Origin of the sequence: Streptomyces sp. SolWspMP-5a-2, from assembly GCF_900091845.1 — a bacterium.
GTDB lineage: Bacteria > Actinomycetota > Actinomycetes > Streptomycetales > Streptomycetaceae > Streptomyces > Streptomyces doudnae.
This window is the reverse complement of the sequence record NZ_FMCI01000094.1, coordinates 1-57454: the sequence shown is the minus strand read 5'-3', so window position 1 is coordinate 57454 and position 57454 is coordinate 1. Positions and strand designations below refer to the sequence as shown.

Annotated in this window: 50 protein-coding genes and 1 pseudogene; 39 read left to right on the top strand and 12 right to left on the bottom strand. The window is 73.2% G+C overall.

Going from position 1 to position 57454, the window contains the following annotated elements:
• Positions 1–349: 349 nt before the first annotated feature.
• A complete protein-coding gene (locus tag GA0115242_RS09185; protein ID WP_202555107.1) occupies positions 350–1210 on the top strand; it encodes a tetratricopeptide repeat protein in 861 nt (286 codons plus the stop codon).
• Between the two features lie 76 nt (positions 1211–1286).
• Here the strand turns inward: GA0115242_RS09185 and GA0115242_RS09180 are convergent, their stop codons facing one another.
• On the bottom strand, positions 1287–2579 hold the full coding sequence (locus GA0115242_RS09180; protein ID WP_093826448.1) for a DUF1015 family protein: 1293 nt from the start codon (positions 2577–2579) through the stop codon (positions 1287–1289).
• Positions 2580–2661: 82 nt separating this feature from the next.
• Between GA0115242_RS09180 and GA0115242_RS09175 the strand changes: the two genes are divergently transcribed.
• The 4 genes from GA0115242_RS09175 (at position 2662) to GA0115242_RS09160 (ending at position 6796) form a co-directional block, all read left to right on the top strand.
• On the top strand, positions 2662–3690 hold the full coding sequence (locus GA0115242_RS09175) for an HAD hydrolase-like protein (protein WP_093826446.1): 1029 nt from the start codon (positions 2662–2664) through the stop codon (positions 3688–3690).
• A 90-nt stretch (positions 3691–3780) separates the two neighbouring features.
• Positions 3781–4824, top strand: coding sequence for a FecCD family ABC transporter permease (locus GA0115242_RS09170; RefSeq protein WP_093826444.1), 1044 nt, complete (start codon positions 3781–3783; stop codon positions 4822–4824).
• Complete coding sequence (locus GA0115242_RS09165) at positions 4821–5858, top strand: FecCD family ABC transporter permease (RefSeq protein WP_093826442.1); 1038 nt, start codon at positions 4821–4823, stop codon at positions 5856–5858. The genes GA0115242_RS09170 and GA0115242_RS09165 overlap by 4 nt, the downstream gene beginning before the upstream one ends.
• Positions 5855–6796 carry an ABC transporter ATP-binding protein gene (locus tag GA0115242_RS09160; RefSeq protein ID WP_093826440.1) on the top strand — a complete coding sequence of 314 codons (942 nt, stop codon included), beginning with the start codon at positions 5855–5857 and terminating at the stop codon, positions 6794–6796. Before GA0115242_RS09165 ends, GA0115242_RS09160 begins: the two co-directional genes overlap by 4 nt.
• Here the strand turns inward: GA0115242_RS09160 and GA0115242_RS09155 are convergent.
• Positions 6780–7127, bottom strand: a complete 348-nt coding sequence (locus GA0115242_RS09155) for an SCP2 sterol-binding domain-containing protein (protein ID WP_093826439.1) — start codon at positions 7125–7127, stop codon at positions 6780–6782. The two genes, GA0115242_RS09160 and GA0115242_RS09155, sit on opposite strands and share 17 nt — an antisense overlap.
• Before the next feature lie 42 nt (positions 7128–7169).
• On the opposite strand from GA0115242_RS09155, the gene GA0115242_RS09150 reads away from it, so the two are divergent.
• From GA0115242_RS09150 to GA0115242_RS09130, 5 genes are all read left to right on the top strand, one after another.
• A complete protein-coding gene (locus tag GA0115242_RS09150; RefSeq protein ID WP_093826437.1) occupies positions 7170–7451 on the top strand; it encodes a hypothetical protein in 282 nt (93 codons plus the stop codon).
• Between the two features lie 7 nt (positions 7452–7458).
• Positions 7459–8274, top strand: coding sequence for a TlyA family RNA methyltransferase (locus GA0115242_RS09145; protein WP_093826435.1), 816 nt, complete (start codon positions 7459–7461; stop codon positions 8272–8274).
• Positions 8271–9176 (top strand): NAD kinase, encoded by a 906-nt coding sequence (locus tag GA0115242_RS09140; protein WP_093826433.1) that lies wholly within the window; start codon positions 8271–8273, stop codon positions 9174–9176. Before GA0115242_RS09145 ends, GA0115242_RS09140 begins: the two co-directional genes overlap by 4 nt.
• Before the next feature lie 85 nt (positions 9177–9261).
• Entirely contained in the window at positions 9262–11004 is a 1743-nt protein-coding gene (recN, locus tag GA0115242_RS09135) for a DNA repair protein RecN (protein ID WP_176729777.1), read from the top strand.
• 661 nt (positions 11005–11665) lie between these two features.
• Positions 11666–12811 (top strand): glycosyltransferase family 4 protein, encoded by a 1146-nt coding sequence (locus GA0115242_RS09130; RefSeq protein ID WP_161353062.1) that lies wholly within the window; start codon positions 11666–11668, stop codon positions 12809–12811.
• Between the two features lie 4 nt (positions 12812–12815).
• On the opposite strand, the gene GA0115242_RS09125 is transcribed toward GA0115242_RS09130, so the two are convergent.
• A complete protein-coding gene (locus GA0115242_RS09125; RefSeq protein WP_093826429.1) occupies positions 12816–14444 on the bottom strand; it encodes a PucR family transcriptional regulator in 1629 nt (542 codons plus the stop codon).
• Positions 14445–14682: 238 nt separating this feature from the next.
• Positions 14683–16485 carry a glycoside hydrolase family 15 protein gene (locus GA0115242_RS09120; RefSeq protein ID WP_093826427.1) on the bottom strand — a complete coding sequence of 601 codons (1803 nt, stop codon included), beginning with the start codon at positions 16483–16485 and terminating at the stop codon, positions 14683–14685.
• 504 nt (positions 16486–16989) lie between these two features.
• Here GA0115242_RS09120 and GA0115242_RS09115 point away from each other — a divergent pair.
• The 11 genes from GA0115242_RS09115 (at position 16990) to GA0115242_RS09065 (ending at position 29949) form a co-directional block, all read left to right on the top strand.
• Positions 16990–18639: a CTP synthase gene (locus GA0115242_RS09115; protein ID WP_093826425.1), complete on the top strand. Its 1650-nt coding sequence runs from the start codon at positions 16990–16992 to the stop codon at positions 18637–18639.
• 80 nt (positions 18640–18719) lie between these two features.
• Positions 18720–19346, top strand: coding sequence for an NUDIX domain-containing protein (locus GA0115242_RS09110; RefSeq protein WP_093826423.1), 627 nt, complete (start codon positions 18720–18722; stop codon positions 19344–19346).
• A 162-nt stretch (positions 19347–19508) separates the two neighbouring features.
• Positions 19509–21572 (top strand): tetratricopeptide repeat protein, encoded by a 2064-nt coding sequence (locus GA0115242_RS09105; protein ID WP_093826421.1) that lies wholly within the window; start codon positions 19509–19511, stop codon positions 21570–21572.
• Between the two features lie 132 nt (positions 21573–21704).
• Positions 21705–22829, top strand: a complete 1125-nt coding sequence (ald, locus tag GA0115242_RS09100) for an alanine dehydrogenase (RefSeq protein ID WP_161353060.1) — start codon at positions 21705–21707, stop codon at positions 22827–22829.
• 412 nt (positions 22830–23241) lie between these two features.
• Positions 23242–24378, top strand: coding sequence for a ParA family protein (locus tag GA0115242_RS09095; RefSeq protein WP_093826419.1), 1137 nt, complete (start codon positions 23242–23244; stop codon positions 24376–24378).
• Entirely contained in the window at positions 24363–24947 is a 585-nt protein-coding gene (locus GA0115242_RS09090; protein ID WP_093826416.1) for a hypothetical protein, read from the top strand. The genes GA0115242_RS09095 and GA0115242_RS09090 overlap by 16 nt, the downstream gene beginning before the upstream one ends.
• Positions 24948–24965: 18 nt before the next feature.
• Entirely contained in the window at positions 24966–26282 is a 1317-nt protein-coding gene (locus tag GA0115242_RS09085; RefSeq protein ID WP_093826412.1) for a segregation and condensation protein A, read from the top strand.
• Between the two features lie 65 nt (positions 26283–26347).
• Positions 26348–26917, top strand: coding sequence for an SMC-Scp complex subunit ScpB (gene scpB, locus GA0115242_RS09080; protein ID WP_370672260.1), 570 nt, complete (start codon positions 26348–26350; stop codon positions 26915–26917).
• Positions 26917–28038, top strand: a complete 1122-nt coding sequence (locus GA0115242_RS09075; protein ID WP_093826409.1) for a pseudouridine synthase — start codon at positions 26917–26919, stop codon at positions 28036–28038. Before scpB ends, GA0115242_RS09075 begins: the two co-directional genes overlap by 1 nt.
• A 157-nt stretch (positions 28039–28195) precedes the next feature.
• On the top strand, positions 28196–28927 hold the full coding sequence (locus GA0115242_RS09070; protein WP_093826407.1) for an NUDIX hydrolase: 732 nt from the start codon (positions 28196–28198) through the stop codon (positions 28925–28927).
• A complete protein-coding gene (locus tag GA0115242_RS09065) occupies positions 28924–29949 on the top strand; it encodes an ADP-ribosylglycohydrolase family protein (protein ID WP_093826406.1) in 1026 nt (341 codons plus the stop codon). Before GA0115242_RS09070 ends, GA0115242_RS09065 begins: the two co-directional genes overlap by 4 nt.
• A gap of 42 nt (positions 29950–29991) precedes the next feature.
• Here the strand turns inward: GA0115242_RS09065 and GA0115242_RS09060 are convergent, their stop codons facing one another.
• Positions 29992–30726, bottom strand: a complete 735-nt coding sequence (locus GA0115242_RS09060) for a nucleotidyltransferase domain-containing protein (RefSeq protein ID WP_093826403.1) — start codon at positions 30724–30726, stop codon at positions 29992–29994.
• A gap of 22 nt (positions 30727–30748) precedes the next feature.
• Complete coding sequence (locus GA0115242_RS09055; protein ID WP_093826401.1) at positions 30749–31159, bottom strand: Rieske (2Fe-2S) protein; 411 nt, start codon at positions 31157–31159, stop codon at positions 30749–30751.
• 265 nt (positions 31160–31424) lie between these two features.
• Between GA0115242_RS09055 and aroH the strand changes: the two genes are divergently transcribed.
• From aroH to der, 5 genes are all read left to right on the top strand, one after another.
• Positions 31425–31787, top strand: coding sequence for a chorismate mutase (gene aroH / locus GA0115242_RS09050; protein ID WP_093826399.1), 363 nt, complete (start codon positions 31425–31427; stop codon positions 31785–31787).
• Positions 31784–32869, top strand: a complete 1086-nt coding sequence (locus tag GA0115242_RS09045; protein ID WP_093826397.1) for a prephenate dehydrogenase — start codon at positions 31784–31786, stop codon at positions 32867–32869. The genes aroH and GA0115242_RS09045 overlap by 4 nt, the downstream gene beginning before the upstream one ends.
• Positions 32870–33004: 135 nt before the next feature.
• Positions 33005–33691 carry a (d)CMP kinase gene (gene cmk, locus GA0115242_RS09040; protein ID WP_093826395.1) on the top strand — a complete coding sequence of 229 codons (687 nt, stop codon included), beginning with the start codon at positions 33005–33007 and terminating at the stop codon, positions 33689–33691.
• A 53-nt stretch (positions 33692–33744) separates the two neighbouring features.
• A complete protein-coding gene (locus GA0115242_RS09035; protein WP_202555100.1) occupies positions 33745–34332 on the top strand; it encodes a lysophospholipid acyltransferase family protein in 588 nt (195 codons plus the stop codon).
• Between the two features lie 77 nt (positions 34333–34409).
• Complete coding sequence (gene der, locus GA0115242_RS09030) at positions 34410–35885, top strand: ribosome biogenesis GTPase Der (protein ID WP_093826390.1); 1476 nt, start codon at positions 34410–34412, stop codon at positions 35883–35885.
• A 67-nt stretch (positions 35886–35952) separates the two neighbouring features.
• Here der and GA0115242_RS09025 read toward each other — a convergent pair whose 3' ends face one another.
• Positions 35953–36384, bottom strand: coding sequence for a hypothetical protein (locus GA0115242_RS09025; RefSeq protein ID WP_370672259.1), 432 nt, complete (start codon positions 36382–36384; stop codon positions 35953–35955).
• 80 nt (positions 36385–36464) lie between these two features.
• On the bottom strand, positions 36465–37241 hold the full coding sequence (locus tag GA0115242_RS09020) for a hypothetical protein (protein ID WP_093826388.1): 777 nt from the start codon (positions 37239–37241) through the stop codon (positions 36465–36467).
• A 551-nt stretch (positions 37242–37792) separates the two neighbouring features.
• On the opposite strand from GA0115242_RS09020, the gene GA0115242_RS09015 reads away from it, so the two are divergent.
• From GA0115242_RS09015 to GA0115242_RS09005, 3 genes are all read left to right on the top strand, one after another.
• Positions 37793–38467: a LysM peptidoglycan-binding domain-containing protein gene (locus tag GA0115242_RS09015; protein ID WP_093826385.1), complete on the top strand. Its 675-nt coding sequence runs from the start codon at positions 37793–37795 to the stop codon at positions 38465–38467.
• A gap of 512 nt (positions 38468–38979) precedes the next feature.
• On the top strand, positions 38980–39585 hold the full coding sequence (locus tag GA0115242_RS09010) for a LysM peptidoglycan-binding domain-containing protein (protein WP_093826383.1): 606 nt from the start codon (positions 38980–38982) through the stop codon (positions 39583–39585).
• Between the two features lie 402 nt (positions 39586–39987).
• Positions 39988–40203 (top strand): I78 family peptidase inhibitor, encoded by a 216-nt coding sequence (locus tag GA0115242_RS09005; protein WP_093826381.1) that lies wholly within the window; start codon positions 39988–39990, stop codon positions 40201–40203.
• Positions 40204–40299: 96 nt separating this feature from the next.
• Here the strand turns inward: GA0115242_RS09005 and GA0115242_RS09000 are convergent, their stop codons facing one another.
• Together GA0115242_RS09000 and GA0115242_RS08995 are read right to left on the bottom strand one after the other, a co-directional pair.
• Positions 40300–41334, bottom strand: a complete 1035-nt coding sequence (locus GA0115242_RS09000; protein ID WP_093826379.1) for a phosphatase PAP2 family protein — start codon at positions 41332–41334, stop codon at positions 40300–40302.
• Positions 41335–41572: 238 nt separating this feature from the next.
• Positions 41573–43027, bottom strand: coding sequence for a hypothetical protein (locus GA0115242_RS08995; protein ID WP_256089392.1), 1455 nt, complete (start codon positions 43025–43027; stop codon positions 41573–41575).
• A 259-nt stretch (positions 43028–43286) separates the two neighbouring features.
• Between GA0115242_RS08995 and GA0115242_RS08990 the strand changes: the two genes are divergently transcribed.
• Positions 43287–44894: an MFS transporter gene (locus GA0115242_RS08990; protein ID WP_093826377.1), complete on the top strand. Its 1608-nt coding sequence runs from the start codon at positions 43287–43289 to the stop codon at positions 44892–44894.
• 228 nt (positions 44895–45122) lie between these two features.
• Positions 45123–46313, top strand: coding sequence for an acyl-CoA dehydrogenase family protein (locus GA0115242_RS08985; protein ID WP_093826375.1), 1191 nt, complete (start codon positions 45123–45125; stop codon positions 46311–46313).
• Positions 46314–46349: 36 nt separating this feature from the next.
• Here GA0115242_RS08985 and GA0115242_RS08980 read toward each other — a convergent pair whose 3' ends face one another.
• Complete coding sequence (locus tag GA0115242_RS08980; RefSeq protein WP_093826373.1) at positions 46350–46790, bottom strand: cell division protein SepF; 441 nt, start codon at positions 46788–46790, stop codon at positions 46350–46352.
• Positions 46791–47102: 312 nt separating this feature from the next.
• On the opposite strand from GA0115242_RS08980, the gene GA0115242_RS08975 reads away from it, so the two are divergent.
• Both GA0115242_RS08975 and GA0115242_RS08970 read left to right on the top strand, forming a co-directional pair.
• Positions 47103–48299, top strand: coding sequence for a DUF5685 family protein (locus GA0115242_RS08975; RefSeq protein WP_093826452.1), 1197 nt, complete (start codon positions 47103–47105; stop codon positions 48297–48299).
• Positions 48300–48537: 238 nt separating this feature from the next.
• Positions 48538–49143: a GTP-binding protein gene (locus GA0115242_RS08970; protein WP_093826371.1), complete on the top strand. Its 606-nt coding sequence runs from the start codon at positions 48538–48540 to the stop codon at positions 49141–49143.
• Here the strand turns inward: GA0115242_RS08970 and GA0115242_RS08965 are convergent.
• The gene (locus GA0115242_RS08965; RefSeq protein ID WP_093826369.1) at positions 49140–50081 is read right to left on the bottom strand and encodes an ABC transporter substrate-binding protein; all 942 of its coding nucleotides are present in this window, start codon (positions 50079–50081) and stop codon (positions 49140–49142) included. The genes GA0115242_RS08970 and GA0115242_RS08965 overlap by 4 nt on opposite strands.
• Positions 50082–50556: 475 nt before the next feature.
• On the opposite strand from GA0115242_RS08965, the gene GA0115242_RS08960 reads away from it, so the two are divergent.
• The 6 genes and pseudogenes from GA0115242_RS08960 to GA0115242_RS41235 all read left to right on the top strand — a co-directional run.
• On the top strand, positions 50557–51405 hold the full coding sequence (locus GA0115242_RS08960) for an amino acid ABC transporter permease (RefSeq protein WP_093826367.1): 849 nt from the start codon (positions 50557–50559) through the stop codon (positions 51403–51405).
• Positions 51402–53158: pseudogene (locus GA0115242_RS41240) on the top strand (FAD/NAD(P)-binding protein). The gene GA0115242_RS08960 and the pseudogene GA0115242_RS41240 overlap by 4 nt, the downstream one beginning before the upstream one ends.
• 67 nt (positions 53159–53225) lie before the next feature.
• Complete coding sequence (locus GA0115242_RS08950) at positions 53226–53987, top strand: amino acid ABC transporter ATP-binding protein (protein ID WP_093826364.1); 762 nt, start codon at positions 53226–53228, stop codon at positions 53985–53987.
• A gap of 90 nt (positions 53988–54077) precedes the next feature.
• Positions 54078–55160 carry an LLM class flavin-dependent oxidoreductase gene (locus GA0115242_RS08945; RefSeq protein ID WP_093826363.1) on the top strand — a complete coding sequence of 361 codons (1083 nt, stop codon included), beginning with the start codon at positions 54078–54080 and terminating at the stop codon, positions 55158–55160.
• Between the two features lie 346 nt (positions 55161–55506).
• Positions 55507–56901, top strand: a complete 1395-nt coding sequence (locus tag GA0115242_RS08940; RefSeq protein WP_093826361.1) for an LLM class flavin-dependent oxidoreductase — start codon at positions 55507–55509, stop codon at positions 56899–56901.
• A 247-nt stretch (positions 56902–57148) separates the two neighbouring features.
• The coding region (locus tag GA0115242_RS41235; protein ID WP_218088635.1) for a hypothetical protein at positions 57149–57454 on the top strand (306 nt) is incomplete at its 3' end.

Genomic DNA, 57454 nt, shown 5'->3' with positions numbered 1-57454 from the left:
CCGTGGCGGTGACCGTCCCGCCTTCCGTCGCGATGACCGGCGCGATGACCGAGGCGGCGACCGTCCCCCCTTCCGCCGTGATGACCGGCGTGACGACCGTGGCGGTGGCTTCCGGCGTGATGGTGAGCGGCCTGCGTTCCGGCGTGACGACCGGGGGGATGACCGAGGTGGGTACCGCGGACGCGACGATCGCGGCGGGTACCGGGGCCGGGACGACCGCGGTGACCGCGGTCCGCGGCGCGACGACCGTGGCGGGTACCGCGGGCGGGACGACCGGGGCGGCGACCGCGGTGGGTACCGGGGTCGCGACGACCGGGACCGTGACCGCGACCGCGAGCCCATCAAGCGGCTGCCCATCCCCGAGGACGTCACCGGCGAGGAGATCGACAAGGACGTCAAGCAGGAGCTGCAGAGCCTGCCCAAGACCCTTGCCGAGGACGTCGCGAAGAACCTGGTGATGGTCGCCCGGCTCATCGACGAGGACCCCGAGGGTGCCTACGGCTACTCCAAGGTGGCCCTGCGGCTGGCGTCGCGTGTCGCCGCCGTTCGGGAGGCCGGTGGGTTCGCCGCGTACGCGAACCAGAAGTACTCCGAGGCGCTCGCCGAGTTCCGGGCGGCGCGGCGGATGACCGGCGGTGTCGAGCTGTGGCCCGTCATGGCGGACTGCGAGCGCGGGCTCGGGCGGCCGGAGAAGGCCCTCGACATGGCCGGCGCCGCCGAGGTGCACAAGCTGGACAAGGCCGGTCAGGTCGAGATGCGGCTCGTCGCCGCCGGGGCCCGGCGGGACATGGACCAGATCGACGCGGCCATCGTGACCCTCCAGAGCCCGGAGCTGGCTTCCCACTCCGTCCAGCCGTGGACCGCGCGGCTGCGGTACGCCTACGCGGACGCGCTCCTGGCGGCCGACCGCACCAGCGAGGCCCGCGAGTGGTTCGCCAAGGCCGTCGAGGCCGACCGCGACGGCAGCACCGACGCGTCCGACCGGCTCGCCGAACTGGACGGCGTCGAGTTCGTCGACGCCCTCGTCGAGGACGACGAGGACTCCGCCGACACCGTCAACCACGTCAACACTGTTGACGACGTTGACGACCTGGACGACGTTGACGTTGATGACAGCGATGACGTTGACGACGTGGACGCCGGCAGCGAGGTCGTCGAGGACAAGGACAAGGACAAGGACAAGAGCAAGGACGTCGACTACAAGGACTGACGTCCGAGAAGAAGGGCGGGCCCCGGGAGACATTCCGGGGCCCGCCCTCTTTCATGTCCTCACGCGCGCGTGGGCGTCACCGCTCCAGCGCCCGCAGGACCAGGCCGGACGCGGGCTTCGGGCCGAACGACGTCGACTTGCGGGGCATCGTCACACCCTGGCGGGCCAGGTCGCGGACGACCTCCTCGCGGACCGGGTGCATGAGGACCGCCGTCCCGCCGTCGCGTTCCGCCTTCTCCACGGTCGCCGCCGTGTCGTGGATGTACGCGATGTGGGCGGGGGAGTCCTCGGGGACGTGCCAGACGTGGTCGAGGAGCGTGGCGTGCAGGACCGTCGCGTCCAGGGTGCGCCAGGCCGCGGGGTGCTCCGCCGGGACCGTGCGGGCGAGCAGGTCAGGGTCGGGGCGGTCGACGAGGTGGAAGGCGCCGTCGCCCGCCAGCAGGAACGCGTTGCCCGCGCGGGACGCCTCCGCCAGCGCCGAGCGCGCCTCCGGGAGCGTGACCTCCAGGCGGCGGACCCGGAACAGGCCGTCCAGGGCGGCGACCGCGTCCGCGACCGGCAGGGTGTGCAGCAGGCGGTGGATGGCGCGCACCCGCAGCGGGTAGCGGACCGTGTCGACCAGGAGGACCAGGCCGTGGTCCCACGGGCTGGGCGAGGGGTGCTCCGCGCGCAGCCGCCGGTAGGTCGCCCAGCGGTGGTGGCCGTCGGCGATCAGAGCCTGCTGACCGGACAGGTCGGACCGGATGGCGGCCAGGTCGGCCGGGTCGGTGAGCGACCAGAGGCGGTGGCTGAAGCCGTCGTCGGTGGTGGTGGCCAGCAGCGGCGGCTGTCCTGCCGTCCGTTCGATGAGCTTGGCGGTGGCGGTCGTGCGTTCCTCGCCGCGGTAGGTCAGCAGCAGCGGTTCGAGGTTCGCGGAGGTGGCGCGCATCAGGGCGGCCCGGTCGGCGACCACATGCGGCATGACGTCCTCGTGCGGCAGGACGACGCCGTCCGCCGGGTCCGAGACGCGCAGGGCGCCGATGACGCCGCGTTGCAGCATGCCGTCGCCGTCGTCCTGTTCGTAGACGTAGAGCCCGGGGTCCCGGTCGGTGGTCAGGACGCCCTCGGCGACCCAGCGGCGCAGGGTCTCGGCGGCCTGTTCGTTGCGGGCTGCGGGGCTGGTGGCCTGCGGCAGGATCAGCCGGACGATGTTGTGCGGGTCGGAGTCCTGGAGGTGGTGCAGGCCGTCGGGGCGGACCACGACGTCGTACGGCGGTGACGTGACGGCGGCCAGGTTGCCGACCCGGTCGGGGTCGTAGCGAAGGCCACGGAACGGGGTGAGTTCCAGTCCTCGGGGCGCCGTCGCTTCCGAGTGACCTGCTGAGTTCATCCCGGCATCGTACGTGTGTCAGTGCGGTGGGGGATGATCGGGGGAAAGCCGGAGAAGGCCGTCGAACGAGGAGCGATGCGGAATGAGCCAGGTCGTCAGGACGAGGCCCGAGGGCAGTGGGCAGGCCCTGAGCGAGGCGTACGACACGGCGCTGCTCGACCTGGACGGGGTGGTGTACGCGGGCGGCAACGCGATCGCGCACGCCGTGGAGTCGCTCGCCACGGCCCGGGACGGCGGTCTGCACCTCGCCTATGTCACCAACAACGCGCTGCGGACGCCGGACACGGTGGCCGGGCACCTCACCGAGCTGGGCATACCGACGGAGGCCGATGACGTCATCACCTCCGCGCAGGCGGTCGCCCGGCTGATCAGCGAGCAGGTGCCGGCCGGGTCCCGGGTGCTGGTGATCGGCGGCGAGGGGCTGCGGGTCGCGCTGCGCGAGCGCGGCCTGGAGCCGGTCGAGTCCGCGGAGGACGACCCGGTCGCCGTGGTGCAGGGGTACGGCGGGCCCGATCTGCCGTGGGGGCGGTTCGCGGAGGCGTCGTACGCCATCGCGCGCGGGCTGCCCTGGTACGCCTCCAACACCGACCTGACGATCCCCAGCGCGCGCGGGATCGCGCCGGGCAACGGCGCGGCCGTCGAGGTCGTCCGGATCGCGACCGGCGCCGAGCCGCAGGTGGCGGGCAAGCCGCTGCCGCCGATGCACCGGGAGACGATCCTGCGCACCGGCGCCGAGCGGCCGCTGGTCGTCGGGGACCGCCTGGACACCGACATCGAGGGCGCGTTCAACGGCGAGGTGGACTCCCTGCTGGTCCTCACCGGCGTCACCGACGGCGCCCAGCTGCTGGCCGCGCCCCCGCACCACCGGCCCACCTACGTCGACGCCGACCTGCGCGGGCTGCTGACCGGCCAGCCCGAGGTCGTCGAGGAGGGCGACGGGTTCCGGTGCGGCGGGTGGACGGCGACGGCGGGCCCTGAGCGGCTCGAACTGGACGGCGACGGCGAGGAGTTGGACGGGCTGCGCGCCCTGTGCGCCGCGGCCTGGACGGCCGCCGGGGACGGGACGTGCGCGCTGGAGGCCGGGAAGGCGCTCGACAGGCTGGGGCTGTGAGCCGGGCCACACCGCCGGGTGGCGGTGCGTCAGCAGGACGGACGCGACCAGGGATCGAAGAGAGATGCGAGGGTAGGCTAACCTAACCGGGTGTTGGTCGAGAGTCCCCCCGAACCGCGCGCGGACGCCCCACCCGCGCCCCCGACCCGGCGAGCGATACGCGTCGTCGGGCTTCTCCTGTCCGTCGTGCTCCTGGTGCTGGTCGCGCTGGCCAGCATCGCGATCGGCGCGAAAGAGCTGTCCCTGCCGCAGGTCTGGCACGGGCTGTTCGACGACTCGGGCACCTACGGCGACGTCGTGGTCGCGGAGCGGGTCTCCCGCACCGTGCTCGGGCTGCTCGCCGGGGCCGCGCTCGGTCTCTCCGGCGCGGTCCTCCAGGCGCTGACCCGCAACCCGCTGGCCGACCCCGGCCTGCTCGGCATCAACGCGGGCGCCTCCGCCGCCGTCGTCACCGCGATGACGTTCTTCGGCGTCACCTCGCTCAGCGGGTACGTGTGGTTCGCGTTCGCCGGTGCCGCCGCCGTGGGGGCGCTGGTCTGGGTGCTCGGAGGCAGCCGGGGCGCGACACCGGTACGGCTCGCGCTGGCCGGTACCGCGATCAGCGCCGCGCTCTACGGCTACCTCCAGGCGGTGATGATCACCGACCGCGCGGCGCTGGGCAAGATGCGCTTCTGGACGGTCGGTTCGATCGCCTCCGCGACCAACGAAACGATCCTCCAGGTGCTGCCGTTCCTCGCGGCCGGCACCCTGCTCGCCCTCTCGCTGGCCCGCCCGCTCAACGCGATGGCGATGGGCGACGACACCGCGAAGGCCCTCGGCGCCCACCTCAACCGCACCCGGGCGCTGGCCATGCTCGCCGCCACGGTGCTCTGCGGGGCGGCCACCGCGGCCTGCGGCCCGATCGTCTTCGTCGGCCTGATGGTCCCGCACATCGTGCGCTCCTTCACCGGCCCCGACCTGCGCTGGATCCTGCCCTACGCGACCGTCCTGTCGCCGGTGCTGCTGCTCGGCTCCGACGTCGTGGGACGGATCGTCGCCCGGCCCTCGGAGCTCCAGGTCGGCATCGTCACCGCGATCATCGGCGGGCCGGTCTTCATCTTCCTGGTACGACGGCGAAGGACGGCCCAGCTGTGAGGTCCAACCGAGTTCTGAGGTCGCCCGGCGGGCTCTCGGTGCGGCTCGACGTCCGGTCCGTCGCCGTCGTCGCCCTGCTGCTGCTCGTCGCGCTCGCCGCCGCGGTGGTGCTGATCGGCACCGGGGACTTCGCGATCCCGGCCGCCGACGTCGTCAGGACGCTGTTCGGCGGCGGCAACGCCGGACAGGAGTTCATCGTCAACGAACTGCGGCTGCCCCGGGTCCTGGTGGGACTGCTGGTCGGCGCCTCGCTCGGGCTCGGCGGCGCCCTCTTCCAGGCCGTCACCCGCAACCCGCTGGGCAGCCCGGACGTGCTCGGCCTCGGCCAGGGCGCGACCGCCGGGGCGCTCGTCGTGATCGTCCTGTTCTCCGGCAGCGCCGCCCAGGTCACCGCGGGCGCGCTGGTCGGCGGCCTGGTCACCGGCGTCAGCATCTACCTGCTCGCCTGGAAGCGGGGCGTGCACGGCTACCGGCTGGTGCTGGTCGGCATCGGTGTCTCCGCGATCGTCACGGCCGTCAACGGCTATCTGATGACCGTCTCCGACATCGTCGACGCGGCCCGCGCCGTGGTCTGGATGACCGGTTCCCTCGACGGCCGCGACTGGAAGCAGGTCTGGCCGCTGCTCGCGCTCTGCGCCGTCCTCGTCCCGCTCGCCCTCGGCAACGCGCGCGGGCTGCGGCTGATGGAGATGGGCGACGACGTCTCGAACGCCCTCGGGGTCCGCGTCGAACGGGTGCGGGCGCTGCTGATGATCATCGCTGTGCTGCTCACCGCGAGCGCCACCGCCGCCGCCGGACCCGTCGGCTTCGTCGCCCTCACCGCGCCCCAGCTCGCCCGGAGGCTGACCCGCTCGCCGGGGCCGAACCTGCTGGCCTCGCTCTGCATGGGCGCCGCCCTGCTCGTCGTCGCCGACTGGGCCTCGCAGAAGATCTTCGGCGCGGGACAGATCCCGGTCGGCGTGGTCACCGGGGTCCTCGGCGGGGTCTATCTGCTGTGGCTGCTGGTCACCGAGCGCAGGGCGGGCCGGATATGAGCGGCCACCCCCTCCCCGCCAGCGGGCCGAACACCCCGGACAACCCTAGGAGCACCGTGAACCGCCTGTCCGCCGAGAAGGTCACCCTCGCCTACGACCAGCGGGTCATCGCCGAGCAGCTCTCGGTGGAGATCCCCGACAACTCCTTCACCGTGATCGTCGGACCCAACGCGTGCGGCAAGTCGACGCTGCTGCGGGCGCTGTCGCGGATGCTGAAGCCCAGCGCCGGGCAGGTCCTGCTGGACGGCCAGGTCATCCAGTCGATGCCCGCGAAGAAGGTCGCCCGCACCCTGGGCCTGCTGCCGCAGTCGTCGATCGCGCCGGACGGCATCACCGTCGCCGACCTCGTGGGCCGCGGCCGCTACCCGCACCAGGGCATCCTGCGCCAGTGGTCCACCGAGGACGAGCGGGTCGTGCGGGAGTCCATGGCGCAGACCGGGGTCACCGAACTCGCCGACCGGTACGTCGACGAACTCTCCGGCGGCCAGCGCCAGCGCGTGTGGATCGCCATGGCGCTCGCCCAGCAGACCCCGCTGCTGCTGCTCGACGAGCCGACCACCTACCTCGACATCCAGCACCAGATCGACGTCCTCGACCTGTGCGCCGAACTCCACGAGGAGCAGGGCCGCACGCTGGTCGCCGTGCTGCACGACCTCAACCACGCGGCCCGGTACGCCACCCACCTCATCGCGCTGCGCGAGGGGCGGATCATCGCCGAGGGAGCCCCGAAGGACATCGTCACCGCGGGACTCGTCGAGGAGGTGTTCGGGCTGCGCTGCCAGGTGATCGACGACCCGGAGACCGGGACCCCGCTGGTGGTGCCCGCCGCGCGCAAGGCGCGCGAGGGCGCGCGGCAGGAGCGCGGCGCGGCCGTCGAGGAGGCGGGCGGCGGCGCCGGGGAGCCGCTGGCGAAGGTGGCGGCTACAGAAGCTTCCTGAGCCGCATCAGGTCCCGCAGACCCGCCTCCAGCTTCACCCGGCCCGACGCCCACGCGGAGGCGAAGTTCAGGTCACCGGCGACCATCGCGACCAGGTCGTCGCCGGTCAGGGCAAGCCTGATCTGCGCCTTCTCCGGCGGCGGGCCCGGCACCGTGCGGTCCACCTCGATCCGGCCGCCGGTCAGGCGGCCCACGAAGGTGACGTCCAGGTCGGTGATCCGGCAGCTGACGGAGCGGTCCATGGCGGCCGCCGCGCGGGCGTCCCCCTCGGCGCGCTGCATGCTGTCGGAGAGCTTGTCGAGTGCGTCGCGGCACTCCTCGATCGTGGCCATCGGCACCGACGGTACCCCAGCCCTTCGCGGTAGCGTCGGGGCATGAGCGAGACAGTGCCGCAGGCCGGGCCGCCGCAGGGGCCGGCACCCGGGCCCGATGCCGACCCCTCGGCGCCCGCCCCCCTGGAGGTCGGCCGGGTCCCCACCGGCGACGCCGGGGTGGACGCCGGCCTCGAGCGGCTGGCCGACGCCGACCACCTCGCCACGGACGGGCACGTCGAGGTGTACGAGGATGTACACCGGGGGCTGCGCGAAGCGCTCACCGCGCTCGACGCCCGCCCGGGACCTCCGGCGCCCCCGTCGCCGTCTCACAGCAGGAGCTGAACGCACCGTGGCAGGAGTCGCACGTCGCCGTCTGGACGCGGAACTGGTCCGCCGGAAACTCGCGCGATCCCGGGAGCACGCCAGTCAGCTGATCGCCGCCGGGCGGGTCAGCGTCGGCAAGACCCTCGCGACCAAACCGGCCACCCAGGTGGAGACCGCCGCCCCGATCGTGGTCCGCGACGACGACGGCGACCCCGACTACGTCTCCCGCGGCGGCCACAAGCTCGCCGGGGCGCTGGCCGCGTTCGTGCCGCTCGGGCTGGCCGTCGAGGGCCGCAGGGCGCTGGACGCGGGCGCCTCCACCGGCGGCTTCACCGACGTCCTGCTGCGGTCGGGAGCCGCGCACGTCGTCGCCGTCGACGTCGGATACGGACAACTCGCCTGGACTCTGCGCAGCGATGAACGCGTCACCGTCAAGGACCGTACGAACGTACGCGAGTTGACGCTTGAAGCGATCGATGGGGAACCTGTGGATCTTGTCGTGGGCGATCTGTCCTTCATCCCGCTGGGGCTGGTGCTGCCCGCCCTGAAGCGGTGCGTGAAGCCGGACGCCGACCTGGTGATGATGGTCAAGCCGCAGTTCGAGGTGGGGAAGGAAAGGCTGGGGAGCGGGGGAGTGGTGCGCAGCCCCGAGCTGCGCGCCGAGGCCGTGCGGGGCGTGGCCGGGCGGGCGTGGGACCTCGGGCTCGGGGTCCGCGGGGTCACCGCCAGCCCGCTGCCGGGGCCGAGCGGGAATGTCGAGTACTTTCTGTGGCTGCGGGCGGGGGCACCCGAGCTTGACCCGGCCGACGTTGACCGTGCAGTGGCGGAGGGACCGCGTTGACGCAGAACCGAGTTCGTACTGTTTTCCTGCTCGCCCACACCGGCAGGCCGGCGGCCATCCGCAGCGCCGAGCTGGTCGTCAAGGGGCTGCTGCGTGAGGGCATCATCGTCCGGGTCCTGGAGTACGAGGCCCGCGACCTGCCGCTGCCCGACCAGGTGGAGCTGGTCCAGGAGGCCACCCCGCAGTGCCTGGAGGGCTGCGAGCTGCTCATCGTCCTCGGCGGCGACGGGACGCTGCTGCGCGGCGCCGAGTTCGCGCGGGCGTCCGGGGTGCCGATGCTCGGCGTCAACCTCGGCAGCGTCGGCTTCCTCGCGGAGGCCGAGCGGGACGACCTCGACAAGGTCGTCGACCGGGTGGTGACGCGGGCCTACGAGGTCGAGGAGCGGATGACCGTCGACGTCGTCGTGCACCGCAACGGCGACATCGTCCACACCGACTGGGCGCTGAACGAGGCCGCCGTGCAGAAGGCCGGTGCCGAGAAGCTCCTCGAAGTGGTCCTGGAGATCGACGGGCGGCCGGTGACCGGCTTCGGCTGCGACGGCATCGTCCTGTCCACGCCCACCGGCTCCACCGCCTACGCGTTCTCGGCCGGGGGGCCCGTGGTGTGGCCCGAGGTGGAGGCGCTGCTGATGGTGCCGATCAGCGCGCACGCCCTCTTCGCGAAGCCGCTGGTCACCTCGCCCGACTCGGTGCTCGCCGTCGAACTGCTGCCGCACATCCCGCCCGGGGTGCTGTGGTGCGACGGACGGCGGACCTTCGAGCTGCCGCCCGGGGCGCGGGTCGAGGTGCGCAGGGGGGCCGTGCCGGTCCGTCTCGCCCGCCTGCACCACGCCTCGTTCACCGACCGCCTCGTCGCCAAGTTCGCCCTCCCGGTGGCCGGCTGGCGGGGCGCGCGGCAGTAGCCAACGAGACGCCCGCCGGTAGGTAACGACCCGCGGCCTCCCCGGTCGGGTGGGGCCGCTTCGCACACCGCGGGCAAAACCTCGTATGGTCGGGGGCGTGTTGGAGGAGATGCGGATACGGTCGCTCGGGGTCATCGACGACGCTGTCGTCGAGCTGTCGCCCGGGTTCACCGCAGTCACCGGTGAGACGGGCGCGGGCAAGACCATGGTGGTCACCAGCCTGGGGTTGCTGCTGGGCGGTCGCGCCGACCCGGCGCTGGTCAGGATCGGCGCCGAGAAGGCCGTCGTCGAGGGGCGCATCTCGGTGCCCCCCGGCGCGGGCGCCGTCCTGCGGGCCGAGGAGGCGGGCGCCGAGCTGGACGACGGGGCGCTGCTGATCAGCAGGACGGTCTCCGCCGAGGGGCGGTCCCGGGCCCACGTCGGCGGACGTAGTGTGCCCGTGGGGCTGCTCGCGGAGCTGGCCGACGACCTGGTGGCGGTGCACGGCCAGACCGACCAGCAGGGGCTGCTCAAGCTGTCCCGGCAGCGGCAGGCGCTCGACCGGTACGCCGGGGACGCCGTCGTCGGGCCGCTCGCCAAGTACGGCGGGGCGTACCGGCGGCTGCGTGCCGTCACCGTCGAGCTGGAGGAGATCGTCACCCGGGCGCGTGAACGCGCGCAGGAGGCCGACCGGCTCCGCTACGGGCTCGACGAGATCGCCGGTGTCGAGCCGCGCGCCGGTGAGGACGTGGAACTGGCGGAGGAGGCCGAGCGGCTCGGGCACGCGGAGGCGCTGTCGTCGGCCGCGACGATCGCGCACGCCGCGCTCGCGGGCAACCCCGAGGACCCCGAGGGCATCGACGCGGCCACGCTCGTCGCGGGCGCCCAGCGGGCCCTGGAGGCCGTCAGGTCGCACGACCCGGCGCTCTCCGCGCTCGCCGACCGGATCGGCGAGATCGGCATCCTGCTCGGCGACGTCGCCGGTGAACTCGCCGGATACGCCGACGACCTGGACGCCGACCCGCTGCGGCTCGCGGCCGTCGAGGAACGGCGGGCCGCGCTGGGCGCGTTGACCCGCAAGTACGGCGACGACATCGCCGCGGTCCTCGCCTGGTCCGAGGAGAGCGCGGCCCGGCTGACCGAACTGGACGGCGACGACGAGCGGATCGGCGAGCTGACCGCCGAGCGGGACGCGCTGCGCGCCGAACTGGGCGGCCTCGCACAGGCGTTGACGGACGCCAGGACGGAGACCGCCGAGCGGTTCGCGGCGGCCGTCACCGCGGAACTGGCCTCGCTGGCGATGCCGCACGCGCGGGTGTCGTTCGACATCCGGCAGACGGACGACCCCGAGGGCGTCGAGGTCGGCGGCCGTACCGTCGCGTACGGGCCGTCCGGCGCCGACGAGGTCGAGCTGCTGCTCGCCCCGCACCCCGGTGCCCCGCCGCGGCCCATCGCCAAGGGCGCGTCCGGCGGTGAGCTGTCCCGCGTGATGCTCGCCGTCGAGGTCGTGTTCGCGGGCACGGACCCGGTTCCGACGTACCTCTTCGACGAGGTGGACGCGGGCGTCGGCGGCAAGGCGGCGGTGGAGATCGGCCGTCGGCTCGCCAAGCTCGCCAAGTCCGCGCAGGTCGTGGTGGTCACCCACCTGCCGCAGGTCGCCGCGTTCGCCGACCGGCAGCTGCTGGTGGAGAAGACCAACGACGGGTCGGTGACCAGGTCGGGCGTGAAGGTCCTCGAAGGGGAGGACCGGGTACGGGAGTTGTCGCGGATGCTGGCCGGACAGGAGGACTCGGAGACGGCCAGGGCGCACGCGGAGGAACTCCTCGCGACGGCACGCGGGGACGCGTAGCGCGCGGAACGCGGGACGGCCGGCCTCCGGGCCGGTGCCCGCACCGGTGCCGAGGCCGGGCGGCCTTCAGGGCCGGTGCGGGGCGCCCTTCGAGGCTGGTGCGCGCGGTGGTCTCACGACCGCCGCGCGCCGTCGTGTCCGGGGCGTGGCGGGGCCGGGTCCCGGCCGGGTGCGCCCGGTGCCGGTGGGCGGCGACCCGGGCGAGTGCGGCGGGGCGGATCGGGTCCTGCCGGTCCGGCCGTCCGCGTCGTCGCCGCCGGGCGCCTGACCGGTGGGTTTCCCGTCCCCGGGCGGGGGCATCCGAGGGACTTGTGTCCGGGTGTCGGGAGGGACTCGCGGTGGGTGCGGAGTCGGGAGTTCGGGGTGTGACGCGCCGGAGCGCCCGGGGGATCAGGGGTCGGCTCCTCGGCGGCTCCCCGCGGGTGCCCGGCGTGACCGGAAGTGGTCGTTCCGTCATCGTGGGCGCTTGTTCTGTCACTCGAAAGGGTGAAGTGTCCTACCGGTACGGGCAGGCGGTGCGCCCTTGTCGTTCCCGGAACACCCGTACGTGCTGGCATCCTTGACCGAGTACGCGGAGGAAACCGCGCGGCTCACCCTCGCCGCCCGATCCTTCTGTACTTTCTTCGTGACCGTCCCACGCCGAACCAGGAGCCCCGGCCACGTGAGCCTCGTGAGCAGCCACGCACCGACCGGCCGCTCTCCGCTGCGCACCGTGCAGGTGCTCGGCGGAGGCAACGCCGGCAGCAGCGCGCACGTGCGTTCGCTGGCGCTCGGGCTCGTCGCACGCGGGGTGCGGGTGACGGTGTGCGCACCCGCCGAGGCCGACCGCGCCTACGACTTCACCGGCGCGGGCGCCGACCACGTCCACGTGCCCCGCAGCAGCGACCCGACCTCGGTGGCGATGCTCCGCGAGGCCTGCAAGCACGCCGACCTGGTGCACGCCCACGGCCTGCACGCGTCCTTCCGCGCCGTGCTCGCCCTCGGCGGCCGCCGCACCCCGCTGGTCGTCACCTGGCACGACCGCGCGCACGCCGAGGGTGCCCGCGCCCATCTGGTGCGCCTTCTGGAGCGCCGGGTCGTCCGCGCGGCCACCGTGGTGCTCGGCACCACCTCGGCCCTCGTCGACCGGGCCCGCGGCACCGGCGCCAGGGACGCCAGGCTGGCCGCCGTCGCCCTGCCCGCGCCGCGCCGCAGCCCGGACGGCGGGGACGCCGAGGACCTGGAGGCGCTGCGCTCCAAGGTGCGGGCCGAACTCGGTTCCCTCGACCGCCCGTTGCTGGTGGCCGTCGGCTCCCTCGACCGGCACCGCGGCTACGACACGCTCCTCGACGCCTCCCGCGCCTGGTGCCGCCTCGACCCGGTGCCGCTGGTGGTGATCGCCGGGGAGGGCCCGCTGCGGTCCGCGCTCCAGCGCCGCATCGACGACGAGGACCTGCCCGTCCGGCTGATCGGCGGCCGGGACGACGTCTCCGACCTGATCGCCGCCGCCGACCTCGCGCTGCTGCCCAGCCGCTGGGAGGCACGGTCGGTGCTCGCGCAGGAGGCCCTGCACGCGCGGGTGCCGCTGGTCGCCACCGGCGTCGGCGCGATCCCCGAACTCGTCGGCGACGCCGCCGAACTGGTCCCCTACGGCGACCCCGTCGCCCTCGCGGAGACCGTCGTGCGGCTGCTCGGCGATCCCGAACGCCGGGCGCGGTTGCGGGAGAAGGGCGCCCGGCAGGCGGCGACCTGGCCGACCGAGGACGAGACCGTCGCGCAAGTCCTCAGCGTGTACGACGAGTTGACCCGCCACCGGCCGCTGATCTGAGCGCTCAGGACACGTGCCGTCTGGCACGCAGCGCCAGGCTCAACGCCAGTACCGTCTGCGGGTCGTCGAGGTCGGTGCCGAGCAACTCGCCGATGCGGGCGAGGCGGTTGTAGAGGGTCTGCCGGTTGAGGTGCAGCTCCCGGGCGGTCTCCGCCTTGCGGCCCGCGTGCGCGAGATACGTCTCCAGGGTCGGCAGCAGCGGCGGCCTCGACCGGGCGTCGTGGTCGCGCAGCGGGCCGATCGCCCGCTCCACGAAGGCCGCCAGGTCCGGCTGGTCGCGCAGCCGCCACAGCAGCAGGTCGATGTCCAGCCGCCGGGCGTCGTACCAGGGCCGGTCCGCGAGGCCCTGGGCCGCGGTCGCCGTCTCCGCCGCGTGCCGCAGCCCCGCCGAGGCGGCCGCCCAGCCGCCCGCCACCCCGACGACCACCACCGGAGGCCGCGCCCCCGGCCGCTGCATCCCGGCCCGCTCCACCCCCGCCCGCAGCGCCACCGCGACCCGGTCGGCGACCGCGGACCGCTCCGACTCCGAGCGCAGCCCCAGCAGCAGCGGCACCCGTCCCTCCACGGGCCGCACGCCCAGCAGCACCGGAACGCCCACCGAGGCCAGCTCCTCGGCGACCGCGCGGGCCAGCACCGCCCAGCCGCCGCCCGGCGCCAGCGCGTCGCCCAGCCGCATCACGACCGGCAGCAGCGGGCTGCGCCCCGGCTTGAAGCCGAGCACCCGGGCCTGCGCGGGCGCGTCCTCGGCGGTGATCCGGCCCTCCGCGAGGTCGGTGAGGAAGTCGCCGCGCCCCCTGGCCGCCAGCTCCTCCTCCTGCCGGGCCTGCATCAGCACCACGGCGAGGATCCCGGCGGCGCGCTCGGCCGCCATCCGGTGCACCGGCGTCAGCGGGGCGCGCACCGGCAGCAGCACCAGGCGGGCCCGTACCGAGCCGGTGCCGGGTCCGCCGCCCGGCACGTCCACCAGCGCGGAGCCGGCCGGCGGGTCGTCCTGGTGCTGGGCGCGCAGCCCCTCCCACACCTGGAGCGGGTCGGCGCCCTCGGGTCCTTCCCCCGCCGCGTACAGGAGCTGCCCGCCGGGGGTCTCCAGGAAGACCGGGTTGCCGCTGAATCCGGCGAGGATGCCGAGGACCTGGGGGACCCCGCCGCCGCCGAGCAGCGCCTCGGTGCACCGCCTGTGCACCTCCTCGGCGCGTTGCAGGAGCGTGTAGTGGCCGTTGACGATCTCGGTGTGGATCTCCTCGGTGACCGCCACGAACGGCACCTCGCGGTGCAGCTGGACGAGCGGCAGCCCGGTCGTGCGCGCCGTGTCGACGAGCGCGGCGGGCAGCCGGGTGAAGCGCGGGCCCAGCTCCACCACCAGGGCCGCGATGCCGCGTTCGGCCAGGGTGCGCACGAACGCCCGCTGCTCGGCCGGGCGGGTGCCGAGGCCGTACCCGGTGGTCAGCAGCAGCTCGCCGCCCTTGAGCAGCGAGGCGATGTTGGGCACCTCGCCCGCGTGCACCCAGCGCACGGTGCGGTGCAGCCGTTCCGCGCCCGCCAGCACCTCGGGCAGCCCGCTGCGCAGTCCGGGCAGCTCCAGCGCCCGCTGAACGGTGATCCCGGCGCCCGGGGTGTCGAATCCGCTGTCCATGGGGCGGACGCTACCTGCGCGGATGCCGTCCGGTCAGCCCGGACGCCCGCGGACCGGGCCGCACGCCGCCGCCCGGGACGACGGGGGAGCGGGACCCGGACGACGGGCGGGAGGGTTCCCCGGCCGCCGTCGCCTCGTCGTCCTCCGGCCGCCGGGGCCGCGGGAGCCCCCAGGACGGGAGAACCCGCCCCCCTGCGCGTGCGGGGAGGCGGGTTCGGCGGCCGGGCGGGGACGGTGGTCAGCCCCCGTACGCCCCCGACGCCGTCAGGCGCAGGGCCGTGTCGATCAGGGGGACGTGGCTGAAGGCCTGCGGGAAGTTGCCCACCTGGCGCTGGTTGACCGGGTCCCACTCCTCGGCGAGGAGGCCGAGGTCGTTGCGGAGGGCGAGGAGCTTCTCGAACAGCTTGCGGGCCTCGTCCACCCGGCCGATCATCGCGAGGTCGTCCGCCATCCAGAACGAGCAGGCCAGGAAGGCGCCCTCGTCGCCGGGGAGGCCGTCGACGCCCTCGCTCTGGCCCTCGGTCGGGTAGCGCAGGATGAACCCGTCCGGGGTGGACAGCTCGCGCTGGATCGCCTCGATGGTGCCGATGACGCGCTTGTCGTCCGGCGGCAGGAAGCCCATCTGCGGGATCAGCAGCAGCGACGCGTCCAGCTCCTTCGAGCCGTACGACTGCGTGAAGGTGTTGCGCTCCTTGTCGTACCCCTTCTCGCACACGTCCCGGTGGATGTCGTCGCGCAGCTCGCGCCACCGCTCCAGCGGGCCGTCCGCGTCGCCGGACTCGATCAGCTTGATCGTGCGGTCGACGGCGACCCAGGCCATCACCTTGGAGTGCACGAAGTGGCGGCGGGGGCCGCGCACCTCCCAGATGCCCTCGTCCGGCTCGTCCCAGTGCTGCTCCAGGTAGCGGATCAGCTTGAGCTGGAGCACCGAGGCGTAGTCGTTGCGGGCCAGGCCCGTCATGTGGCCCAGGTGCAGGGCCTCGGTGACCTCGCCGTAGACGTCGAGCTGGAGCTGGTGGGCGGCGCCGTTGCCGACGCGCACCGGCGCGGAGTTCTCGTAGCCGGGCAGCCAGTCCAGCTCGGCCTCGCCCAGCTCGCGCTCGCCCGCGATGCCGTACATGATCTGGAGGTTCTCCGGGTCGCCCGCCACCGCGCGCAGCAGCCACTCGCGCCAGGCGCGGGCCTCCTCGCGGTAGCCGGTGCGCAGCAGCGAGGAGAGCGTGATCGCCGCGTCCCGCAGCCAGGTGTAGCGGTAGTCCCAGTTGCGGACGCCGCCGATGTCCTCGGGCAGCGAGGTGGTGGGGGCGGCGACGATGCCGCCGGTGGGGCCGTACGTCAGGGCCTTGAGGGTGATCAGGGAGCGGATCACGGCCTCCCGGTAGGGCCCGTGGTACGTACAGTGCTCCACCCACTCGCGCCAGAACTCCTCGGTCGCGACGAGCGAGGCCTCCGGCTCCGGGAGGGCCGGCGGCTCCTTGTGCGAGGGTTCCCACGAGATGGTGAACGCGATCCGGTCACCGGGGGCGACCGTGAAGTCGGAGTACGTCGTCAGCGACTTCCCGTACGTCTCGGCGGGCGTGTCGAACCACACCGAGTCGGGGCCCGCGACGGCGACGGTGCGGCCGTCGTGCTTGTGCACCCACGGCACGACCCGCCCGTAGGAGAACCGCATCCGCAGGGCGGAGCGCATCGGGACGCGTCCGGAGACGCCCTCGACGATGCGGATCAGCTGCGGGGCGCCGTCCCGGGGAGGCATGAAATCGGTCACCCGTACGGTGCCGCGCGGGGTGTCCCACTCGGACTCCAGGATGAGCGAGTCGCCCCGGTAGGTGCGGCGGTTCGCGGTGGGCGGCTCGGCGTCCGAGGCGTGCGCCGGGCCGAGTCGCCAGAAGCCGTGTTCCTCGGTGCCCAGCAGCCCGGCGAAGATGGCATGCGAGTCGAAGCGGGGCAGGCACAGCCAGTCGACTGTGCCGTCCCGGCAGACCAGTGCGGCGGTCTGCATGTCTCCGATGAGTGCGTAATCTTCGATGCGCCCGGCCACGTGCAACTCCAGTCGAACGGCCACGTCACGCCCATGGGGGCGGTCGCTGGTGCGGTCAAGGGGGTTTGTCATACGACGTTGAGTGGTGAAGCAAAGCAGTCGTCAAGCTGTGTGGCAAAACGACAATTTTTCCTCAACGAACCCACGGGCTCTTGTTGTTCCGGTGCCAACGGGCGGGGGTGGTGCCGTATGGCCGGACGGGCCCGGCGGAGAACGTCCGAGCAGGATACGACGCACGTAGATGATCTGCGTGCCGCTCCGGGCAACCCGGGTCCACCGATCGGGTGAGCGAGGGGTGAGAAAGGCGTGAGATAGGGCGGGTCTCGTGTCGAAGTGTGTGCGGAGTGTGGCCGGAAGCCATCCCTCGTGGGCGCTGATACCCTGGTAGCCCGTGGACCGGTGGGAGAAAAACCCCCGAACCGCAGCGACGGCACCCCCGGAGAATTCCGGGCCGGCGGCCGTACCGCACCCCCAGACCGCGACCACGGGAGCCCCGTCTTGGCCATGCCGTCCAATTCCTCGACGACCAAGCACATCTTCGTCACCGGGGGTGTCGCGTCCTCCCTCGGGAAGGGCCTGACGGCCTCCAGCCTCGGCATGCTGCTCAAGGCCCGTGGGCTGCGCGTCGTGATGCAGAAGCTCGATCCCTATCTGAACGTGGATCCGGGGACGATGAACCCGTTCCAGCACGGTGAGGTGTTCGTCACGAACGACGGCGCCGAGACCGATCTGGACATCGGGCACTACGAGCGTTTCCTCGACCGTGATCTGGACGGGTCGGCGAACGTGACGACCGGGCAGGTCTACAACACGGTGATCGCCAAGGAGCGGCGGGGTGAGTACCTGGGTGACACCGTGCAGGTCATCCCGCACATCACCAACGAGATCAAGCACCGTATCCGGCGGATGGCGACCGATGCGGTGGACGTGGTGATCACCGAGGTGGGCGGGACGGTGGGTGACATCGAGTCGCTGCCGTTCCTGGAGACCGTGCGCCAGGTCCGCCACGAGGTCGGCCGGGACAACGTCTTCGTGGTGCACATCTCGCTGCTGCCCTACATCGGCCCCTCGGGCGAGCTGAAGACCAAGCCGACCCAGCACTCAGTGGCGGCGCTGCGCAACATCGGCATCCAGCCCGACGCGATCGTGCTGCGCTGCGACCGGGAGGTCCCCACCGCGATCAAGCGGAAGATCTCCCTGATGTGCGACGTGGACGAGGCGGCGGTGGTGGCCTGTCCCGACGCCCGCTCGATCTACGACATCCCCAAGACGGTCCACGGCGAGGGCCTGGACGCCTATGTGGTCCGCAAGCTCGACCTGCCCTTCCGCGACGTCGACTGGACGACGTGGGACGACCTCCTGGACCGGGTCCACAACCCCGACCACGAGATCACCATGGCCCTGGTCGGCAAGTACATCGACCTCCCCGACGCCTACCTCTCCGTCACCGAGGCCCTGCGCGCGGGCGGCTTCGCCAACAAGGCCCGCGTCAAGATCAAGTGGGTCACCTCGGACGACTGCAGGACCCCGGCCGGTGCCGCCGCGCAGCTCGCCGACGTGGACGCGATCTGCATCCCGGGCGGCTTCGGCGACCGGGGCGTGGCGGGCAAGGTCGGCGCGATCCAGTACGCCCGCGAGCAGCGCATCCCGCTCCTCGGCCTCTGCCTGGGCCTGCAGTGCATCGTGATCGACGCGGCCCGCAACCTCGCGGGCATCGAGGACGCCAACTCCACCGAGTTCGACCCGGCCACCGCGCACCCGGTCATCTCCACCATGGCCGAGCAGCTCGACATCGTGGCCGGTGACGGCGACATGGGCGGCACGATGCGGCTGGGCATGTACCCGGCGAAGCTGGCCGAGGGCTCGATCGTCCGCGAGGTGTACGACGGCAAGGAGTACGTCGAGGAGCGCCACCGGCACCGCTACGAGGTGAACAACGCCTACCGCGCGGAGCTGGAGAAGAAGGCCGGGATCGTCTTCTCGGGCACCTCCCCGGACGGCAAGCTCGTGGAGTACGTGGAGTACCCGCGCGACGTCCACCCCTACCTGGTGGCGACCCAGGCCCACCCGGAGCTGCGCTCGCGGCCGACCCGCCCGCACCCCCTCTTCGCGGGTCTGGTGAAGGCCGCCGTCGAGCGGAAGATCTCCCAGTAACGCACCGGTTGTACGGTTACCGGGGTGCACGCCGTCAGCGGCGCGCACCCCGGTTCTCTCTGCACGTCGGAAGGCACGGCATGACGATCAAGGACATCCCCGCGGAGTGGGAGATCCGGGCGACGCACACGCCCTTCACGGGCAACAAGACCTCGGTCCGCACGGACGACGTGGTCATGCCGAACGGCAACGTGGTGCACCGCGACTACCAGGTGCACCCCGGTTCGGTGGCCGTGCTCGCGCTGGACGACGACGACCGGGTCCTGCTCATCCGGCAGTACCGCCACCCGGTGCGCCAGAAGTTGTGGGAGATCCCGGCCGGGCTGCTCGACGTGCCCGGCGAGAACCCGCTGCACGCGGCGCAGCGCGAGCTGTACGAGGAGGCGCACGTCAAGGCCGGGGACTGGCGGGTGCTGACCGACGTCTACACCACGGCGGGCGGCTGCGACGAGGCGGTGCGGATCTTCCTCGCCCGGGAGCTGGCGGAGGCCGACGGCGAGCGGTTCGAGGTCGAGGACGAGGAGGCCGACATGGAGTACGCGCGCGTGCCGGTGGCCGACCTGGTGCGCGGGGTGCTCGCGGGGGAGCTGCACAACAACTGCCTCGTGGTGGGCGTGCTCTCGCTCGTCGGCGCGCGGCAGGGCGACGGCCTCGACGCGCTGCGGCCCGCCGACGCCCCGTGGCCGGCGCGTCCCTTCACGTCCTGAACGTCCCGTCCGCGCATTGGTGTGACGATCGGCTGATCCGATTGGGCGACGTGTCCGCCGCGCTCCGCCCGGAACGTAGCAGAGCGTGAACTAGGCTCTGGAAACGCCCGATCCGGAGACCCGGCGGGCTTGCGCGCGTGCGGTGGGACGGGAGTGTGGCCCGTGACGGATCAGGCGGTGGACACAGGCGGCGTACGGCTGTCGGGGAAAGCCCCGGCGGAGCGTCAGTTCCTCGGCAGGACAAGGGAGTTGAAAGAACTCCTGGCCGACATCGAGCGAGCGGGACTGGACACCATCTCCGGTCGCAAGGCCCCGCGCGCGCGGGTGCTCCTCATCGCGGGCAGACCCGGCTCGGGCCGTACCGCCCTCGCCGAGGAACTCGTCCGGCAGGTCGCCGACCGTTACGACGACCGGGTGCTGCGCGTCCGCCTCAGCGAGTCCGACGGCACCCCCGTCCCCATCGAGCGCGCCGCCCGCGAACTGCTCGCCGCCCTGGACCTGCCGACCCCCGCGGGCGCCGACCAGGACGACCTGAGCGAGGCCCTGCGCACCGCCCTCGCCGACCGCAGGGCGCTGCTCCTGCTCGACGACGCGGTCGACGCCGAACAGGTCGACGCGCTGCTCCCCGACAGCCCCGACTGCCTCGCCGTCGCCGTCTCCGACGGACCGCTCACCGGCATCTCCGACGTCCGCCCCTGCACCCTGGGCGGCCTCGACACCAAGTCGGCCCTGGAACTGCTCACCCGCTCCACCGGCTCGGTCCGGGTCACCGTCGACCCGTACGCCGCCGAGGGGCTGGTCGAGGAGTGCCAGGCCCACCCGGCCGCGCTGACCCTCGTCGGCGGCTGGCTCGCCGCCCGGCCCAAGGCGACCGTCGCCGACCTCGCCAAGCAGTTGCGGGCCGAGAGCGACGAGAGCACCCCGCTCGGCCGCGCCTTCCAGCTCGTGTACGCCTCGCTGCCCACCACCGCCGCCCGGACCCTGCGGCTGCTCGCGCTCGCCCCGGCCGGACTGGTCGACCCGCAGACCGCGTCCGCGCTGGCCGGCTGCTCGGTCGGCGGCGCCCGCAGCGCCCTGGACGACTTCGTCCGGATGGGCCTGCTGCGGTCCGTCCCCTCGGCGCTGCCGCAGTACGAGGTCCCCGGCTGGCTGCACCCGACGCTGCGGACCCTCACCGAGACCCACGACCGGCCCGCCGAGCTGCAGCTCGCCCGCGCCCGGATGCTGGAGCGGACCGTGCGGCTGCTCCAGTCCTGCCGGGCCATCACCGAGACCGACAACCCCGAGGCGCGAGAGAAGCTCCAGGGCATGCCCCGCTCCCTGCGCTTCCCCAGCCCCAGGGCGGCCGAGGAGTGGCTGCGGGTGCGGCGGCCCGCGCTGCTGGCCGCGGTCCGGCTCGCGGTCGCCGACGGGGAGCTGGACACGCTGGCCAGGCGGCTGATGTCGCAGCTCGTCAGGACGATGGTCGCGCACTTCGGCACCCAGGCCGCCGCACCCGACCTGTACGGCGTGCACCGACTGGTCCTCGACGTCGCCGAGCGCCGCGAGCTGCCCCGGGAGAAGGCCGCCGCGCTGCTGAACCTCGGCGACCTGGACGCCCAGACCGGCCGGACCGGGCAGGCGCTGGCCCGCTACCGGGAGGCGCTGGACGCCGGACGCTCCGCGAACGACCCGTACGCGACCGGCCGCGCGATGGAATCCGTCGGCGGCGCCCACCTGGAGCTGGGGGACTACGACCGGGCCGCCGACTGGTTCGGCCGCGCCCTCGCCCAGCGGCTGGCCCGGGACGAGCGCACCGACGCCGCCCGGCTCTACGGCAGGATCGCCGCCGCGCAGACCTTCGCGGGCCGCTACGGGGACGCCCAGCGGGGCTGGCGGGCCGCGGTCGCCGGTTACCGCAAGGAGGGCGATGTGGCCTCCCAGGCACGGGCGTTGAGCGAACTGGCGCGGGTCCAGGAGTACGCGGGACGGCCCGAGGAGTCGCTGCACACCTGCCACGAGGCGCTGGAGTGGGCCCGCCGGGCCGACGACGTCCGGCTCCAGGCCGCGCTCCAGCTCCGGCTCGCCGACACCCTGGAGCACCTCGGCGATCCGGCGTCCGCCGGACTGCACCGCGGCGCCGCCGACCGGCTCCTGGAGGAGGACCCGGGGGAGCCGCAGCGCCCCGATGACACGGAACACGGTGCTAACGCCTACGAAATCCGTAGTACATCGACTAAAGATTGATGCTTTGGAAGGCTAGACAGCGGGAACACCTTAATTAAACTGGCTCTGCCGCACCTTCTCCTGCGGTGTACCCCGGTGTGCCATGCCCGCCTGGGTATGTCCTGTATGTCCCGCACCCCTGAGTCAAGGACCGTGATCGACGTGAAGGTCGGCATCCCCCGCGAGGTCAAGAACAACGAGTTCCGTGTGGCCATCACCCCCGCCGGTGTGCACGAGCTGGTGCGCCACGGCCACGAGGTCGTCATCGAGGGCGGTGCCGGCCTCGGCTCCTCGATCACCGACGACGAGTTCGTCTCGGCCGGTGCCCGGATACTGGCCACCGCCGACGAGGTGTGGGCCACCGCCGACCTGCTGCTCAAGGTCAAGGAGCCGATCGCCGAGGAGTACCACCGCCTCCGCAAGGACCAGACCCTCTTCACGTACCTGCACCTCGCCGCCTCCAGGGAGTGCACCGACGCCCTCGTCGACTCCGGCACCACCGCGATCGCCTACGAGACGGTCGAGCTGCCCGGCCGCGCGCTCCCGCTGCTCGCCCCGATGTCCGAGGTCGCGGGACGGCTCGCCCCGCAGGTCGGCGCCTACCAGCTGATGCGCGCCAACGGCGGCCGCGGTGTGCTGCCCGGCGGCGTCCCGGGCGTGGCGGCGGGCAAGGCGGTCGTCATCGGCGGCGGCGTCTCCGGCTGGAACGCGGCGCAGATCGCGATCGGCATGGGCTTCCACGTCACGCTGCTCGACAAGGACATCAACAAGCTCAAGGAAGCCGACAAGATCTTCGGCACCAGGATCCAGACCGTCGTCTCCAACGCCTTCGAGCTGGAGAAGGCGTGCCTGGAGGCCGACCTCGTGATCGGCGCGGTCCTGATCCCCGGCGCCAAGGCGCCGAAGCTGGTCACCAACGAGCTGGTCTCCCGGATGAAGCCCGGAAGTGTCCTTGTCGACATCGCGATCGACCAGGGAGGCTGCTTCGAGGACTCCCGTCCGACCACCCACGCCGAACCGACCTTCCCCGTCCACGGATCGGTCTTCTACTGCGTCGCCAACATGCCCGGCGCGGTGCCCCACACCTCCACCCACGCGCTCACCAACGCCACGCTGCCGTACATCGTCGAGCTGGCCAACCGCGGCTGGGTGGAGGCGCTGCGCCGTGACGCCGCCCTCGCCAAGGGGCTCAACACCCATGACGGCAAGGTCGTTTACCGCGAGGTCGCCGAGGCCCACGGGCTGGAGCACGTCGAGCTGGAGACGCTGCTCGGCTGAGTCGCGGTGCGCGCTCGGGCGCTAAGTCACCGTTCGGTAAAAGGCGATACGTCAACACAGGTCGTCAACGTCGCGGATCCGGCCGGACCTTGCCCACAAGGTCCGGCCGGATGTGTGTATGGTCACTTTGCGGCACTCGGCCAACTCGCCTCGAACGTAACGCTTTGGCCGATTCGTACACCGGCGAAACCTGCGGTGCGACGGCCGTACGCCCTTGACAGAGGGATGTTTCATTGCCGACACATCCGGCCGGGTCCGGCGGATTGTGTTGCTGCGGACGCCCGACACGCCATAGAGTCGCCAACCGTCGGCATGGTGCCACGCTGACCTGTCTAGAAGTTTCCTGGTCACCAAGGAGGTAAGACGACTTGTGAATGAGTCGACATTTTCTCCCGGAGGTGGTCAACCAGGAATGCCGGTACGGGGTCAAGGTCCCGAGGGGTTCGAGGCTGTCGGCTCCGTCGCGGTGCGTACCTTCGCATCCCATCAGAGCCACCAGAGAACCGCGGTGACTCAGTCAGCACACCAGAGCATGGATGGCCATCACGTGAACGCCATGGCCGGCGACGGAAGTGGCACGCCCCACGACCACTTCGCCGACTACGACGAACTGCCCGACGGGCACTTCTACGACCCAGACGCCGAGTACGAGCCGGACCCGGAGTACGCGGCCACGCTCGCGCCCGACGCCGCCCGCCAGCGCCGTGAGCGCATCGGACCGACCGGGCGCCCGCTGCCGTACTTCCCGATCCCCGGGCCGCTGACCGACCACGGTCCCGCGAAGATCATCGCGATGTGCAACCAGAAGGGCGGCGTCGGCAAGACGACGTCGACCATCAACCTGGGTGCCGCGCTCGCGGAGTACGGACGGCGCGTGCTGCTCGTCGACTTCGACCCCCAGGGCGCGCTGTCGGTGGGGCTCGGCGTCAACCCGATGGAGCTGGACCTCACCGTCTACAACCTGCTCATGGAGCGGGGCATGGCGGCCGACGAGGTGCTCCTGAAGACCGCGGTCCCCAACATGGACCTGCTCCCGAGCAACATCGACCTGTCCGCGGCCGAGGTCCAGCTCGTCTCCGAGGTCGCGCGCGAGTCCACGCTCCAGCGCGCCCTGAAGCCGCTGATGGCCGACTACGACTACATCGTGATCGACTGTCAGCCCTCGCTCGGCCTGCTCACGGTCAACGCCCTCACGGCCGCCCACAAGGTGATCGTGCCGCTGGAGTGCGAGTTCTTCGCGCTGCGCGGGGTGGCGCTGCTGACCGAGACGATCGAGAAGGTCCAGGAGCGGCTCAACCCGGAGCTGGAGCTCGACGGGATCCTCGCCACGATGTACGACTCGCGCACGGTGCACAGCCGTGAGGTGCTCGCGCGCGTGGTCGAGGCGTTCGACGACCACGTGTACCACACGGTCATCGGCCGCACGGTCCGCTTCCCGGAGACCACGGTCGCCGGTGAGCCGATCACCACGTACGCCTCCAACTCCGTCGGCGCAGCCGCCTATCGTCAGCTCGCCAGGGAGGTGCTCGCCCGGTGTCACGCCGAGTGAGTCTGCCGGGGGCCGACGAACTCTTCCGCACGACAGGGGGAACGGCGCTCCAGCCGTCCGCTCCGCGGCGCGGTCCTGGCGGCGAGGCGCGGGTCCCCGGTCCCGCCGGGGAGAGCGACGGGATCGCGGCCACCGAGGACGCGCCGCACGCGGTGCCCGCCCAGGGCGGCGACGGCGGCGGCGCGGAGCACGTGGCCGCGGAGCCCGGTCCCGCCGACGGGGGTGAGTCCCGCACCCGGACCGCGCCCGGGGCCGTCGACGACCGTTCCGGACGGCGTCAGACGGCGCAGGAAGGTTCTGCCTCCGCGGACGCGGGGTCCCGCAAGCGCGGCGGCCGGGCGGCGGCCCGCAGGCCCAGCGGGCGGGAGCGGCACGACGAGAAGATCACCGTGTACGTCTCCGCCGAGGAACTGATGGACCTGGAGCACGCCCGGCTGGTGCTCCGCGGTGAGCACGGGCTCGCCGTCGACCGGGGCCGGATCGTCCGGGAGGCGGTCGCCGTCGTCCTGGCCGACCTGGAGTCCCGCGGGGACGCGAGCATTCTGGTACGCCGGTTGCGCGGGCGGTAGGCGTAGCCTGCGAGGGCCATGACCTCGAACGACGGACCCGCCCCCGCACCCGGACCGCCCGCCGGGCGACGGCGTGCGCTGGGCAGGGGCCCGGGGGCGCACGCCCTCCCGGCCGAGGCGGCGCGCGGGGCGCCCGAGCCCGCCGGGACTCCACGTCCGCACGAGCCTTCGGCGGACACCGATGGGCCGCCGCCGTCCACGCCGGATCTCCCCTCCCGGCCCCCTGAGCCCGCCGCCCCGGATCCGGGGACCGAGGCCGAGGCCGAGGCCCAGGTTTCTCCCCCGGAGCCGGAGGCGAAGGCCGAGCCCGCGGTTTCCGTCCCCGGACCCGAGACGTTGGTCTCCGAACCGGAGCCGGAACTCTCCGGTCCCGAGCCCGAGACCTCGGCCCCCGAACCCCCGGCCCCCGAACCCCCGGCTCCCGTCCCCGCTCCGGTGGGCCCCGAGCCTCCGGTCCGGGTCGCGGGGGCGGCCGGGGACGCGGATTCTTCCGGGGCGGACGTGGCCGGGGACGGCGACGACGAGGGCGGCGGGGTCTTCAAGGTCCGGCTCGCCAACTTCGAGGGGCCGTTCGATCTGCTGCTCCAGTTGATCTCCCGGCACAAGATGGACGTCACCGAGGTCGCCCTGTCCCGGGTCACCGACGAGTTCATGGCGTACATCCGGGCCATGGGCTCGGACTGGGACCTGGACGAGACCACCGAGTTCCTGGTCGTCGCCGCCACCCTGCTCGATCTGAAGGCGGCCCGGCTGCTGCCCGCCGCCGAGGTGGAGGACGAGGCCGACCTCGCGCTCCTGGAGGCCCGGGACCTGCTCTTCGCCCGCCTGCTGCAGTACCGCGCCTACAAACAGGTCGCCGACATCTTCAACCGGCGCCTGGACGAGGAGGCCCGCCGCCACCCCCGCACCGTCGGCCTCGAACCGCACCACGCGGAGCTGCTGCCCGAGGTCGTCATCAGCATCGGCCCTGAGGGGTTCGCGCGGCTCGCCGTCAAGGCGATGCAGCCCAGGCCCAGGCCGCAGGTGTACGTCGACCACATCCACGCGCCGCTGGTCAGCGTGCAGGAGCAGGCCGGGATCGTGGTCGCGCGGCTCAGGGAACGCGGCGAGGCCGACTTCCGTGAGCTGGTCGCCGACACCGACGACACCCTCACCGTCGTCGCCCGCTTCCTGGCGCTGCTCGAGCTGTACCGGGAGAAGGCCGTCGCGCTGGAGCAGGAGACGGCGCTCGGCGATCTGCTGGTGCGCTGGACCGGCGGCGCGGGGGAGGCCGGGCCGACGGTGACCGACGAGTTCGACCGGGCGCCCCGGCCGCCGAAGGAGGAGAAGGCGTGAGCACCGAGCAGACCGGGACCGCCGTCGAGCGCCTGGACCTCGCACCCGCACTCGAGGCCGTCCTCATGGTCGTGGACGAGCCCGCCACCGAGGAGCACCTCGCGAAGATCCTGCAGCGGCCCCGCCGCCAGGTGGCCGCCGCGCTGCGGGCGCTGGCCGAGGAGTACACCGCGCAGGGCCGCGGCTTCGAGCTGCGGCTGGTCGCGGGCGGCTGGCGGTTCTACAGCCGTCCCGCGTACGCGGCGGCCGTCGAGGGGTTCGTCCTGGACGGCCAGCACGCCCGGCTCACCCAGGCCGCGCTGGAGACGCTCGCGGTCGTCGCCTACCGGCAGCCGGTGAGCCGCGGACGGGTCTCCGCGGTCCGCGGGGTCAACTGTGACGGGGTCATGCGGACCCTGCTCCAGCGCGGTCTGGTGCAGGAGGCGGGCGCGGAACCCGAAACAGGTGCGATCCTGTACACGACGACGAACTACTTCCTGGAGCGGATGGGCCTGCGCGGCCTGGACGAGCTCCCGGAGCTCGCGCCCTTCCTCCCGGAGGCGGAGGCGATCGAGGCCGACACACTGGAAGGGGTCCCGTCGTTCGATCCGGACGCTCCGGATTCCGAGGACGCAGACGACAAGACGGAACTTTGATGCGAAGCAGCAGCGGCAGGAACAGCAGCGGAAACAACGGCGGGAGCCGTGGTGGCAACAGCGGCGGCCGCGGCGGGAGCGGCGGTGGCCGGGGAGGCAGCCGCGGCTCCGGCGACAACCGGGACGACCGGCAGGGCGGCAGGCCCAGCAAGCCCCGCCCCGAGGAGCGCCGCTACGACGTGGGCCCCGGCGCGTCCCACGAGGGCCCCAAGTCGGGGCGCGGTGCCTCCGCGCGCGGCGGCGCCAAGGGCGGCCCCAAGCAGGGGCAGGGCACCGGGCGCGGACGGTGGGTGCCCGCCACCTCGCGCGAGTACGACGCGCGGGCCGAGGAGCGCAACCGCGACCGGTACGCGGGCAAGAAGGACGTCAGGCCCCCCAAGACCTTCCCGGGCGCCGAGCAGGAGGGCGAGCGGTTGCAGAAGGTCCTGGCGCGCGCGGGCTACGGCTCCCGGCGCTCCTGCGAGGAGCTGATCGAGCAGGCCAGGGTCGAGGTCAACGGCGAGATCGTGCTGGAGCAGGGCAAGCGGGTCGACCCGGAGAAGGACGAGGTCAAGGTCGACGGGCTGACCGTGGCCACGCAGTCGTACCAGTTCTTCTCGCTGAACAAGCCCGCCGGTGTCGTCTCCACGATGGAGGACCCCGAGGGCCGCCAGTGCCTCGGCGACTACGTCACCAACCGGGAGACCCGCCTCTTCCACGTGGGGCGGCTCGACACCGAGACCGAGGGTGTCATCCTGCTCACCAACCACGGCGAGCTGGCCCACCGGCTGACCCACCCGAAGTACGGCGTCAAGAAGACCTACCTCGCGGCGATCGTCGGCCCGATCCCGCGCGACCTGGGCAAGCAGCTCAAGGACGGCATCCAGCTGGAGGACGGGTACGCGCGCGCCGACCACTTCCGGGTCGTCGAGCAGACCGGCAAGAACTACCTCGTCGAGGTGACGCTGCACGAGGGCCGCAAGCACATCGTGCGGCGGATGCTCGCCGAGGCCGGGTTCCCGGTGGAGAAGCTGGTGCGCACCTCCTTCGGACCGATCACCCTGGGCGACCAGAAGTCGGGCTGGCTGCGCAGGCTGTCCAACACCGAGGTCGGCATGCTGATGCAGGAAGTCGAGCTGTAGACGCCCGCCCGCACGGCGGATCGGCCGGTTCCGGAACTCTCCGGGACCGGCCGATCTGTTTCTCTCCCTTGCCCCCGGCCCGGGGATCTCCTTATAGTCGACCCATGTTAATAGTCGCTCTGACTCTTAAGTCTGGGCGTGTGACGGGGGAGAACACATGGGGAACACCAGCACCGGCTACGACAAGTACGCCTACGAACCCTTCGCCGTCACCGCCGACCTCGCCGTCCTGACCGTCCGCTCGGGCGCCCTGCACGTCCTGCTCGTCGAACGCGGCCAGGACCCCTACGCCGGCCACTGGGCGCTGCCCGGCGGCTTCGTCGAACCCCGCGAGTCCGCCGAGACGGCCGCGCGGCGCGAGCTGGCCGAGGAGACCGGCCTCGACGACGTCACCGGCCTCCACCTGGAGCAGCTGCGGACCTACAGCGAACCCGACCGTGACCCCCGGATGCGGGTCGTCTCCGTCGCCTTCGCCGCGCTGCTGCCCGACGCGCCCGAACCCCGGGCCGGGAGCGACGCGGCCCGCGCCGCCTGGCTGCCCTACCACCCGGCGCCCGCCCTCGCCTTCGACCACGAGCGGATCCTGGCCGACGCCCACGACCGGGTCGGCGCCAAGCTGGAGTACACCGGCCTGGCCACCTCCTTCTGCCCGCCCGAGTTCACCCTCGGTGAGCTGCGCCACGTCTACGAGGCCGTGTGGGGCACCTCCCTCGACGGACCGAACTTCCGCCGCAAGGTGCTCGCCACCCCCGGCTTCGTCGAACCGGTGCCCGGCGCCGCCCGGCTGACCCGAGGCCGGGGCAAACCGGCCGCCGTCTACCGCGCGGGCCCCGCCGCGACCCTCCACCCGCCGCTGCTGCGCCCCGCCAGGGAAGGACGCCCCGCATGACGACCACCGCCCCCGTCCGCAGGCGCGCCGCCACCGGCTCGCTGCTCGGGCTCGCCCTCGGGGACGCGCTCGGCTATCCCACCGAGTTCGACGACGTCCCGGCGATCCTCGCCGCGTGCGGCCCCTGGCGCGGGATGGAGCTGCCGCGGCGCGCGCTCGTCTCCGACGACACCCAGATGACGCTCGCCGTCGGACACGCCCTGCGCGCCGCCGCGGACCACGGCGCGCTCACGCCCGGGAGCCTGGAGGGGCCGCTGCGCGCGGAGTTCGGCACCTGGTACCGGTCACCGGAGAACAACCGCGCCCCCGGCCGGACCTGCCTCACCGCCTGCGGCCTCCTGGCGGACGGCGACCGCCGCTGGCAGGACGCCAGCCAGGTCGCGTCCAAGGGCTGCGGCGCCACCATGCGCGTCGCGCCGGTCGGGCTCGTCCCCGGCCTCGACGACGAACAGCGGTCAGGCGCCGCCCAGTTGCAGTCCGGCCTCACCCACGGCCATCCGACCGCGCTCGCCGCCTCCGACCTCACCGCACGGGCCGTGCACCTGCTCGCCCGGGGTCTCGAACCCGAGCGCCTGATCGAGGAGTTGAGGACGTACGCGCTCGCCCGGCGCACCCGCTACCCGCACGACTGGCTGGGCGACCTGTGGACCCGCGGCCAGGACCCGACCCCCGAGCGCTTCGCCGCGCGCGGCTGGGACGAGTGCCTCGCGATCCTCGACCGGCTCCAGGAGGCGGTCACCGGCGTCTCCCCCGAGACCGACCCGTGTCTGGCCACCGGGGCCGGCTGGATCGCCGAAGAGGCCCTGGCGACCGGCCTGTTGTGCTTCCTCTGGTTCCCCGGCGAGCCGCTCACCGCCCTGCGCCGCGCCGCCTGCACCTCCGGCGACTCCGACTCCCTCGCCTGCCTCACCGGCGCGTTCGCGGGCGCCCACCTCGGCCCGGACGCCTGGCCCGGCCCGTGGACCGACCGCGTCGAGCACGGCACCGACCTGGCGGCCCTGGGCGCGCTCTGGGACGTCTAGGGCGGGCCCTGCGGAGCCCCCCCGATCGGTGGGCGGACGGCGCTACCTCCGCGGCCCGCCCTGGTACCGCAGGGCCGAGGCGTGACGGGTGCGGACCAGGAAGTCCTCCACCCGGGGGCGGTCCGCGCTCTTCGGGAGCGGGGTGCGGAGCAGGGCCTCGTCCGCCTCGGCGGACAGCCGGTCCATCCTGGTCAGCACCTCGTCCCAGGGGACCTCGCCGCGCTTCACGGCGAGCAGCGGTTCGCGCTGCTCGCCCACGTCGAGGGTGAGCGCGCCGGTGCGCAGCAGGTCGCGGGCGCTGGTCAGCAGCCGCAGCAGATGCATCGCGTGCTTCCAGCGCGGGGCGCCGTGCGTCCGCAGGTCCGTCTCCAGCTTCCGGCGCTGCCCGACCGCGTAGCGGGTGAACGACCGGTGGACGTCGCGGGAGAGGAACGCCCCGCGCAGCGCGAGGAGTTCACGCCCGGTGTCGTCGACGTGCTCGACCAGCGGGGAGTGCAGGAACTCCAGGACGTTCGGGTTCGCGCGCAGCGCCAGCTCGCACAGCCGCTCCAGCTCCCAGCTGAACTGCTCGTCGGCCGGCCCCTCGACATGCGTCGGCGGCTTCTCGAAGCGCCAGAACAGGGGAGTGGGGGCGACGAAGACGCCCCGTCGGTCGGTGTCGCTGTCCCCGGTCGCCAGACCGAAGGCCCGTGACCCCATCACGCACGCGTAGACGGTGTGGTCGCGGACCAGGGTCTCGGGGGCCGGGGGCGCGGAGCGGGCCGGATCGGAAGGCATGGACGGGACGGTACGCGGACCCTCACGTCAGGCGAATCGAATTTCCCCGCACCTCGAACTTCTCGGCGGGCAGCGGCCTCGTCGCCGGGCCGTGCGCCACCGAGCCGTCCGCGATGTGGAACCTGGAGCCGTGGCACGGGCAGTCGATCGTGCCGTTCGCGACCTTGGCCACCGTGCACCCCTGGTGGGTGCAGATCGCCGAGAAGCACTTGAACTCGTCCTTCTTCGGCTGGGTCACCACGACCTTCTCGTTGTTGAAGATCGTGCCGCCGCCGACCGGGATGTCGGCCGTCGTCGCCAGCTCCCGGCCGCCGGAGGCCGCGGGGCTCGATGCGGAGCCGCTGCCGCCGCCGCTCTCCGAGCCGCATCCGGCGGCGAGCGTCACCGCGCCCGTCGTGAGCAGGATCGTGCGCCGGGTCGGGCTGTGGGTCATGTCGTCACTCCGTACGTGCGGGAAGGGAGGCGGAAGGCCGAGGCGGTCGCTCCGGACGGAGCAGCAGCATCTTGGCACCCGAAGCACCCGAGGCGGAGCAAATCGGGAGGGAAACGGTGGAGAGCGGAGAAAAGGCGCTCACCGGGCCGATCCACCGCTCGGGCCGCCGCCGTCTCAGGAGGCGGGCGCCGCGATGCCGTTCCGCGCGGTCTGGCTAGGCTGGACGGTCCGAGAACCGAGCAGTGAGACGACGAGGAGCAGCACCGTGGCGGTACGAGCGGTCCGGGGGGCCGTCCAGCTCGAACAGGACGAGGCCGGACACATGGACGAGCAGGTCGGAGCCCTGCTCACCGCCGTCCTGGAACGGAACGGCCTGACACCCGACGACCTGATCAGCGTCTGGTTCACGGCCACCCCCGACCTGCACTGCGACTTCCCCGCGGCCGCCGCGCGCAAGCTCGGCATCGTGGACGTCCCGCTGATCTGCGCGCAGGAACTCGACATCGAGGGCGCCATGCCCCGCGTCGTGCGGATCCTCGCGCACATCGAGTCCGACCGGCCCCGCGCCGAGATCGCGCACGTCTACCTCGGTGCCGCGGGCGCCCTGCGCAAGGACATCGCCCAGTGAGGACCGCGCTGGTCGTCGGCACCGGCCTCATCGGCACCTCCGCCGCCCTCTCGCTGGTCCGGCGGGGCGTCGTCGTGCATCTCGCCGACCACGACCCCGAGCAGGCCCGCACGGCGGCCGCGCTCGGCGCCGGCACCGACGAGCCGCCCACCGCGCCGGTCGACCTCGCCGTCGTCGCCGCCCCACCCGCCCACGTCGCCTCCGTCCTCGCCGACGCCATGCGGCGCGGGGTCGCCCGCGGCTACCTCGACGTGGCCAGCGTCAAGGGCGGACCGCGCCGCGAGCTGGAGGCGCTCGGCCTCGACCTGTCCGCCTACATCGGCACCCACCCGATGTCCGGCCGCGAGCGTTCGGGGCCGCTGGCCGCCACCGCCGACCTGTTCGAGGGCCGCCCCTGGGTCCTCACCCCGACCCGGGACACCGACACCGAGGTCCTCAACCTCGCCCTCGAACTGGTCTCGCACTGCCGGGCCGTGCCGGTCGTCATGGACGCCGACGCCCACGACCGCGCCGTCGCGCTCGTCTCCCACATGCCCCACCTGGTCTCCAGCATGGTCGCCGCCCGGCTGGAGCACGCCGAGGAGTCCGCCGTGCGCCTGTGCGGCCAGGGGGTGCGGGACGTGACCCGGATCGCCGCCTCCGACCCCGGCATGTGGATCGACATCCTCTCCGCGAACCCCGGACCGGTCGCCGACCTCCTCGCCGACGTCGCCACCGACCTCGACGAGACCGTGCGCGCCCTGCGCTCCCTGCAGTCCGCCGACGAGGACAAGCGGCGCGCGGGCGGCGCCGGGATCGCGGACATGCTGCGGCGCGGCAACGCCGGGCAGGTCCGGGTCCCCGGCAAGCACGGCTCCGCGCCCCGCTCCTACGAGGTCGTGGCCGTCCTCATCGACGACCAGCCGGGCCAGCTCGCCCGCATCTTCGCCGACGCCGGTCTCGCCGGGGTCAACATCGAGGACGTCCGCATCGAGCACGCCACCGGGCAGCAGGCGGGCCTGGTGCAGCTCATGGTGGAGCCCAGCGCGGCACCCGTCCTCACGGCCTCGCTGCGGGAACGGGGCTGGGCCATCCGGCAGTGAGGGACCGGACCGAGGAGGCCCCGGGCGGGCGGGCCCTCCGGCCGTGAAACCCCCTCCGGCGAGCCAGTAACCTTGTGTGGGGCACGATCGCGCCCCACACACTCCCACCGCACCGCACCAGGAAGGTGTCCCCCCGTGGAAAACGGCGCCGCCCAGCCCGTGATTGTCGCCATCGACGGCCCCGCCGGCACCGGCAAGTCGAGCACGTCGAAGGCCGTCGCCACGCAGCTCGGCCTGAGCTACCTGGACACCGGCGCCCAGTACCGGGCCATCACCTGGTGGATGGTCGCCAACGCGATCGACATCGACGACCCGTCCGCGATCGCCGCCGTCGCCGGGAAGCCCGAGATCGTCTCCGGCACCGACCCGGCCGCCCCGACCATCACGGTCGACGGCGTCGACGTCTCCGCCCCGATCCGCACCCAGGAGGTCTCCTCCCGGGTCAGCGCGGTCAGCGCGGTGCCCGAGGTGCGGGCGCTCATCACCGAGCTGCAGCGCACGGTGGCGGCCGGCGCCGAGCGCGGCATCGTCGTCGAGGGCCGGGACATCGGCACCACCGTCCTCCCGGACGCCGACCTGAAGATCTTCCTCACCGCCTCCGCCGAGGCCCGCGCCGCCCGCCGCAACGGCGAGCTGAAGGGCGCCGACGTCAACGCCACCCGCGAGGCGCTGATCAAGCGGGACGCCGCCGACTCCAGCCGCAAGACCTCGCCGCTCGCCAAGGCCGACGACGCGGTCGAGGTCGACACCACCGACCTCACCCTCGCCCAGGTCATCGAGTGCGTCGTGACCCTCGTCGAGGAGAAGCGGGCCGGGAAGTGACACAGTCCTCCGAGCGGGGCGCCGAGATCGGACGGCGCATCGGGGTCGGCCTGATGTACGGCCTGTGGAAGCCGCGCGTGCTGGGCGCCTGGAAGGTGCCCACGACCGGCCCGGTCATCTTCGCCGTCAACCACGCGCACAACATCGACGGCCCCATGGTCATGGGCGTGGCGCCCAGGCCGACGCACTTCCTCATCAAGAAGGAGGCGTTCGTCGGCCCGCTCGACCCGTTCCTGACGGGCATCGGGCAGCTGAAGGTCGACCGGGACACCACCGACCGCGGCGCGATCACCCGGGCGCTGGACGTCCTGAAGAACGGCGGGGTCCTCGGGATCTTCCCGGAGGGCACCCGCGGCGAGGGCGACTTCGCGTCGCTGCGCGCCGGGCTCGCCTACTTCGCGGTGCGCGGCAACGCGCAGGTCGTCCCGGTGGCCGTGCTCGGCTCCACCGACCGGCGCAGCCGTCTGGTCAAGGCGGTGCCGCCGCTGCGCTCCCGCGTCGACGTCGTCTTCGGCGACCCCTTCGAGGCGGGCGACGGCTCCGGCCGCCGCACCCGCAAGGCCCTGGACGAGGCCACCGAACGCATCCAGAAGCAGCTCACCGCCCACCTGGAAAACGCCAGGCGACTGACCGGTCGCTAGGCGACACTGAGTAGTGGTCCGGTCCGGCGACACCGGGACGGCCCACCGATCACCACGATGAACGAGGTACGGACTTCATGAACGACCACATCCACTCCGAGGGCTCGGGCGAGGAGCACGACCACGGGGCGCTTGGCGACGCCGAGTACGCAGCGTTCATGGAGCTGGCCGCGGAGGAGGGCTTCGACAGCGAGGACGTCGAGGGCGCGATCGAGGCCGCCGGTCACGGACCGCTCCCGGTCCTCGCCGTCGTGGGCCGTCCGAACGTCGGCAAGTCGACCCTGGTGAACCGGATCATCGGCCGCCGCGAGGCCGTCGTCGAGGACAAGCCCGGTGTCACCCGGGACCGGGTCACCTACGAGGCCGAGTGGGCGGGCCGCCGCTTCAAGGTCGTCGACACCGGCGGCTGGGAGCAGGACGTCCTCGGCATCGACGCGTCCGTGGCCGCGCAGGCCGAGTACGCGATCGAGGCCGCCGACGCCGTCGTCTTCGTGGTGGACGCCAAGGTCGGCGCGACCGACACCGACGAGGCCGTCGTCCGGCTGCTGCGCAAGGCGGGCAAGCCGGTCGTGCTCGCCGCCAACAAGGTCGACGGGCCCAGCGGCGAGGCCGACGCCTCCTACCTGTGGGCGCTCGGTCTCGGCGAGCCGCACCCCGTCTCCGCGCTGCATGGCCGGGGCACCGGCGACATGCTGGACGCCGTCCTGGAGGCGCTGCCCGAGGCGCCCGAGCAGACCTTCGGCACCGCGATCGGCGGCCCGCGCCGGATCGCCCTGATCGGCCGCCCGAACGTCGGCAAGTCCTCGCTCCTGAACAAGGTGGCGGGCGAGGAGCGCGTCGTCGTCAACGAGCAGGCGGGCACCACCCGCGACCCCGTCGACGAGCTGATCGAACTCGGCGGTGTCACCTGGAAGTTCGTCGACACCGCCGGTATCCGCAAGCGGGTCCACCTCCAGCAGGGCGCCGACTACTACGCCTCGCTGCGCACCGCGGCGGCCGTCGAGAAGGCGGAGGTCGCGGTCATCCTGATCGACGCCACCGAGTCCATCTCGGTGCAGGACCAGCGGATCGTGACGATGGCCGTCGAAGCGGGCCGCGCGCTCGTCATCGCCTACAACAAGTGGGACAACCTCGACGAGGAGCGCCGCTACTACCTGGAGCGCGAGATCGAGACGGAGTTCGGCCAGGTCGCGTGGGCGCCCCGGGTCAACGTCTCGGCGCGCACCGGGCGGCACATGGAGAAGCTCGTCCCGGCCGTCGAGGCGGCGCTCGCGGGCTGGGAGACCCGGGTGCCGACCGGCAGGCTGAACGCCTTCCTCGGTGAACTGGTCGCCGCCCACCCGCACCCGATCCGCGGCGGCAAGCAGCCCCGCATCCTCTTCGGCACCCAGGCGGGCACCAAGCCGCCCCGGTTCGTGCTGTTCGCCTCCGGGTTCATCGAGGCGGGCTACCGGCGCTTCATCGAGCGCCGGCTGCGCGAGGAGTTCGGCTTCGAGGGCACCCCGATCCACATCTCGGTGCGGGTGCGCGAGAAGCGCGGCAAGAAGAAGTAGCGCGCGCGGCAGCGCGAAGGGCGGCCCCGCTCGGAACCGGGGCCGCCCTTCGTCGTGTGCGCGCCGCTCAGCGGTCGCGGCCGCCGGGCGGCAGCGCGGCCGGTACGTGCTGCATCCCGGTGCCCTGCTGCCCGATGTGGCCCACCCGCTGCCACTGGGACTGCTGCCGGGCGCTGTACGCCCCGGCGCTGTAGGCGCTGTAGGAGCTGCTGAACGAGCCGGGACGGTGCCCGGGGCCCTGGGAGTGCACGCCCGCGCCGTAGGGGATGTTGCCGAAGGCCGTGAAGCCCAGCTCCTCCTCGCCGCTGCGGTCGCCCGGCAGGGTGCGGAAGGATTTGACGTACTCGGCGTAGAGGGCGTCGTAGATCGGCGTGACCGAGGGGCCGCCGGAGACGTCGTGGGCCGAGCGCGCCGGGGGGATCTCCCTCCCGTGACGCAGCGGGGACAGCGGCGGGACCGGCTGGTAGGCCTGGCGGAGCGGAGCGTCGTAGGAGTGCACGTTGTGCAAACGACCCCGCCCCTGAAGGGATGCGGCCGGGGAGCACCTCTTCAGGGGCGTGCGGAGGCGAGGACGGCGGCTCAGACGCCCGCGAGCGGCATCGCGGCGGCGACCAGCCGGCCGTTGGCCGCGGCCTTGTCCAGGGCGTCGCGCAGCAGGTCCTCGCGGGGCTGACGGCCGATGGAGCCGACCGGGGCCGCGAACATGAGCACCTGCTGGTGCTTGTTGGCCGCGGCCCGCCAGCTGTCGGTGACCTGGAGCGGCTGGTGCGCCTGCCACCAGGCCACCGGCTGGCCGCCGTTCGGGCCGGGCTGGAGCACCGCGTGCAGCTGGCCCACCGCGAGCAGCACCGACCAGCCGTGCAGGACGGCGGGCGCGGCGTCGATCGAGGAGAGGGGCGTGAACCCCTGCTCGACGAGGAGCGGCAGGAACTCGTCGCCGTGGAGGCCGTCGGTGCCGGGGCGGGCGATCGGCGCGGTCGGCTCGACGACGAGGGCCGGGTGCAACTCCCCGGCGATCAGGACGAGTCCGCTGGTCACGCCGAGCACGGCCTGCTCTGGGACGACCTTCGAGGGGGCGGAGTCGCCGGAGATGGACCGCACGGCTCCCTGGAGCTGGTCCTCGGTGACCTGGACCACCTGGGAGGGCAGGCAGGTGGCGTGGGCGAAGGCGAGGACGGCGGTCTCGTCACCGATGAACAGGACGGTGCTGGTGCGCTCCTGTCCGGAGTCGCCCGGGGTGCGGCAGGACGTGCAGTCGTAGCTGCCGGGGGCGTTGTCTCCGGCGAGCAGCCGGTCGGCCTCTTCGTCGCCGATCTCGGCACGTACCTCGTCGCTGACGTCGAGCATGCGCGGCACGGGTGGCTCCCTCGGGAAGTGGTGCGGGGCGGGACCGGGTGGCTCCCGGCCCGTGAACCGGGTGGGCCCCGGGCTCATGAAGAAGACAACGGGCGATCTGTGGCGGTGGTCACGCTCCAGGGCGAACGTAATCAATCCGTCCGACGCAGACGGTCACGATCGGTCCGGAAGCGGTCACTCATCGTCAATGCGGTGAAACCGCAAGGGAGTTGGAGTGGTGATGTGAGTCACAGTCAGCTCCGCCTACTGGTCGCAATATCGGGATATCCAGTGATGAAGTGGGTGTCCTGAAATCGTTGATACCGGCGGTAACCCTGAACTGGCCTGCCGCGACGGGCCGTTGGTTGTCCTCGGCCCGCCCGGCTCCTTAGATTCCTCCGCCGTGTGCATCGAGCACCGCTCGGGAACGTCCGCCGACCGCACCAAGCGAGCAGTACCAGTGAACGACAGCACCACCACCGTCGGCGGACGGGGCGGAGCGCGGCGAACGGCCCCTGTGCCGTCGGCCCGCCCCGCCTTGGGGGACCCCGGGCGCTTGGAGAGGGAACTACATGTCCGAATGTGCCGATACCACGCGCGGCAGCGTCAGCAGGACCCGCACGGCGGCGGTCCTCACCGGGGCGGCCCTGCTCGCCCCGCTGGGAGTACTGGCGGCGACCGGGAACGCGGCGGCCGCGGGTGGCGGGGTGTGGGACCGCATCGCCCAGTGCGAGAGCGGCGGCAACTGGCACATCAACACCGGGAACGGCTACTTCGGCGGTCTCCAGTTCTCGGCGAGCACCTGGCGCGCCTACGGGGGCTCGGCCTACGCGGCGACCGCCGACGGGGCCACCAGGGAGCAGCAGATCGCCGTCGCCACCAAGGTCCAGGGCGCGCAGGGCTGGGGTGCCTGGCCGGTCTGCTCGGGCCGGGCGGGCGCGGCCGGTGACGCCCCGGCCGTCTCGGCGCCGGGCGGCGGTTCGACGCCGAGGTCGGCCCCGGAGTCCACGTCGGCACGGACCTCGGGCGGCACCGCGGCCGCGAAGCCGCGGAAGGCACCGGAGCGTCCCTCCAGCGGCACCACCCGCGGCGCCTCGCGCGGCGACTACACCGTCCGCGAGGGCGACACCCTGAGCGTGATCGCCCAGCGCAACGGCACCACCTGGCAGCGGCTCTACTCCGCCAACCGGGACGTCATCGGCGGCGACCCCGACCTGATCGTGCCGGGCCAGCAACTGAACCTCTGAGCGGGTCCCCTCCCGGACGGAGACCGGTCCCCGGGGTCGGTCCCGGGGCGGGGCGGTCGTCCGGGGTGGCGAGCGGATCTCTGAGCCGCTGCCCCGAGTGTGGGCCGGTCCCTGGGGTCGGTCCCGGGGCGGGCCGGTCGTCCGGGGTGGCGAGCGGGTCTCTGAGCCGGTGTCCTCGGGCGGAGGCCGGTCCCCGGAGCCGGTCCCGAGGAGAGCCGCTCGTCCGGGACGGCGACCGGGTCTCTGAGCCGCTGCCCCGACCGGAGACCGGTCCCCGGGGTCGGTCCCGGGGCGGGGCGGTCGTCCGGGGTGGTGACCGGGTCTCCGTGTCGCCGCCTCCGGGCGGACGCCGGCCGGGGCGGTGTGCTCCCAGGGACCCCGGGCCGGGTCATCGAAGCGGCACTTCGCGGTCCCGGGCACGGGCCCCGTCCGGTCCTCCGACCGGGTGGGGCCCTTCGGGCTCCCGGACGCGCCACGGCGGCCCCGCCGCCCGCCCTGCCTAGCGTGGCCCGATGCCCCGCACCCCGATCGCCCTCGCCGCCGCCCTGACGGCCGCGCTCCTGCCCGTCACCGCGCACGCCGCGCCGTCCCCGCCGTCCGCGGGACCGTCCTTCGCCCGGGTGCCCCGCGACTGCGCCGACGGCCGTGGGCCCTGGAGCTGCCTCGCCGAGTGCGAGAGCGGCGGACGCTGGGACGCCAACACCGGCAACGGCTTCTACGGCGGACTCCAGTTCCTCCAGCCCACCTGGGAGGAGTTCGGCGGCCTGCGCCACGCCCCGCGCGCCGACCTCGCCACCCGCGACCAGCAGATCGCCGTCGCCCAGGAGGTGCTGGCCGTCCAGGGCTGGGAGGCCTGGCCCGCCTGCGCGAAGAAGCTCGGGCTCAAGGGGCGCATGCACACCGTGAAGTCCGGCGACACCCTCAGCTCGATCGCCCGCAAGTACGGCGTCCCCGGCGGCTGGCGGAGCCTGTACGCCCTCAACCGGGACACGGTCGGCGCCAGCCCCGACCGCCTCGGCACGGGCACCCTGCTCGCCCTCCCGTCGGGCGCCTCCCGCTCCGTCGCCCCCGGCCGGGCCCCGGCCGTCTTCGGGCCGCCGCTGCGGTCCGCCCCCTGACGGCCGCCCGCGCCGGGCGGCTCCGTCGGTGCGGGGGACCTGTGAGGGAAGCGTGTAATTCTCACCCGCCGTCAACGGCCGCAACCACCCGTGGAAACAGCCGTGAATGGATATTTCCAGCCTCTTGCGCGGTTGTTCCCGGGCCGCGCGGGGCCCGTATTCGGACCGTGCGGCGACGGGCCCAGGCGAGGGAATTCATAGCCCCCTGACAGTGCGCGGAAATGAGGTCCGCGCGGCCGGGAATGACATGAGGAACACGGCTTGAACCGCTCGATCGTGTGACGGAGTTCGACCGAAACGCGTGTCGTGATCCTGTGACAGAAGCGTGACCGTGAGGGGACGGGTGACCCAGGGCGACGGCCCCCGCTTCCCCGTCCGCCCGGCAGGGCCTAGCGTGGCCGTATGGCACCGATACCCACTCCGCAGCAGGAGCCCCAGGACAGTCCGGAGGGCTACGTCGGCCTCGACGCGGCCGACGCCGAGCGCCGCGCGCGCACCCGCGGCTGGACGACGGTGCGGTCCCTGCCGCCGGGCGCGATCGTCACGATGGAGTACCGGGCGGGACGGCTGAACTTCGAGGTGCGCGACGGGCGGGTGGCCAGGTCCTGGAAGGGCTGACGGCGACGCACACAGGCCCCGGTTCCGTGGTGGAACCGGGGCCTGTGTGCGCGGGCCGGGCTGTGCGTACCGCTCCCGCGGCTCGGTGACGGCCGGTCAGCCGCCCGGTACCGGACGGGCCGCCGACGTCGACGCGCCGCGCGGGACCCGGTCGGCGTGCGGGGGCCGGCGGCTGCCGACCGGGGTGACCGGGGTGCGTTCGGCGCGCGTGGTGTGCGGTCCCGGCGCCAGGTGGTAGGCGGGCGCGCGGGCGGCGCGTCCGGTGCCGCCGACCGCCTCGCGGGCCGCCGCGTCGTCCTGGGCCGGGGTGGTCCTCGGCTTGATCATGACCGGCGCGGCCACGGGGGCGGCCGGTGCGGGCGCCAGGGCGCCACGGCGGTCCCGCCAGCGGTCGCGCAGATCGAAGACGGCGACCTCGGCGCGGGCGATCAGCGGCTCGCACCAGGGCAGCGCCAGCAGGATCAGCAGCCCGGCGGCCCAGCCGAGCAGCACGTCGCTCAGCCAGTGCGTACCGAGGTAGACGGTGGCCATGCCGACGCCGAGCGACGTCACCGCGGAGAGCGCGGACAGCCAGCGGCGGGCGCGCGGGGTGGAGGCCAGATAGGCCAGGATTCCCCAGGTCACCACGGCGTTCGCGGTGTGGCCGCTGGGAAATATATCGCCGCCGAGACCCATCTCGTTCGAGCCGATGCTGGTCGCGTAGTGCGGCCCGAGCCTGCCCATGCCGATCTTCGCCGCGCCGACGGTGATGTTCAGCAGCAGCAGCGACACGCCGAGCGTGAGCAGTGGCCGCAGCGTGTGCTGACGCCAGGAGCGCCAGCCGAGCCAGGCCGCGACCATCACCGCGGTCGGACCGCGCTGGCCGAGGACCACGTAGTAGTCGACGAACCAGTGGATGCCCGCCCACTGCTGGTACGGCCGGAAGAACATGACCTGCCAGTCGAGGCGGACGAGCCACGACGTGATCACCACGGCCCACACGATCGCCAGGTAGAAGGCCAGGGTGCCGGCGAACAGCGCCACCCGGTGTCGGCTCATTCTGGGCACGTCGATGTGCGCCGGCCGTTCCGGCTCCCGGTCCAGCCTGGCGAACACCCGGTCCAGACGGGTGAGGTTTCGTTCGGTACGCACCCAATCGACGTTACAGCGAGTGAGCTCTGAACCCGGGCGAATCAGCGGCTTTGTGATGACGATGTGATGTGGGATTGCTCTCAGGACACGGTTTATCCCCTGTGAATCCGTAATCCCGGACGCCGCTCTCCTTCAATTCTTTTGATCGTTCCGGGGGGAAATTTTATCCTGCTTATGAATTCGTTCACCGAATCCTCGTCCTGGATTCTCCGCGTGCTCACCGGGCGTACTCGGACGATCAGGGCGGTCCCGACCCGTTCAGCCAGAACGCTCCGTACACCGCGGACGCCGTCGCGATCATCGCCAGCACCGTCGCCGACCTGCGCGTCCGCGTCCGGGCGAGGGCCAGGGCGAGCGGCAGCAGGAGGGGGAAGGCGGGCAGCAGGAGCCGCGGTTTCGAGCCGAAGTAGCTCGACGCGCAGAGCGCCAGCGCGGTGACGACGCCGGAGTACACCAGCAGCGGCAGCGGCTGGCGCCCGCGCACGCAGGTGACGTACAGCAGGGCCAGCAGGGCCACCCCGGCGACCAAGGCGGCCCCGGCGAGGGCCGACGGGAACGCGGAGAAGCGGGCCGCGACGAAACGGGCGAAGGCCCAGCCGCCGTCGAAGCCGTTGCGCCAGCCCGCCTGGACGTCCAGGTAGCCGAGCGGACCCCGCCCGGTGCGGTGGCCGACCCACAGCACGTAGCCGACGGCGCCCAGGGGCGCGAGCAGCATGCCGAGGGCGCGTGGGAGGAGGGGCGCGCCGGGGCGGAGTGCGGTGACGGCAGGGGAGGGGGCGTGCGACGAGGGACGCGCGCCGGTCGCGGTGACCGCGCTTCGGGTCTGCCCGAACGAGGGGGCCGGGAAAGCGACGGGGCCGGGCGCGGAAGGGGGTGACGGGGGCGCAGGGGTGGAGGCAGGCGGCAGGTGCGCGGGGGCGGTGGAAGGCGACGAGGGTGCGGAGGTGGCGGGAGGCGACGGGGGTGCGGGGGTGGCGGGAGGTGGCAGGGGTGGGGGAGGGGTCCGTCGGCGTTTCGTCGCGGCGGCTGGTCGGCGCTTCGTCCCGGTGGTCGTCGCGCGGTCGTGGACGAAGGACGCGACCGCCGCCGCCCAGATCGCCGCGGCCACCGCGACGCCCACCGGGCGGGTCAGCCCCGCCAGCAGCGCGAGCGAGCCCGCCGTCACCCAGCGGTCGGTCAGCACCGCGTACAGCGACCACGCGGCCAGCGCCGTGAACAGGGACTCGCTGTACGCCATCGACTGCACGATCCCGACCGGCAGCACCGCCCACAGCAGGACGGCGCACACCCCCGCGCGACGGCCGTGGAGATGGTCCGCGACCGCGAAGATCCCCCAGGCCGCCGCGAGCGAGGAGAGCAGCGCGACGACGAACCCGGCGTCGGCGTACGACAGCGGGCTCACCGCCGCGAGGCCCCGCTCCAGCCAGGGCAGCAGCGGGAAGAACGCCAGGTCCGCGTGGACGTCGCCGTTCGGCAGCCGCACCTCGTAGCCGTAGCCGCCGGACGCGACCCGGCTGTACCACAGGGCGTCCCAGCGCGCCGTCAACAACGTGTACGCGCTCTTGCCGCGCTCCGCGCTCCACAGGGCCAGCACCAGCAGCCCCAGGGCGCGGACGGCGGCGTACCCCAGCAGGGCGGGGGCCGCCGCACGCAGGGCGGCCGCCGGTCCGGCGCGCGTGTCGAGATCGTTCACAGGAACGATTATCGACGGCGCACGGTACCGGCCCGCCGGACGCACGGTGACCGGACGCCCCCGGAGTGGCGTACGCCACACGTGTTGCGCGTGATCTCTGAGAGGTCCGCCACGTGGCCGAAGCACGAACTCGCGTACATTGACGTGTCACTCGTGATCGTTGCGCGGGCCGGGGACCACCGCTCCTCTCCGGCCGAGGCACGGGGAGTCCCCACCCCGCGAAGCCCGCCGAGCACGAGGGAATCTGGGAGGTACGTACATGTCCGGGACGACCACGGCCGCCGCAGCGCTGCGCCGTCGGGCGGCCGGGGCCGGTGCCAACCGCTGGGTCGTCCTCGTCGTCCTCTGCGTGAGCCTGCTCCTGGTCGCGGTCGACGCGACCGTGCTGCACGTCGCGGTGCCCGCCGTCACCGAGGACCTCAGGCCCGGCGCGATCGAACTGCTCTGGATCGTCGACGTCTACCCGTTGGTCTGCGCCTCGCTGCTGATCCTCTTCGGCACGCTCGGCGACCGGGTCGGCAGACGCCGCATCCTGCTCCTCGGGTACGCCCTGTTCGGCGTCGCCTCGGGGGTCGCCGCCCTCGCCCACGACCCGCAGGTGCTGATCGCGGCCCGCGCGCTGCTCGGCGTCGGCGGCGCCATGATCATGCCGGCCACGCTGTCGATACTCCGCCAGGTCTTCCCCGACCGGCGGGAGCGCGCGGTCGCCATCGGCGTCTGGAGCGCGGTCGCGGCCGTCGGCGCGGCGGCGGGACCGCTCCTCGGGGGGTTCCTCCTCGAACACTTCTGGTGGGGCTCGGTCTTCCTCGTCAACATTCCGCTGATGCTGGTCAGCCTCCCCGTGGGCCGCCTCGTGCTGCCCGAGTCGCGCGGCACGGTCGACGGCCCCTGGGACGTCGTCGGCGCGCTGATGGCCGCCGCCGGACTCTTCGGCATGGTCCTCGGTGTGAAACGGCTCGGCGGCGGAGAGGCCGTGGCCAGCGTCTTCACCGTCGCGCCGCTGGTCGTGGGGGCCGTGCTGCTGGTCCTCTTCGTGCGGAGGCAACGGCATCGCGCGCATCCCCTCGTCGACCTGCGGATGTTCGCCAGGCCCGCGTTCAGCGTCTCCATCGGCTGCATCGTGCTGGCGATGCTCGCGCTGGTCGGCCTCGAACTGATCGCCGCGCAGTACCTGCAACTCGTCCTCGACCTGTCGCCCCTCCAGACCGGGCTGCGACTGCTGCCCCTGACCTTCGCGGCGATGGCCGCGGGGCTCGCCGGGGCGCGGGTGCTGCGGCGGTTCGGGCCGCGGCGGATGGTCTGCTCCGGGTTCTGTCTCACCGCCGTCTCCGTGGCGGTGCTGACCGCGATGGGCGGCTCCGACAACCCGGGGCTGCTGCTGTCCGGGTTCCTGCTGCTCGGGTTCGGGCTGGAGACGACGCTGTTCGGGGCGTACGAGTCGATGCTGAGCGAGGCGCCTCCCGCGCAGGCGGGCGGGGCGGCCGCGATCGGCGAGACGTCGTACCAGCTCGGGGCCGGGATCGGGATCGCGCTCCTCGGGAGCGTGATGAACGCGGCGTACGCGCCGGGACTGGCGTCCGTGGCCGGGGTGCCCGCCTCGGCGTCCGCGTCGGCCGGGCACTCGCTGGGCGAGGCGTACGACGTCGCCGGGCGGCTCGGCGGACCGGCGGGGGCCGCCCTGCGGATCGCCGCGCGCGACTCCTTCGTGCACGGACTCCATGTGACGCTGCTGGTGAGCGCGGGGCTGCTGCTGCTCGGCGCGGTGATGGCGCTGCGGTTGCCGCGGGTGATGCAGTGCGAGGCGAGCGGGGTCGTGGAGGTGCCCGGACCCCGTGAGGTGCCGGGGGGTTCGAGGGTCTCGGCGTAGGCACGCTGTGACGCCCGGGGTCCCGGCGCAGGCACGCTGTGCCGTGTCGTACGCCGTCCCGCGTCACATGCCGCCGCGCGTGGTGCTCCCCGCGCCACATGCTCCCGCGTCACGCGCTCCCCGTGTCGCGCCGTGCCGTGTTGTGGGTGGACGGGTCGGCGGGTGGGTCGTAACGTCGGGGGCGGTGTTTTTACTAGCGGTGCTAGTTTCTCGGTGGAAGGGTAAAGCATGGCCGCGTCCCCGAAGTTGCCCCCGTTCGACCCCGCGGACCCGCTCGGGATCGACGACCTCCTGGAGCCGGAGGACCTGGCCGTGCGGGACACGGTGCGGGCCTGGGCCAGGGACCGGGTGGTCCCGTACGTGGGCCGGTGGTACGAGGACGGCGAACTGCCGCAGATCCGTGAACTGGCGAGAGAACTCGGCGCTATCGGCGCCCTCGGCATGTCCCTCACCGGCTACGGCTGCGCCGGTGCGAGCGCCGTCCAGTACGGCCTCGCCTGTCTGGAGCTGGAGGCCGCCGACTCCGGCATCCGCTCCCTGGTCTCCGTGCAGGGCTCCCTCGCCATGTACGCGATCCACCGCTTCGGCAGCGAGGAGCAGAAGCTCGGCTGGCTGCCCCGCATGGCCGCCGGTGACGCCATCGGCTGCTTCGGGCTGACCGAGCCCGACCACGGCTCCGACCCCGCCGCAATGCGCACCTTCGCCAAGCGGGACGGCACCGACTGGGTCCTCGACGGACGCAAGATGTGGATCACCAACGGCTCCGTGGCCGCCGTCGCCGTCGTCTGGGCACAGACCGAGGGCGGCATCCGCGGCTTCGTGGTGCCCACCGACACCCCCGGCTTCTCCGCGCCGGAGATCAAGCACAAGTGGTCCCTGCGCGCCTCGGTGACCAGTGAACTCGTCCTCGACGGTGTGCGGTTGCCCGCGGACGCCGTCCTGCCGGACGTCACGGGGCTGCGCGGGCCGCTGAGTTGTCTCTCGCACGCCCGGTACGGCATCGTCTGGGGCGCCATGGGCGCCGCGCGGAGCTGCTTCGAGACCGCCGTCGACTACGCGAGGTCGCGGGAGCAGTTCGGTCGGCCGATCGGGGGCTTCCAGCTCACCCAGGCCAAACTCGCCGACATGGCGGTCGAACTGCACAAGGGGATCCTGCTCGCCCACCATCTGGGGCGGCGGATGGACGCCGGCCGCCTGCGTCCCGAGCAGGTCAGCTTCGGCAAGCTCAACAACGTCCGCGAGGCGATCGAGATCTGCCGCACGGCGCGGACGATCCTCGGGGCCAACGGGATCTCCCTGGAGTACCCCGTCATGCGGCACGCCACCAACCTGGAGTCGGTGCTGACGTACGAGGGCACCGTCGAGATGCACCAACTCGTCCTGGGCAAGGCGCTCACCGGACTCGACGCCTTCCGGTGACCCTGCGCGGGGGCAGGGCCGGTGAGCGGCCCTGCCTCAGCTCTGGTTGAAGAAACCGTCCGTGCGGTGCGCCGCCGGTTCGCCGCTGACGATCTCCGTGTCAGCGGGCGTGAGCAGGAAGACGCGGTTGGAGACGCGGTCGATGGACCCGCGCAGCCCGAAGATGAGCCCGGCCGCGAAGTCGACGACGCGCTTGGCGTCGGTCGCCTCCATGGCGGTGAGGTTCATGATGACCGGGACACCCTCGCGGAACAGCTCACCGATGGCGCGGGCGTCCCGGAAGCTGTCCGGGGTGACCGTGCCGATCCGGCGGCCCTTCTCCTCGGCGACGTCCGTGGCCACCTTGACCCGAGGGTCGGTGACCCAGGCGTCCCTGGGCTGCTCGGTCCCATCGGAGTAGTCGTCGTCGTAGTAACGCTCGTCATCGTTGTCGTCGACGAGGCCAAGCCAGGCACTTGCCTTGCGTACCGATCCCATGGACGCCTCCTCTCACAGCGGTCTTTCTTGCTTTCCGCATCCCTATGGTCATCCATGAAGCGGACGGCGTGCCAAGTGGTTAGACGCCGCGCGGGGGGTTTGTGACGGTACTGGTGCACAGCGAATACGTCGAGAGCCCGGATGCCCCAAGGGTCCTGTCCTACACCGCTGCTGACTGTGAGTGAAATATGATTCTTCACGGCGGACGGGTGACGGGCGGGGCGTACGGGTGAACGGAACACCCGGTGCGACGTGGTCCTCCGCCGCTTGATCGGATCGTCGGACGACGTGCGGGCCACGGGGGAGATCGGCATGTTCGGAATCGTCAGACCCTGCCGTCACCGGCTCGGTGAGCGGCTCACAGCCCAGTGGATGGCACATCTGTGCGGGCTCTGTCTCGCGCTGCGGGCGGACCACGGACAGTTCGCGCGGGTCGTCACGAACTACGACGGGCTGCTGCTCTCGGTCCTGACGGAGGCTCAGGCCGCGCCGGACGGCGGACGGCGGCGGACGGCGGGGCCGTGTCCGCTGCGCGGGATGCGCACGGCGTCTGTCGCCCGGGGCGAGGGCGCCAGGCTCGCGGCGGCCGTCTCGCTGGTGCTCGCCTCGGCGAAGGTGCGCGACCATGTCGCCGACGGGGACGGGATGCTGGCCCGCCGTCCGCTGGCCCTCGCCGCCCGCCGGGTGGCCGCGGGCTGGGACGCCGCCGGGGCCCGCGCCGGGGGAGCCGTCGGGTTCGACACGGCGGTCCTCGTCGACGCCGTGGACCGGCAGCCGGGCGTCGAGGCCCTCGCCGGGCCCGGGACTTCGCTGCTGACGGTCACCGAGCCGACCGAGACCGCCACCGCCGCCGCGTTCGCGCACACCGCGCAGCTCGCCGGGCGGCCGGGCAACGCGGCACCGCTCGCCGAGGCCGGGCGCCTCTTCGGACGGCTGGCCCATCTGCTGGACGCCGTCGAGGACCGGGAGGCGGACGCCGCGTCGGGCGCCTGGAACCCGCTGACCGCCACCGGCACCCCGCTCGCCGAGGCACGGCGCCTCGCGGGGGACGCGGTGCACGGCATCCGACTCGCCCTGCGGGAGGCCGAGTTCACCGACGCCGGGCTCGTCCACCGGCTGCTCGCACACGAACTCGGCGCCTCCGTCGACCGCGCCTTCGCCACCACCGGCACCGGGTGCGGCCACCCGCCCTCCGCGTCGGCCCCGAAGGCACCGCCGGGCGGCCCCCGGCGCCCCGGGGACCCCTGGGCGCCCGCGCCTCCTGAGCGGCCCGCACGCCCGCCGCGCGGCCTGCTGGCGGGCTGCGCGGTGTGGGCCGGGCTGGCCTGCACCTGCCAGTTGTGCTGCGGCGAGTACGAGAGTCCGTGGAGCCGGGAACCGCGCAGGAGCCCGTGCGAGAGGTGCTGCGACGGAGTGGACTGCTCCGATTGCTGCGACTGCTGCAATTGCTGTGACGGATGCGACTGCTGTGACGGCTGTGACTGCTGCGGGTGCGACTGCAGTTGCTGACCGCATGTCGTCGGCCGTTCCGGCCGGGGGCCGGGGCCTCGTCCGTCGTTCCGCCGTGGGCCGGGGTGTCGTCGGTCGTTCCGGCCGGGGTGCCCCTCCGCGGGGGTGTCCGGAGGTCCGGGAGACGTCGAGGGGCCGGTGGCGGTCCGAAATCCCGGACGGAGTGAACGGTCGCGGTCCCGCGGACGTACAGACGGAGAAGAACCACGCTCCAGCCGCCGGAAGGGAGCCAGGGACCATGTCCGGGTGCTCTGACAGGATCGTGCCGCTCGCCGTGAAGATCGTGGTGAGCGGTGGCCTCGGGGTCGGCAAGACCACGTTCATCAGGGCCATCTCGGAGATCGAGCCGCTCAGCACGGAGGCGGCGATGACCGAGGCGTCGCTCGGCGTCGACTCGCTGGACGGCGTCGAGTCCAAGACCACGACGACCGTCGCCCTCGACTTCGGGCGGATCACCCTCGATCCGTCGATCGCGCTGTACCTCTTCGGGACGCCGGGCCAGGCCCGCTTCGCGTTCCTCTGGGACGACCTCATGGCGGGCGCCCTCGGCACCGTCGTCCTCGCGGACACCCGGCGGATCGGGGAGAGCAGCTTCGCCGTCGACCACTTCGAGTCCAGGGGCCTGCCGTTCGTGCTCGCCGTGAACCGCTTCGACGGCGCCGAACGGCACAGCACCGGACAGGTGCGCGACGCCCTGCGGCTGAGCGACTCCGTGCCCGTCCTGGAGTGCGACGCGCGCGACCGCGGGTCCGTGCGGGACGTCCTCGGCACCCTGATGGACCGGGTCATCGGGGCGCGCGCCGACTCCGGCCCCGACTCCAGGACGGCGGCCCTGGTGCGCTAGTTCCGCAGCTCGGGCGGCGAGATCTCGGACTTCTTGATCGCCGAGCCCGAGGTGCCCCACTTCTCGAGGATCCGCGCGTACGTCCCGTCCGCGATCAGCTTGTCGACCGCCGACCGGAAGGCCGGGGCGAGCGCGGAGCCCTTCTTGAACGCGAACCCGACGTCCAGGCGGTGGAACTCGTTGAGGAACTTCACGCCGCTCTGCTGCGCCACCGCGTACCGCAGGCCGTTGATCGTGGACATCACGATGTCGCTGCGGCCCTGCTGGAGCGAGGACCAGATCGCGCCCGGTTCGCCGTAGGTCTGCACCCGGTACGCCTTCTTGCCCGCGTCCGCGCACAGGTGCTTGTTCTCCTCCAGGGTCGCCTCGAAGGTGGTGCCGGCGCCGGTCGCCACGTTCAGGCCGCACAGCTGCCGCAGGTCGGTGACCTTGCCGAGCCCGCTGTCCGCGCGGGTGGCGAAGCCCTGGCCGTCGTTGATGTACGTGACGAAGTCGATCGTCCGGCGCCGCTCGTCGGTCACCCCGAAGTTGCTCGCGCCGACGTCGTACTTGCCGCTGTCGAGCGCGGGCAGGATCGCCTCGAAGCTGGCCTGCTCGGTCTTCAGCCTGACGCCGAGGACCTTGGCGACGGCCTCGGAGAAGTCGACGTCCTGCCCGGTCAGCGTCGTGCCGTCGTCGAGGTAGGTGGTGCCGGGCGGGCTGCCGCCGACGCTGATCGCGAGGGTCAGTCCGGTGACACCGGACGGCAGCAGCCTCGCCGACGCCGGGTCCTTCGCGATGCCGGAGACCACGTCCTCGGTGGGGATGCTCGCCTCCGCGGACGCCTTGCCCGCGGAGTCGGCGGCGGGGCCCGCGCCGCAGGCGGTGAGCAGCAGCGCGGAGACCAACAGGGCGCAGGGGGTGAGGAATCGGGTGCGGGCGCGCGGAAGCGGGCGCATGGATGCTGTCTCCTCGGAAGGGGAGGACGAAGAAAGGGGGAGAGAAAACGCGAGCGCGGAGGAACGCGAGCAGAGAGAAAAAAGGGGAGCGCGAGGGGAGAGAAAAAGGGGAGCGCGAGGGGAGGGGGCGCGTGTGAAGGCGGAGAAGGGGTGCGCTGAAGGCGTCCTGCCCGGTCAGCGGACCGGGCGCGCGGCGGGTCGGCTCAACAGGAAGAGGACCACACGCGACCGAAGTCGATGTGGGAGCGCGTGACCAGCCACTGCTGTGGATGCATGGGCCAAGTGGAACAGGTCTCCGGTTCCCCGTCAACGGCATGAGACGCACCGCCCACATCATGGACACCCTTGACAGTGGGGGGAAACGGCGCCGTACAGTCGGCGGACGGCCCTGCTGAGGGGCTCGGCCGTGACGCGCCGCAGAGCGCGTCCGTGTGAAGGCACCACCCGTGTTCGACCTACGTCACGGAGTCTTCGCATGCCTTCCGACACCCTCGCCCACGCCCCCGTCACCGCGCCGCCCGCCGACGTCCTGCCGATCGTGCCGCGCCGCCGCCACGGGCAGTGGGCCGCGGCCGTCGCCGTGCTCGTGCTGCTCGCCCTCGGCGTCGACTCCGTCCTGCGCAACGACGCCTTCCAATGGGACGTCGTCGCCGCCTACTTCACCTCCGACTCGGTGCTGCGCGGACTCTGGCTCACCCTGTGGCTCACCGCCGTCGTGATGGTCCTCGGCTTCGGCCTCGGCACCCTGCTCGCCGCGTGCAGGCTCTCCGCCAACCCCGTTCTGCGCGCCGTCAGTTGGGGATACGTGTGGCTGTTCCGTTCGATACCGATCCTGGTGCAGCTCCTGCTGTGGTTCAACATCGGCGCCCTCTACCCGGTGCTGTTCGGCGTGAAGACCGTCGACCTGCTGGGCCCGGTGACCGTGGCGATCGTCGGACTCACCCTGCACGAGGCCGCCTACGCGGCGGAGGTGGTGCGCGGCGGCATCCTCTCCGTCGACCCCGGGCAGATCGAGGCCGCCCAGGCGCTCGGCCTGAGCCGCGGGCGGCGCTGGCGGCGGATCGTGCTCCCGCAGGCGATGCGCGCCATCGTGCCGCCCGCCGGGAACATGCTGATCGGCACCCTCAAAGGCACCTCCATCGTGAGTGTCATCGCCGTCAACGACCTCCTGTTCTCCACCCAGTTGATCTACCACCGCACCTACCAGGTGATCCCGCTGCTGATGGTGGCCACCCTCTGGTACACGGTCGTCACCTCGGTGCTCTCCGTGGGTCAGCACTACGTGGAGAAGCACTTCGCGCGCGGAGCGGAGCGCACCCGATGAGGTCCACCCTGGTGATCGTCGGGGCCGGTCCGCGGGGGACCGGTCTCATCGAGCGGATCGCCGCCAACGCCCCCGAGCTGTACGACGGTTCGGGACTCGACATCCACCTCGTCGACCCGTACCCACCGGGCGGCGGACGCATCTGGCGGCAGGCGCAGTCACCGCTGCTGTGGATGAACTCGCACGCCGAGGACGTCACCATGTTCACCGACGAGACGGTCGCCATGGCCGGTCCGGTGCGCGAGGGACCCACGCTGCACGAATGGGCCGGTGTCCAGGGCCGGTTGTTCGCCGACCGGCGACTCCAGGGCGACTACCTGAGCTGGGTGCACGAACAGGCCGTCGCCGCGCTGCCTGACACCGTCACCGTCCACCACCACGCCCGGCGCGCCCTGCGGGTCGAGGGCACACCGGAGGGCCGCCAGCAGGTGTGGCTCGACGGCCGCCCGCGCCCGCTCCTCGCCGACCTGGTCGTCCTCACCCTCGGCCACCTCGACGCCGAACTCGACCCGGAACAGACCGCGTTGGCCGCCTACGCCGACACCCACGGCCTGGTGCACCTGCCGCCGGACTTCACCGCCGACAGCGACCTCTCCGCGCTCCGCGCCGGCGAACCCGTCCTGGTCCGCGGCTTCGGCCTGGCCTTCGTCGACCTGATGGTGCTGCTCACCGAGGGCCGGGGCGGGCGCTGGGACGGCGACAGCTATCTGCCGTCCGGGCGGGAGCCCGTCCTGTACGTCGGGTCCCGGCGCGGAGTCCCCTACCACTCGAAGATCGGCTACGACTGGACCGGCGAACGGCCCCCGCTGCCGCGGTTCTTCGGGCCCGCCCAGATCGACGAACTCCTCGCCCGGCCGGACGGCTTCGACTTCCGCGCTGACATCTGGCCCGCGGTGGAGAAGGAACTGGGGTTCGCCCACTACCACCGGCTGTTCGGCGTCCACCCGGAACGCACCAGCGTGGCCTGGGACGTCTTCGAGGCCAAGTACGCGGCGGCCGAGGGCCCGGCCGAACGGGACGCCCTGATCGCCTCCGCCGTCCCCGACCCCGCCGACCGCCTCGACCTGACGGCACTCGACCACCCCCTGGAGGGCGTGCGCTACGGCTCCTTCGAGGAACTCCAGGACGGACTGCGCGCCTACGTCGAAGCGGACCTGAGCCGCCGTCACGACCCGGACCACAGCCCGGACCTGGCGGTGTTCCTCGGACTCCTCTCCGTCTACGGCCAGTTGATCCGGCTCGGCGGGATCGGCCCCTGGTGGCACGGCTTCTTCAGCTACCTGGCGTCCGGACCGCCCGGCCCCCGGTTGCGCCAGCTCCTGGCCCTGTCCCGCGCCGGGGTCGTCAAGTTCCTGGGCGCCGACACCGTCGTCACCGCCGAGGACGGGGTGTTCCGGGCGTCCAGCGCCTCGGTGCCGGGGGCCGCCGTCGAGGCCCGCGCGCTGGTCGAGGCGCGGCTGCCCGAACCGACGCTCGGCCGGGCCCGGGACGGCCTGCTGCGCGCCCTGCACGCCGACGGCGCCGCCGAGACCCCCGACGGACTGCTGCGCGTCGACCCCGCCGACGGCCGGGTCCTGGACCGGGACGGACGGCCCACCCCCGGCGGTTCGCCCTCGGGCCGTACACCGACGCCCGCGCGCCCGGCGCCTTCACCCGGCCGCGCACCGGCGGACCCGCCTTCCGGCAGAACGACGCGACGGCCCGGGTCGTCCTGGAGTTCCTGCGCGGACCGGGCCCCGCCGGGACCCCGTGAACCGCCCCGGCGGCCGTCCGCGCCGCCGACTCCACCGCCGTTCCGCCTGCTTCGAGGGGTGCCCGCGATGAGCGTCATGGTCGACATCAGGTCCGTCCACAAGAGCTACGGCACGCTCGACGTGCTCAAGGGCGTCGACCTCCAGGTCCGCGCGGGCGAGGTCACCGTCGTGCTCGGCCCGTCCGGTTCCGGCAAGTCGACGCTGCTGCGGACCGTCAACCACCTGGAGAAGGTGGACCGGGGCACGATCAGCGTCGACGGCGAACTGATCGGCTACCGGCGCTCCGGCGGCAAGCTGCACGAACTCCCCGAGCGGGACGTGCTCCGACAGCGCACCCGGATCGGGTTCGTCTTCCAGAACTTCCACCTCTTCCCGCACCTGACCGTGCTGGAGAACGTCGTCGAGGCACCGGTCAACGCCCGCAGACGCCCCCGCGGGGAGGCCGAGGCGCACGCCCGCCGACTGCTCGACCGGGTCGGTCTCGCCGACAAGGCCGACGCCTACCCGCGCCGTCTGTCCGGCGGCCAGCAGCAGCGCGTCGCCATCGCCCGCGCGCTCGCCCTGGAGCCCAAGCTGCTCCTCTTCGACGAACCGACCTCCGCGCTCGACCCCGAACTCGTCGGCGAAGTCCTCGACGTCCTCCGGGACTTGGCGCGCACCGGCACGACGATGATCGTCGTCACGCACGAGATCGGCTTCGCCCGGGAGGTCGCCGACACGGTGGTGTTCCTGGCCGACGGCCGGATCGTCGAACAGGGCCCGCCCGCCGCCGTCCTGGACGCCCCGGAGCACGAACGCACCCGCGCCTTCCTGTCCAAGGTCCTCTGACCACCCGCCCCACCCGCGTTTCCCGCGACCCGTCCTCACGGTCCCCCTGCGCGCGGTCCGCCCGGCTCCGCCGACCTCCGGAAGGTTCCCATGACCCCAACGCACGGTCGGGGGCTGCTGCACCTGGCCGCCGCCGTCGACCACGAAGCCGCCTACGACGGCGGCCGTCACGTCGAGTCGGCACGGCTCGCCGAGCGCGGCGGGCTCGACTTCGTGACCCTCGGCGACTCCTCCGGTCGCCCCGGACCCGACGCGCTCGCCGTGCTCTCCCGGGTGGCCACCGCGACCACCCGGATCGGCCTGGTGCCGACCGTCACGACCACCCGCACCGACCCCTTCCGCGTGCAGGCGGCCCTCGCCACCCTCGACTGGGTGAGCCGGGGCAGGGCCGGTTGGTGGATCGACGTGTCGCCCACCGAGGACGAGTCCCGCCCGTCCGGCCGCGCAACCGCCCCGTCCACCGCCGAGTTGTGGCGGTCGGCCGGTGAAGTCGCCGACGCGGCGGCCTCGTTGTGGGACGGCCGGGAGGACGGCGCCGAGATCCTCGACGCGGTGGGCGCCCGGCGCGTCGACCGGGGCACACCGCACCCCGCCGACCACACCGGCACCGGGTTCCCGGCCCGGGGCCCCTCCCGTGTGCCGCGCCCGCCGCAGGGCCACCCCGTGCGCCTCGTGGACGCCACCGAGGAACCGGCGAGGGTCGTCGCCGCCCGCTGCGCGGACGTCGCCCTGGTGCGGGCCGCCGACCCCGAGCGGGCGCGCGCCGCACGGGAGCGACTGCGGGCGGCGGCAGCGGAGTCGGGGCGCGACCCGGACGGGCTGCGGGTCCTCACCAGCCTCCTGGTCGACCTCGGTGACGGCGAGCGCGCCGCCGAGCGCGGCCACGGCGGCGGAGGACCCCGGCAGACGGCACGCGGGCCGCTCTACCGGGGCGGCCCGGTGGACCTGGCCGAGCTGATCGCGCGGTGGCACACGGCCGGTGCCGTCGACGGCTTCCACCTCGTCCCCGTCGAGCCGTGCCGCGACCTGGAACGGCTCGTCAACGGCACGGTGGCGCTGCTCCAGCACCGGGGCCTGTTCCGCACCTTCTATCCGGGCAGCACCCTGCGCGAACACCTCGCCCTGCCCCGCCCCGCGAACCGGTACGCGGCCACGGCGGACGGAACACCATGACGCCGGGCGGCCGCACGGAACGGGGTGGCCGGTGAACGGGCGGTGGGACGGGGTCGGGTGGGGTGTTGGCGGGCGGTGGGTGGCGGGGGTCTGTGGGGCGCGGTGTCGGCGGGCGGGGTGGTGCCGTGGGGCGCGGTGTTCGGGGGAGGTCGGTCGACGTGCGCTGGCGCGCGGGCGGGGTCGGGTGGGGCGTTGACGGGTGGTGGGGGTCTGTGGGGCGCGGTATCGGTTGGAGGTCGGTCGACGGGCGCTGTCGCGCGGGCGGGGCCGGGGCTGTGCGGGGCGCGGTTCCGGGCGTATCCGGCGCTTCTCCCGGCCCGGTGGCCCGTGCGAGCGGGGTAGTTCGATGACCGCGCGGCCGCGTCGGCGCGTGCATCTCGCGGTGCAGTTACCCGGCGCCGATGCCCTTGCCGGGTGGACCGATCCCCGGCCCAGGGCCCGGGTGCGGTCGCCTGCTCCACGGTCATCGACGTCCTCGCCTTTGTCTTCGACGTCCCCGTCGCCGTCCCGGTCGCCGGTCGAGTTCGCGGCCTTCGCGCGGCTCGGGCGCACCGCCGAGCGCGGCCTTTTCGACTTCCTCCTGCTCGACGAGGGGGCGTGGCCGTGTGGCTGTCCGGACCGGGGGCGCGACCTGGACGCCGTCGGCCGACCCGAGCCTCTCACCACGCTGGCCGCGCTGACCGGCGTCACCGAGCGGCTCGGGCTCGCAGCCACGGTGGACGCGCGCTGCACCGAGCCGTACGCGCTCGCCCGCGCGCTGGCCACCGTCGACCACCTCAGCGGTGGCCGCGCCGCCTGGCACCTGGCGTCCTCCCACGACTGCTTCAGCGCGGGCGACTTGAACCACGGCGGCGCCGAACTCCAGCAAGTGGTCGCCGGGTTGTGGGACTCCTGGCCGCCGTCCGAAGGGGCCGCAAGGGAGTTCACGTACAACGGGCGGCACTTCGACGGCACGGGTGCGTTCACCATGCCGCGTCCGCCGCAGGGGCGTCCGGTGCTGATCCGGGCCGGGGACTCCCCGGAGGAACGGGAGCGCGCCGCCGCCCACGCCGACGTGGTTGTCGTCCGGCACGGCACCCTGGAGGAAGGGCGCGCCCACTACGCCGACGTGAAGCGGCGGTCGGCGAGGTACGGACGTGGTCCCGACGACCTGAAGGTGATGGCCGGTGTCGGCGTCGTCCTCGGCGACACGGCGGCCGGGGCACGGGAGAGGGCCGCTGTCGGCAGACGGCGGGAGGTGTCGCCCCGGCACGCGATCCTCGCCCTGGAGCGGATCTGGGGCACCGACCTCTCCTCCTACGACCCCGACGGACCGCTCCCCGACTTCGATCCGGTGCCCGCCTCCGGGAACGCCGGGGAGTCGACCGGGCGCGGGGACGCCGTCGCGCTCGCCGAGAAGTGGCGGGCGCTGTCCCGGGAGAAGGGGCTGTCCATCCGGGAGACGGTGATCGAGGCGGGCGGGCGGCCCTCGATCGTCGGCACGGCGGCGACCGTCGCCGGGGAACTCGACCGGTACGTCCGGCAGGGGGCGGCCGACGGTTTCGTCCTCCTCCCGGGGCACGCGCCGGGCGGCCTCGACGAGTTCGTCGACCGGGTGGTGCCGCTGCTCCAGGAACGCGGGGTGTTCCGCCGGAGGTATCGGGGCACCACCCTGCGCTCGCACCTCGGGCTGCCTGATCCAGCGGGGGAGGAGGGGCGATCGGAGGGGCGCGGAGGGTTGAGCGAGGCGGTTGAGGGTTGAGCGGAGTGGTTGAGGGTTGAGGGCACGGCGGGGGTTGACCAGGTCGACGACGGGTTGATCGAGGCGGTGCTTAACCCATCTCAACCGCGCGGCCCCATCTCCCGAGGATCGTCGGAGTCAAACGCCCCCGGGGGCTTCCGAACTGAGCAGCCAAGCACCGGTGGAACTCCTGCTGGCGGGTCACCGCGCGCATTGGTGGACGATTCGGACGGACTAGTTCCGGACACCGCCGGGGTCCGGACGGCCGATGGCGGACGGACGCGCCGGACGCCTCGCGCGGGTGTCGGTCCGGGCGCGGGCGGCGATCACCGGCGTCGAACTCCGGCTGGTCGGCGGTGTGGAGCGGGTCCCGGAGGGCCGATCGACGCACCCGCGGCAGGAGTCGGCGGCACCCTTCCGCGACGGCGGCCGGGTCGTCGAGGACCCCCGGCGCACCACCCCGCCCCGACGCGCTCACCGCAGGGCTCGGCACGGTGCCGTGCACCCCGTGCCGGGGCTCGCGGCGGGCATGGCGGGGACCGCTTCGGCGGGGCCGGGCCGGTGCCGTCCGGGG

Excerpts from the sequence above, each read along its gene's own strand:
- GA0115242_RS09180 (WP_093826448.1), bottom strand. The coding sequence starts at position 2,579 with ATGAACTCAGCAGGTCACTCGGAAGCGACGGCGCCCCGAGGACTGGAA.
- GA0115242_RS09175 (WP_093826446.1), top strand. The coding sequence starts at position 2,662 with ATGAGCCAGGTCGTCAGGACGAGGCCCGAGGGCAGTGGGCAGGCCCTG.
- GA0115242_RS09160 (WP_093826440.1), top strand. The coding sequence starts at position 5,855 with ATGAGCGGCCACCCCCTCCCCGCCAGCGGGCCGAACACCCCGGACAAC.
- GA0115242_RS09155 (WP_093826439.1), bottom strand. The coding sequence starts at position 7,127 with ATGGCCACGATCGAGGAGTGCCGCGACGCACTCGACAAGCTCTCCGAC.
- GA0115242_RS09150 (WP_093826437.1), top strand. The coding sequence starts at position 7,170 with ATGAGCGAGACAGTGCCGCAGGCCGGGCCGCCGCAGGGGCCGGCACCC.
- recN (WP_176729777.1), top strand. The coding sequence starts at position 9,262 with ATGGTCGGGGGCGTGTTGGAGGAGATGCGGATACGGTCGCTCGGGGTC.
- GA0115242_RS09125 (WP_093826429.1), bottom strand. The coding sequence starts at position 14,444 with ATGGACAGCGGATTCGACACCCCGGGCGCCGGGATCACCGTTCAGCGG.
- GA0115242_RS09115 (WP_093826425.1), top strand. The coding sequence starts at position 16,990 with ATGCCGTCCAATTCCTCGACGACCAAGCACATCTTCGTCACCGGGGGT.
- GA0115242_RS09110 (WP_093826423.1), top strand. The coding sequence starts at position 18,720 with ATGACGATCAAGGACATCCCCGCGGAGTGGGAGATCCGGGCGACGCAC.
- GA0115242_RS09095 (WP_093826419.1), top strand. The coding sequence starts at position 23,242 with ATGCCGGTACGGGGTCAAGGTCCCGAGGGGTTCGAGGCTGTCGGCTCC.
- GA0115242_RS09085 (WP_093826412.1), top strand. The coding sequence starts at position 24,966 with ATGACCTCGAACGACGGACCCGCCCCCGCACCCGGACCGCCCGCCGGG.
- scpB (WP_370672260.1), top strand. The coding sequence starts at position 26,348 with ATGGTCGTGGACGAGCCCGCCACCGAGGAGCACCTCGCGAAGATCCTG.
- GA0115242_RS09075 (WP_093826409.1), top strand. The coding sequence starts at position 26,917 with ATGCGAAGCAGCAGCGGCAGGAACAGCAGCGGAAACAACGGCGGGAGC.
- GA0115242_RS09070 (WP_093826407.1), top strand. The coding sequence starts at position 28,196 with ATGGGGAACACCAGCACCGGCTACGACAAGTACGCCTACGAACCCTTC.
- GA0115242_RS09065 (WP_093826406.1), top strand. The coding sequence starts at position 28,924 with ATGACGACCACCGCCCCCGTCCGCAGGCGCGCCGCCACCGGCTCGCTG.
- GA0115242_RS09060 (WP_093826403.1), bottom strand. The coding sequence starts at position 30,726 with ATGCCTTCCGATCCGGCCCGCTCCGCGCCCCCGGCCCCCGAGACCCTG.
- GA0115242_RS09055 (WP_093826401.1), bottom strand. The coding sequence starts at position 31,159 with ATGACCCACAGCCCGACCCGGCGCACGATCCTGCTCACGACGGGCGCG.
- GA0115242_RS09035 (WP_202555100.1), top strand. The coding sequence starts at position 33,745 with ATGTACGGCCTGTGGAAGCCGCGCGTGCTGGGCGCCTGGAAGGTGCCC.
- der (WP_093826390.1), top strand. The coding sequence starts at position 34,410 with ATGAACGACCACATCCACTCCGAGGGCTCGGGCGAGGAGCACGACCAC.
- GA0115242_RS09015 (WP_093826385.1), top strand. The coding sequence starts at position 37,793 with ATGTCCGAATGTGCCGATACCACGCGCGGCAGCGTCAGCAGGACCCGC.
- GA0115242_RS09010 (WP_093826383.1), top strand. The coding sequence starts at position 38,980 with ATGCCCCGCACCCCGATCGCCCTCGCCGCCGCCCTGACGGCCGCGCTC.
- GA0115242_RS09005 (WP_093826381.1), top strand. The coding sequence starts at position 39,988 with ATGGCACCGATACCCACTCCGCAGCAGGAGCCCCAGGACAGTCCGGAG.
- GA0115242_RS08990 (WP_093826377.1), top strand. The coding sequence starts at position 43,287 with ATGTCCGGGACGACCACGGCCGCCGCAGCGCTGCGCCGTCGGGCGGCC.
- GA0115242_RS08985 (WP_093826375.1), top strand. The coding sequence starts at position 45,123 with ATGGCCGCGTCCCCGAAGTTGCCCCCGTTCGACCCCGCGGACCCGCTC.
- GA0115242_RS08980 (WP_093826373.1), bottom strand. The coding sequence starts at position 46,790 with ATGGGATCGGTACGCAAGGCAAGTGCCTGGCTTGGCCTCGTCGACGAC.
- GA0115242_RS08975 (WP_093826452.1), top strand. The coding sequence starts at position 47,103 with ATGTTCGGAATCGTCAGACCCTGCCGTCACCGGCTCGGTGAGCGGCTC.
- GA0115242_RS08970 (WP_093826371.1), top strand. The coding sequence starts at position 48,538 with ATGTCCGGGTGCTCTGACAGGATCGTGCCGCTCGCCGTGAAGATCGTG.
- GA0115242_RS08965 (WP_093826369.1), bottom strand. The coding sequence starts at position 50,081 with ATGCGCCCGCTTCCGCGCGCCCGCACCCGATTCCTCACCCCCTGCGCC.
- GA0115242_RS08960 (WP_093826367.1), top strand. The coding sequence starts at position 50,557 with ATGCCTTCCGACACCCTCGCCCACGCCCCCGTCACCGCGCCGCCCGCC.
- GA0115242_RS08950 (WP_093826364.1), top strand. The coding sequence starts at position 53,226 with ATGAGCGTCATGGTCGACATCAGGTCCGTCCACAAGAGCTACGGCACG.
- GA0115242_RS08945 (WP_093826363.1), top strand. The coding sequence starts at position 54,078 with ATGACCCCAACGCACGGTCGGGGGCTGCTGCACCTGGCCGCCGCCGTC.
- GA0115242_RS08940 (WP_093826361.1), top strand. The coding sequence starts at position 55,507 with ATGACCGCGCGGCCGCGTCGGCGCGTGCATCTCGCGGTGCAGTTACCC.